The 56,316-nt window shown below is 73.1% G+C and carries 51 protein-coding genes, 5 tRNA genes and 2 pseudogenes (1 of these 58 only partly in view); 40 read left to right on the forward strand and 18 right to left on the reverse strand.

Annotation, left to right across the window (positions count from 1 at the left end):
• Positions 1-102: 102 nt before the first annotated feature.
• From IG86_RS0120455 to IG86_RS0120465, 3 genes are read left to right on the forward strand one after another with little or no spacing between them, the layout of a single operon-like run.
• Positions 103-924 carry a hypothetical protein gene (locus IG86_RS0120455; RefSeq protein WP_030898579.1) on the forward strand — a complete coding sequence of 274 codons (822 nt, stop codon included), beginning with the start codon at positions 103-105 and terminating at the stop codon, positions 922-924.
• Entirely contained in the window at positions 921-2,165 is a 1,245-nt protein-coding gene (gene mycP / locus IG86_RS0120460; RefSeq protein ID WP_078905979.1) for a type VII secretion-associated serine protease mycosin, read from the forward strand. The genes IG86_RS0120455 and mycP overlap by 4 nt, the downstream gene beginning before the upstream one ends.
• A gap of 21 nt (positions 2,166-2,186) precedes the next feature.
• A complete protein-coding gene (locus tag IG86_RS0120465) occupies positions 2,187-2,927 on the forward strand; it encodes an SseB family protein (RefSeq protein WP_030829955.1) in 741 nt (246 codons plus the stop codon).
• A gap of 68 nt (positions 2,928-2,995) precedes the next feature.
• Here IG86_RS0120465 and IG86_RS0120470 read toward each other — a convergent pair whose 3' ends face one another.
• A complete protein-coding gene (locus IG86_RS0120470; RefSeq protein WP_030829958.1) occupies positions 2,996-3,379 on the reverse strand; it encodes a DUF1844 domain-containing protein in 384 nt (127 codons plus the stop codon).
• 326 nt (positions 3,380-3,705) lie between these two features.
• On the opposite strand from IG86_RS0120470, the gene infC reads away from it, so the two are divergent.
• From infC to IG86_RS0120520, 10 genes are all read left to right on the forward strand, one after another.
• Positions 3,706-4,419, forward strand: coding sequence for a translation initiation factor IF-3 (gene infC / locus IG86_RS0120475; RefSeq protein WP_030829961.1), 714 nt, complete (start codon positions 3,706-3,708; stop codon positions 4,417-4,419).
• A gap of 104 nt (positions 4,420-4,523) precedes the next feature.
• Positions 4,524-4,718 (forward strand): 50S ribosomal protein L35, encoded by a 195-nt coding sequence (gene rpmI, locus IG86_RS0120480; protein ID WP_030012385.1) that lies wholly within the window; start codon positions 4,524-4,526, stop codon positions 4,716-4,718.
• A gap of 107 nt (positions 4,719-4,825) precedes the next feature.
• Positions 4,826-5,212 (forward strand): 50S ribosomal protein L20, encoded by a 387-nt coding sequence (gene rplT / locus IG86_RS0120485; protein WP_007263143.1) that lies wholly within the window; start codon positions 4,826-4,828, stop codon positions 5,210-5,212.
• Between the two features lie 135 nt (positions 5,213-5,347).
• Positions 5,348-6,208 (forward strand): TrmH family RNA methyltransferase, encoded by an 861-nt coding sequence (locus IG86_RS0120490; protein WP_030829964.1) that lies wholly within the window; start codon positions 5,348-5,350, stop codon positions 6,206-6,208.
• Between the two features lie 65 nt (positions 6,209-6,273).
• On the forward strand, positions 6,274-7,530 hold the full coding sequence (locus tag IG86_RS0120495; protein WP_030898586.1) for a sensor histidine kinase: 1,257 nt from the start codon (positions 6,274-6,276) through the stop codon (positions 7,528-7,530).
• Positions 7,531-7,681: 151 nt separating this feature from the next.
• Complete coding sequence (gene pheS, locus IG86_RS0120500) at positions 7,682-8,809, forward strand: phenylalanine--tRNA ligase subunit alpha (RefSeq protein ID WP_030829970.1); 1,128 nt, start codon at positions 7,682-7,684, stop codon at positions 8,807-8,809.
• The gene (gene pheT / locus IG86_RS0120505) at positions 8,809-11,337 is read left to right on the forward strand and encodes a phenylalanine--tRNA ligase subunit beta (RefSeq protein ID WP_030898590.1); all 2,529 of its coding nucleotides are present in this window, start codon (positions 8,809-8,811) and stop codon (positions 11,335-11,337) included. The genes pheS and pheT overlap by 1 nt, the downstream gene beginning before the upstream one ends.
• A gap of 152 nt (positions 11,338-11,489) precedes the next feature.
• The gene (locus IG86_RS0120510; RefSeq protein WP_051785302.1) at positions 11,490-12,515 is read left to right on the forward strand and encodes a PP2C family protein-serine/threonine phosphatase; all 1,026 of its coding nucleotides are present in this window, start codon (positions 11,490-11,492) and stop codon (positions 12,513-12,515) included.
• 338 nt (positions 12,516-12,853) lie between these two features.
• Entirely contained in the window at positions 12,854-14,194 is a 1,341-nt protein-coding gene (locus tag IG86_RS0120515; RefSeq protein WP_030898595.1) for an NsdA family TPR-like regulatory protein, read from the forward strand.
• A 53-nt stretch (positions 14,195-14,247) separates the two neighbouring features.
• Positions 14,248-14,781 (forward strand): NUDIX hydrolase, encoded by a 534-nt coding sequence (locus IG86_RS0120520; protein WP_030029331.1) that lies wholly within the window; start codon positions 14,248-14,250, stop codon positions 14,779-14,781.
• Positions 14,782-14,800: 19 nt separating this feature from the next.
• Here IG86_RS0120520 and IG86_RS0120525 read toward each other — a convergent pair whose 3' ends face one another.
• Entirely contained in the window at positions 14,801-15,694 is an 894-nt protein-coding gene (locus IG86_RS0120525) for a 3-hydroxybutyryl-CoA dehydrogenase (RefSeq protein WP_045937043.1), read from the reverse strand.
• A 139-nt stretch (positions 15,695-15,833) separates the two neighbouring features.
• Here IG86_RS0120525 and IG86_RS0120530 point away from each other — a divergent pair, with 139 nt between their 5' ends.
• Positions 15,834-17,075, forward strand: a complete 1,242-nt coding sequence (locus IG86_RS0120530) for a glycoside hydrolase family 10-like protein (protein ID WP_030898599.1) — start codon at positions 15,834-15,836, stop codon at positions 17,073-17,075.
• Between the two features lies 1 nt (position 17,076).
• On the opposite strand, the gene IG86_RS0120535 is transcribed toward IG86_RS0120530, so the two are convergent.
• Both IG86_RS0120535 and IG86_RS0120540 read right to left on the reverse strand, forming a co-directional pair.
• On the reverse strand, positions 17,077-17,274 hold the full coding sequence (locus IG86_RS0120535) for a DUF1918 domain-containing protein (protein WP_030829984.1): 198 nt from the start codon (positions 17,272-17,274) through the stop codon (positions 17,077-17,079).
• A 33-nt stretch (positions 17,275-17,307) separates the two neighbouring features.
• Complete coding sequence (locus IG86_RS0120540; protein ID WP_030898603.1) at positions 17,308-18,237, reverse strand: DMT family transporter; 930 nt, start codon at positions 18,235-18,237, stop codon at positions 17,308-17,310.
• Here IG86_RS0120540 and IG86_RS0120545 point away from each other — a divergent pair.
• The 8 genes from IG86_RS0120545 (at position 18,236) to IG86_RS0120580 (ending at position 26,440) form a co-directional block, all read left to right on the forward strand.
• Positions 18,236-19,684 carry an aminotransferase-like domain-containing protein gene (locus IG86_RS0120545; protein WP_037942785.1) on the forward strand — a complete coding sequence of 483 codons (1,449 nt, stop codon included), beginning with the start codon at positions 18,236-18,238 and terminating at the stop codon, positions 19,682-19,684. The two genes, IG86_RS0120540 and IG86_RS0120545, sit on opposite strands and share 2 nt — an antisense overlap.
• 31 nt (positions 19,685-19,715) lie before the next feature.
• A complete protein-coding gene (locus IG86_RS0120550; protein ID WP_030829993.1) occupies positions 19,716-20,291 on the forward strand; it encodes a histidine phosphatase family protein in 576 nt (191 codons plus the stop codon).
• A 290-nt stretch (positions 20,292-20,581) separates the two neighbouring features.
• Entirely contained in the window at positions 20,582-21,610 is a 1,029-nt protein-coding gene (gene argC, locus IG86_RS0120555) for an N-acetyl-gamma-glutamyl-phosphate reductase (protein ID WP_030898609.1), read from the forward strand.
• On the forward strand, positions 21,607-22,776 hold the full coding sequence (gene argJ, locus IG86_RS0120560; protein ID WP_030829998.1) for a bifunctional glutamate N-acetyltransferase/amino-acid acetyltransferase ArgJ: 1,170 nt from the start codon (positions 21,607-21,609) through the stop codon (positions 22,774-22,776). The genes argC and argJ overlap by 4 nt, the downstream gene beginning before the upstream one ends.
• Positions 22,773-23,705: an acetylglutamate kinase gene (gene argB, locus IG86_RS0120565; protein WP_030656051.1), complete on the forward strand. Its 933-nt coding sequence runs from the start codon at positions 22,773-22,775 to the stop codon at positions 23,703-23,705. The genes argJ and argB overlap by 4 nt, the downstream gene beginning before the upstream one ends.
• Positions 23,702-24,907 carry an acetylornithine transaminase gene (locus IG86_RS0120570; protein WP_030830001.1) on the forward strand — a complete coding sequence of 402 codons (1,206 nt, stop codon included), beginning with the start codon at positions 23,702-23,704 and terminating at the stop codon, positions 24,905-24,907. The genes argB and IG86_RS0120570 overlap by 4 nt, the downstream gene beginning before the upstream one ends.
• Positions 24,908-24,914: 7 nt before the next feature.
• A complete protein-coding gene (locus tag IG86_RS0120575) occupies positions 24,915-25,451 on the forward strand; it encodes an arginine repressor (RefSeq protein ID WP_030027366.1) in 537 nt (178 codons plus the stop codon).
• A gap of 74 nt (positions 25,452-25,525) precedes the next feature.
• Positions 25,526-26,440, forward strand: coding sequence for a hypothetical protein (locus IG86_RS0120580; protein ID WP_030830005.1), 915 nt, complete (start codon positions 25,526-25,528; stop codon positions 26,438-26,440).
• Here IG86_RS0120580 and IG86_RS0120585 read toward each other — a convergent pair.
• The 3 genes from IG86_RS0120585 to IG86_RS38910 are packed head-to-tail and all read right to left on the reverse strand — an operon-like array spanning position 26,437 to position 29,224.
• Positions 26,437-27,135, reverse strand: coding sequence for a L,D-transpeptidase family protein (locus IG86_RS0120585; protein ID WP_030830009.1), 699 nt, complete (start codon positions 27,133-27,135; stop codon positions 26,437-26,439). The two genes, IG86_RS0120580 and IG86_RS0120585, sit on opposite strands and share 4 nt — an antisense overlap.
• A gap of 6 nt (positions 27,136-27,141) precedes the next feature.
• Positions 27,142-27,723, reverse strand: a complete 582-nt coding sequence (locus tag IG86_RS0120590) for a pyridoxamine 5'-phosphate oxidase family protein (RefSeq protein WP_030830012.1) — start codon at positions 27,721-27,723, stop codon at positions 27,142-27,144.
• Positions 27,724-27,775: 52 nt separating this feature from the next.
• A complete protein-coding gene (locus tag IG86_RS38910; RefSeq protein WP_051785303.1) occupies positions 27,776-29,224 on the reverse strand; it encodes a hypothetical protein in 1,449 nt (482 codons plus the stop codon).
• 174 nt (positions 29,225-29,398) lie between these two features.
• Between IG86_RS38910 and IG86_RS0120600 the strand changes: the two genes are divergently transcribed.
• Both IG86_RS0120600 and argH read left to right on the forward strand, forming a co-directional pair.
• Positions 29,399-30,592, forward strand: coding sequence for an argininosuccinate synthase (locus IG86_RS0120600; RefSeq protein ID WP_030830018.1), 1,194 nt, complete (start codon positions 29,399-29,401; stop codon positions 30,590-30,592).
• 98 nt (positions 30,593-30,690) lie between these two features.
• The gene (argH, locus tag IG86_RS0120605; protein WP_030830021.1) at positions 30,691-32,121 is read left to right on the forward strand and encodes an argininosuccinate lyase; all 1,431 of its coding nucleotides are present in this window, start codon (positions 30,691-30,693) and stop codon (positions 32,119-32,121) included.
• A gap of 143 nt (positions 32,122-32,264) precedes the next feature.
• Here the strand turns inward: argH and IG86_RS0120610 are convergent, their stop codons facing one another.
• Entirely contained in the window at positions 32,265-33,437 is a 1,173-nt protein-coding gene (locus tag IG86_RS0120610; protein WP_030830024.1) for a hypothetical protein, read from the reverse strand.
• 113 nt (positions 33,438-33,550) lie between these two features.
• Positions 33,551-34,060, reverse strand: a complete 510-nt coding sequence (locus IG86_RS0120615) for an HAD domain-containing protein (protein ID WP_030898615.1) — start codon at positions 34,058-34,060, stop codon at positions 33,551-33,553.
• 90 nt (positions 34,061-34,150) lie between these two features.
• Between IG86_RS0120615 and IG86_RS0120620 the strand changes: the two genes are divergently transcribed.
• The 3 genes from IG86_RS0120620 (at position 34,151) to IG86_RS0120630 (ending at position 37,788) form a co-directional block, all read left to right on the forward strand.
• Positions 34,151-34,702 carry a TetR/AcrR family transcriptional regulator gene (locus IG86_RS0120620; RefSeq protein ID WP_030830031.1) on the forward strand — a complete coding sequence of 184 codons (552 nt, stop codon included), beginning with the start codon at positions 34,151-34,153 and terminating at the stop codon, positions 34,700-34,702.
• Positions 34,699-36,243 carry an MFS transporter gene (locus IG86_RS0120625; RefSeq protein WP_030830034.1) on the forward strand — a complete coding sequence of 515 codons (1,545 nt, stop codon included), beginning with the start codon at positions 34,699-34,701 and terminating at the stop codon, positions 36,241-36,243. The genes IG86_RS0120620 and IG86_RS0120625 overlap by 4 nt, the downstream gene beginning before the upstream one ends.
• Before the next feature lie 69 nt (positions 36,244-36,312).
• Entirely contained in the window at positions 36,313-37,788 is a 1,476-nt protein-coding gene (locus IG86_RS0120630) for a hypothetical protein (protein ID WP_030830037.1), read from the forward strand.
• Positions 37,789-37,828: 40 nt separating this feature from the next.
• Here IG86_RS0120630 and IG86_RS0120635 read toward each other — a convergent pair whose 3' ends face one another.
• Positions 37,829-38,458: a lysophospholipid acyltransferase family protein gene (locus tag IG86_RS0120635; protein WP_037696105.1), complete on the reverse strand. Its 630-nt coding sequence runs from the start codon at positions 38,456-38,458 to the stop codon at positions 37,829-37,831.
• A 306-nt stretch (positions 38,459-38,764) separates the two neighbouring features.
• Between IG86_RS0120635 and IG86_RS0120640 the strand changes: the two genes are divergently transcribed.
• From IG86_RS0120640 to IG86_RS0120650, 3 genes and pseudogenes are all read left to right on the forward strand, one after another.
• A complete protein-coding gene (locus tag IG86_RS0120640) occupies positions 38,765-39,937 on the forward strand; it encodes a glycerophosphodiester phosphodiesterase (RefSeq protein ID WP_030830040.1) in 1,173 nt (390 codons plus the stop codon).
• Between the two features lie 73 nt (positions 39,938-40,010).
• Positions 40,011-40,582 (forward strand): annotated as a pseudogene (locus IG86_RS38915) (sigma-70 family RNA polymerase sigma factor).
• 37 nt (positions 40,583-40,619) lie between these two features.
• Positions 40,620-41,126 carry a GNAT family N-acetyltransferase gene (locus tag IG86_RS0120650; protein WP_030656084.1) on the forward strand — a complete coding sequence of 169 codons (507 nt, stop codon included), beginning with the start codon at positions 40,620-40,622 and terminating at the stop codon, positions 41,124-41,126.
• Between the two features lie 13 nt (positions 41,127-41,139).
• Here IG86_RS0120650 and IG86_RS0120655 read toward each other — a convergent pair whose 3' ends face one another.
• Together IG86_RS0120655 and IG86_RS0120660 are read right to left on the reverse strand one after the other, a co-directional pair.
• Entirely contained in the window at positions 41,140-41,559 is a 420-nt protein-coding gene (locus tag IG86_RS0120655; RefSeq protein ID WP_030830046.1) for a hypothetical protein, read from the reverse strand.
• Positions 41,552-41,920, reverse strand: coding sequence for a hypothetical protein (locus IG86_RS0120660; protein ID WP_030656088.1), 369 nt, complete (start codon positions 41,918-41,920; stop codon positions 41,552-41,554). Before IG86_RS0120660 ends, IG86_RS0120655 begins: the two co-directional genes overlap by 8 nt.
• Before the next feature lie 604 nt (positions 41,921-42,524).
• Between IG86_RS0120660 and IG86_RS0120665 the strand changes: the two genes are divergently transcribed.
• The 8 genes from IG86_RS0120665 (at position 42,525) to IG86_RS0120700 (ending at position 53,506) form a co-directional block, all read left to right on the forward strand.
• The gene (locus IG86_RS0120665; RefSeq protein WP_030830049.1) at positions 42,525-43,589 is read left to right on the forward strand and encodes a methionine ABC transporter ATP-binding protein; all 1,065 of its coding nucleotides are present in this window, start codon (positions 42,525-42,527) and stop codon (positions 43,587-43,589) included.
• The gene (locus IG86_RS0120670) at positions 43,586-44,254 is read left to right on the forward strand and encodes a methionine ABC transporter permease (RefSeq protein ID WP_030656092.1); all 669 of its coding nucleotides are present in this window, start codon (positions 43,586-43,588) and stop codon (positions 44,252-44,254) included. Before IG86_RS0120665 ends, IG86_RS0120670 begins: the two co-directional genes overlap by 4 nt.
• A 113-nt stretch (positions 44,255-44,367) precedes the next feature.
• The gene (locus IG86_RS0120675; RefSeq protein ID WP_030898621.1) at positions 44,368-45,225 is read left to right on the forward strand and encodes a MetQ/NlpA family ABC transporter substrate-binding protein; all 858 of its coding nucleotides are present in this window, start codon (positions 44,368-44,370) and stop codon (positions 45,223-45,225) included.
• Positions 45,226-45,481: 256 nt separating this feature from the next.
• Positions 45,482-46,207 (forward strand): GNAT family N-acetyltransferase, encoded by a 726-nt coding sequence (locus IG86_RS38920; protein ID WP_037942787.1) that lies wholly within the window; start codon positions 45,482-45,484, stop codon positions 46,205-46,207.
• Positions 46,208-46,278: 71 nt separating this feature from the next.
• Complete coding sequence (cbiE, locus tag IG86_RS0120685) at positions 46,279-47,487, forward strand: precorrin-6y C5,15-methyltransferase (decarboxylating) subunit CbiE (protein WP_030830055.1); 1,209 nt, start codon at positions 46,279-46,281, stop codon at positions 47,485-47,487.
• A 273-nt stretch (positions 47,488-47,760) separates the two neighbouring features.
• The gene (cobT, locus tag IG86_RS0120690) at positions 47,761-50,979 is read left to right on the forward strand and encodes a nicotinate-nucleotide--dimethylbenzimidazole phosphoribosyltransferase (RefSeq protein ID WP_030898628.1); all 3,219 of its coding nucleotides are present in this window, start codon (positions 47,761-47,763) and stop codon (positions 50,977-50,979) included.
• A 439-nt stretch (positions 50,980-51,418) separates the two neighbouring features.
• A complete protein-coding gene (gene cobA / locus IG86_RS0120695; protein ID WP_030830061.1) occupies positions 51,419-52,654 on the forward strand; it encodes a uroporphyrinogen-III C-methyltransferase in 1,236 nt (411 codons plus the stop codon).
• Between the two features lie 42 nt (positions 52,655-52,696).
• Positions 52,697-53,506: a TrmH family RNA methyltransferase gene (locus IG86_RS0120700; protein WP_030830064.1), complete on the forward strand. Its 810-nt coding sequence runs from the start codon at positions 52,697-52,699 to the stop codon at positions 53,504-53,506.
• On the opposite strand, the pseudogene IG86_RS0120705 reads toward IG86_RS0120700, so the two are convergent.
• Positions 53,450-54,716, reverse strand: a pseudogene (locus IG86_RS0120705) (serine/threonine-protein kinase); the annotation flags it as partial. The gene IG86_RS0120700 and the pseudogene IG86_RS0120705 sit on opposite strands and share 57 nt — an antisense overlap.
• A gap of 544 nt (positions 54,717-55,260) precedes the next feature.
• Here IG86_RS0120705 and IG86_RS0120710 point away from each other — a divergent pair.
• On the forward strand, positions 55,261-55,446 hold the full coding sequence (locus tag IG86_RS0120710) for a hypothetical protein (protein ID WP_030830068.1): 186 nt from the start codon (positions 55,261-55,263) through the stop codon (positions 55,444-55,446).
• 203 nt (positions 55,447-55,649) lie between these two features.
• On the opposite strand, the gene IG86_RS0120715 is transcribed toward IG86_RS0120710, so the two are convergent.
• The 5 genes from IG86_RS0120715 to IG86_RS0120735 all read right to left on the reverse strand — a co-directional run bounded on the left by IG86_RS0120715 (position 55,650) and on the right by IG86_RS0120735 (position 56,114).
• Positions 55,650-55,724 (reverse strand) — tRNA-Val (locus IG86_RS0120715).
• 40 nt (positions 55,725-55,764) lie between these two features.
• A tRNA-Val gene (locus IG86_RS0120720) sits at positions 55,765-55,836 on the reverse strand.
• 19 nt (positions 55,837-55,855) lie between these two features.
• Positions 55,856-55,927 (reverse strand) — tRNA-Val (locus IG86_RS0120725).
• A 1-nt stretch (position 55,928) separates the two neighbouring features.
• A tRNA-Cys gene (locus tag IG86_RS0120730) sits at positions 55,929-56,002 on the reverse strand.
• 39 nt (positions 56,003-56,041) lie between these two features.
• A tRNA-Gly gene (locus IG86_RS0120735) sits at positions 56,042-56,114 on the reverse strand.
• Between the two features lie 180 nt (positions 56,115-56,294).
• Here IG86_RS0120735 and IG86_RS0120740 point away from each other — a divergent pair.
• Positions 56,295-56,316: the 5' end (the start) of a chorismate-binding protein gene (locus tag IG86_RS0120740; protein WP_030898631.1), read on the forward strand. It continues 1,061 nt past the right edge of the window; 22 of the gene's 1,083 nt are visible here — the first part of the coding sequence; it begins with the start codon at positions 56,295-56,297; its stop codon lies beyond the right edge, outside the window.

The raw sequence follows: 56,316 nt of genomic DNA on the forward strand, positions 1-56,316 counted from the left end.
CCGCCGCCCCGCGCCCCCCGGACCGCCCCCGCCAGGTGGGTGTTCGCGAACCCCGTAGAGTACGGGCAGGCAGCCGTACGGAACGGGGGGCGGAGCCGCCGGATGACCACGACGACACCGCGGACCACGATCCCGGGCGAGCCCGACCCCTGGTCCCCGCCGCCCCAGCCCGCACACGCCCCGCCCCGCCGCCACCCCGCCCGCGTCGCGGCCGCCACGCTCTGCCTCGTCCTCGGCGGCGGCCTCGTCGGCGGAGCCGCCGTCACCACCTGGGCCGAACACCGCGCCGCGAACCGCCCCCTGCCCGCCGACGCCGCCTACCGCAAGGCCGGCTCGCTGTGGCGCGACGCCCCCGTGGACAGCCTCCTCCCGCCCGTCCTCACCGGCCCCTCGGCCGGCCCCGGCGGCGCCGACCGCACGTGGACCCGCATCGCCCTCGCCCCCGACGCCGACTGCCCGGCCGCCCTCGCGGCCGACTGGCAGGCGCTGCTCGCCCCCACCGGCTGTACCCGCGTGCTCCGCGCCACCTACACCGACGCCACCCGCAGCTCCCTGATCACCGTCGGCATGGTCTTCACCCCCGCCGACGAGCCGACGATGAGCGCGCTCGACGGCCGGCTCACCGCCCCGCCCGCCTACGGGTTCGCCGACAACCAGCGGGCCGCCTGGGCCACCTTCGTACCCACCGAGGCCCCCGTCGTCGTCTACACCGTCTCCGCCTTCGCCGACGGCCGCCCGCAGGACGCACCCCGCCCCGCCGCGGACCTCGTCAAGAAGGACGCCACGGGAGCCGCCGCCCAGGCGGGCCTCGGCCACGAGGCGAAGGCGCTCGCCGACCGCCTCGGGGACGGCCTCGCGACCCTCGCCGCACCCCAGGCCACAAGCACCGCGCCCACCACCCCCGCGCCGAAGGCCGCACGATGACCCGCGCCCGCGCCCGCACCCGCACCGGCACCCCCGCCCGCACCCCCGCCCGCACCCCCCTGCGCGGCGCAGCCGTACTCGCCGCCTCCGCCCTCCTCGCCACCGCCACCGCCGCCCCGGCCGCCGCCGACACCATCCGCGACCGCCAGTGGGGACTCCTGGCCCTGCGCGCCGAGGAGGCCTGGGGCACCACGCGGGGCGACGGCGTGACCGTCGCCGTCCTCGACACCGGCGTCGACGAGTCCCACCCCGACCTGTCCGGGCAGGTCCTCGCCGGCACCGACCTCATCGGCATGGGCGCCGGCCCCGGCGACCGCGCCTGGGCCCGCCACGGGACCGCCATGGCGAGCATCATCGCCGGGCACGGCCACGGCCCCAGCCGCGGTCAGGGCGTGCTCGGCATCGCCCCGCAGGCACGGATCCTGCCGGTACGGGTGATCCTCGAAGAGGGCGACCCGGGCCGGGCCAAGGCCCGCGAGAGCAAGGGCGGCGCCCTGGCCGAAGGCATCCGCTGGGCGACGGACCACGGCGCCGACGTGATCAACCTGTCCCTCGGCGACGACAGCGACTCCGCCCACCACGAGGCGGGCGAGGACGAGGCCGTCCAGTACGCCCTCGCCAAGGGCGTGGTCGTCGTCGCCTCCGCGGGCAACGGCGGCGAGTCCGGCGACCGCGTCTCCTACCCGGCGGCCTACCCGGGGGTCATCGCCGTGACCGCGGTCGACCGCCGCGGCCGGAAGGCGAAGTTCTCCACGCGCAACTGGTACGCGACCGTGAGCGCCCCCGGCGTCGACGTCGTCATCGCCGACCCCGACCGCTCGTACTACGAGGGCTGGGGCACCAGCGCCGCCGCGGCCTTCGTCTCCGGCGCGGCCGCCCTCGTCAAGGCCGCGCACCCCGACCTCTCCCCGGCCCAGGTCAAGAAGCTGCTGGAGGACACCGCCTCCGACTCCCCGGCCGGCGGCCGCGACGACGCCCGCGGGCACGGAACGGTGGATCCCGCCGCCGCACTCCAGGTCGCCGAGGCGATGCAGGCGGAGGCCGCGGTGCCCGCGCCGGCCGCGGCCGCGAGCCGGTACTTCGGCCCGGGCCCCGAGCCGGTCCGCCCGCCCGAGCGGGGCGCCCGGCTCGGCGCCCCGGCGGCGGCGGTCGCCGGAGCGGTGCTGCTCGTGCTGGCCGCCGTACTGGCCCGGCGCCCGCGCCGGGGTCCCCGGGGCCACGACGCGCACCCGGCACAGTAGGGTCGGGTAACTGTGGCGAACATGGCGAACAAGAACATTCCCGACCCCGGCTTCTCCGACGACGACGGCTCCGCCGACCCCGAGCTGACCGCGGCCCTCGCCGCGTGGGCCGGGGACCGCACCCAGGAGCCGCGGGTGCTGGCGGCGCTCAAGGGCGCCCGGCTGCTGGTCCCGGTGGTCGCGGTGCTCGGCGAGGTGGAGACCGACCCCGAGACCGGCCTCAAGCGGGAGAAGACCAGCGACATGGCCGTCCCGACCCTGCGGGCGGGCGACCGCCGGGCCCTGCCCGCCTTCACCTCGATCGCCTCGCTCGCGCTCTGGGACCCTGCCGCCCGGCCGGTGGCCGTGCCGCTGCACCAGGCCCTGGCGGCCGCTGCGCACGAGAAGGCCGACACGGTGGTGCTGGACCTGGCCGGCCCGGTCGCCTACCAGCTGACCGGCCCCGCGCTGCTCGCGCTCGCCGAGGGCCGCACGGACACCGACCCGCTGGCCGACCCCGCCGTACGGGAGGCCGTACGGGTGGCTGTGTCCGCCGAGCCCGCCGTGCTCCGCGCCCACCTCGGCCCGGGCGGCGCGGACGCCGACGGGATTCTGGCGATCGTGCTCGCCGCCGACGCCCAGGCCCCCGCCGCGGCCCGCCGCGTCGCCGAGGCCCTGGCGGCGGACACCACCCTGCGGGCCCGCCTGGTGCGCGGCCTGAACCTGGCGCTGCTGCCGTCGGACGCCCCGGCCCCGCCCGGCGAGCCGCTCTTCACCCGCTGAACGACGAAGGAGGGGCGGGCCGTGACAGCACGGCCCGCCCCTCCTTCGTCGTGTTCCGCTTGCGGGGATCAGCCGAAGACGGGGCCGGTGAACTTCTCGCCCGGGCCCTGGCCCGGCTCGTCCGGGACGATCGAGGCCTCGCGGAAGGCCAGCTGGAGCGACTTCAGGCCGTCGCGCAGGGGGGCGGCGTGGAAGGAGCTGATCTCGGTGGCGCTCGCGGTCACCAGGCCGGCGAGGGCCGTGATCAGCTTGCGGGCCTCGTCGAGGTCCTTGTGCTCGGAGTCCGGCTTGTCCAGGCCCAGGTTGACCGCCGCGGCGCTCAGCAGGTGCACGGCCACCGTGGTGATCACCTCGACGGCGGGCACGTCCGCGATGTCGCGGGTCATGGCGTCGTAGTCGGGGGTGCCGTCGGCAGCGGTTTCGGTGGAGGTGGAGGGTGTCGCGTCAGTCATGCGGACCACGATATGCCGTGCGGCGGGCTTGCAACGCGGGTGCTAGTATGTACATCGACCGGCCGGATGCTTTGGTGTCCGGCCCACAAGTGGAGGCTCCGTTCTCCCACCTGACCGCCTTCCGGGGCGGCGGGTCACCGGTCAGGCGGCATCCATCGTTCCGTACGGACGATGGAAAGCCGCCCGAGTCTGCGCCCCGCGTCTTCGCATGCGGCGGTGCTCCGGTTGTTTTGGAGCCCCTGCCTGTGCCCGGCGGGGCTTTTTTCATTCTCCCGCCGTGGTCGGTCTGACGGAAATACACGTCAGCGGCTGTCTGCCAGGCAGTCGTGTGGTGCTACCGAGGAGGATCCATCAGCACCGAGCCCCGCATCAACGACCGGATTCGCGTTCCCGAGGTACGACTCGTCGGTCCCAGCGGCGAGCAGGTCGGCATCGTGCCGCTTGCCAAGGCGCTTGAGCTCGCGCAGGAGTACGACCTCGACCTGGTCGAGGTCGCGGCGTCCGCACGCCCGCCGGTCTGCAAGCTCATGGACTACGGCAAGTTCAAGTACGAGTCGGCCATGAAGGCCCGTGAGGCGCGCAAGAACCAGGCGCACACGGTCATCAAGGAAATGAAGCTCCGGCCGAAGATCGACCCGCACGACTATGACACCAAGAAGGGTCACGTCGTTCGGTTCCTCAAGCAGGGCGACAAGGTCAAGATCACGATCATGTTCCGTGGTCGCGAGCAGTCCCGGCCGGAACTCGGCTACCGACTGCTGCAGCGTCTCGCTTCGGACGTCGAGGAGCTCGGCTTCATCGAGTCGAACCCGAAGCAGGACGGCCGAAACATGATCATGGTCCTCGGTCCGCACAAGAAGAAGACCGAGGCGATGGCCGAAGCCCGCGAGGCGCAGGCCGCCCGCAAGGCCGAGCGCCAGGGCGCCGCCGCTGCCGACGAGGCGACTCCTTCCGAGGAGACCGCCCCGGTCGAGGCGACGGACGCCACGGATGCCGAGGTCACCGAGGCCGACGCCGGTGAGGCGAACGCCGAGGCCTGATTCCGAGGCACCTGTCTCGAATCACCTACACAACATGACGCTCCCACAAGCCGGTCCGGTCCGGACCGGCGAGGGAGCGCCACCGACGAGGAGATAACGGCGCCATGCCGAAGAACAAGACGCACAGCGGTACCAAGAAGCGCTTCAAGGTCACCGGCTCCGGCAAGGTGCTCCGCGAGCGCGCCGGCAAGCGCCACCTGCTCGAGCACAAGTCGTCCCGTGTCACCCGCCGCCTCACCGGCAACGCGGAGATGGCTCCCGGCGACGCCGCGAAGATCAAGAAGCTTCTCGGCATCTGACATCCACCGCTCCCCCTGCAGGGAGCGGATGCATGTCGAGACCGGGACCCCATCGAATTTCCGGGTCGTGTGAAGACACCCACGGCCCCGCTACAAGGAGTTAAAAAGTGGCACGCGTCAAGCGGGCAGTAAACGCCCACAAGAAGCGCCGGGCGATCCTCGAGGCGGCCTCCGGCTACCGCGGTCAGCGTTCGCGCCTGTACCGCAAGGCCAAGGAGCAGGTCACCCACTCGCTGGTCTACAACTTCAACGACCGCAAGAAGCGCAAGGGCGACTTCCGTCAGCTGTGGATCCAGCGCATCAACGCCGCTGCCCGCCAGAACGGCATGACGTACAACCGCCTCATCCAGGGTCTGAAGGCCGCCAACATCGAGGTGGACCGCAAGATCCTCGCGGAGCTGGCCGTCAACGACGCCAACGCGTTCGCCGCGCTCGTCGAGGTCGCGCAGAAGGCGCTCCCGGCCGACGTCAACGCCCCCAAGGCCGCCGCGTAAGGCCTGGCCGGCCGCACGAGCGGTCGGCACCCTCGGACCCGCAGGCGATGCGCCTGCGGGTCCGAGTGCTTTCCCCGCACCGTCGCGCCCCGGGCGCCCGCACCCCGAGAGAGAACCGCAGAGACCATGGCTGACCTGGGTCACCCCGCCGAGCTGATCTCCCCCCGATCCCCGCGGGTGGCCGCCGCCAGGCGACTGGCGCGGCGCAACTTCCGCACCAAGGAGCGCCGGTTCATCGCCGAGGGCCCCCAGGCGGTCCGTGAGGCCGTCGAGCACCGCGGCCCCACGGGAGAGCCGACCCTGATCGAGCTGTTCGCCACCGTCGAGGCCGCCGAGCGCTACTCGGAGATCATCGGCGCGGCCCTGGACGCGGGCGCGCGCGTCCACTACGCCTCCGACGAGGTGCTCGCCGAGGTCTCCCAGACGGTCACCCCGCAGGGCCTCGTCGGGGTCTGCCACTTCCTCGACTCGCCGTTCGAGGAGGTCCTCAAGGCCGGGCCGAAGCTCGTCGCGGTCCTCGCGCACGTCCGCGACCCCGGCAACGCCGGCACGGTGCTGCGCTGCGCGGACGCCGCCGGCGCCGACGCTGTCGTGCTCACCGACGCCTCCGTGGACCTCTACAACCCCAAGTCCGTACGCGCCTCCGTGGGCTCCCTCTTCCACCTCCCGGTCGCCGTCGGCGTTCCGGTGGAGCAGGCCGTCCAGGGGCTGCGCGCGGCCGGCGTACGGATCCTCGCGGCCGACGGGGCGGGCGAGGACGACCTCGACGCCGAACTCGACGCGGGCACCATGGGCGGGCCCTCCGCCTGGGTGTTCGGCAACGAGGCCTGGGGCCTGCCGGAGGAGACCCGGGCCCTCGCGGACGCCGTGGTGCGGGTCCCGATCCACGGGAAGGCGGAGAGCCTGAACCTGGCGACGGCCGCCGCCGTGTGTCTCTACGCGTCCGCGCGAGCACAGCGGGCGCCCGGAGGGTGCCGCTCCGTGACCCCCAGCTAGTAGTGTGGCGGCCCGGGGGGCCCACGGCGCTACTCGGAGATGTGGGGTACGGGGACATGACGGACATGACCGTCGGTACGAACAGCGCACCTGGGGTCGCGGCCGCGGCCGAGGAGCGGTTCCGGGACGCCCCCGAACCCCCGGCCGCAGCCGCCGACGGGCTGTGCGGCGTACCGCCGCAGGCCGTGGACTCGGCCCGCGCGCGCGGCGCCGGACCCGCCGCCCGCCCGGTCCGCGCGGACCGGGCGGCCGCAGGGGCACCGGGCGCGGGCTTCGGCCCCGGCTTCGCCGTGGACCCCGACTACCTGCCCGACGGACTCGTCGTCGCCGACGACACCGGTCGGGTGGTCTGCTTCAACGCGGCCGCCGCGCGGATCACCGCCCTCGCGCCGGAGCAGGCGCTCGGCGCCCCCATCGACCGGGCCCTCCCGCTGGAGGACCTCGAAGGCCGCCGCTGGTGGGCGCTGACCGACCCGTACGGGGGCCTCGCCACCCGCCGCGGCCAGCCCGAGCGGAACCTGCTGCTCCCGGGCGGCCGCGAGGTGCTCGTCTCCGCGAGCTACATCCGCACCCACCCCACCGGCCCGGTGCGCCGCCTCGTCGTCACCCTGCGCGGCACCGAGGCCCGCCGCCGCACCGAACGCAGCCACGCCGAGCTGATCGCCACGGTCGCCCACGAGCTGCGCTCGCCGCTGACCTCCGTCAAGGGCTTCACCGCGACCCTCCTGGCCAAGTGGGAGCGGTTCACCGACGACCAGAAGCGGCTGATGCTGGAGACCGTCGACGCCGACGCCAACCGCGTCACCCGCCTGATCACCGAGCTCCTCGACATCTCGCGCATCGACTCCGGCCGCCTGGAAGTCCGCCGCCAGCCGGTCGACATCGCCACCGCGGTGGGCCGGCACGTCCAGGCGCTCACCGCGAACGGCCAGGCCCCCGAGCGGTTCCTCGTCAGCATCAGCCGCCCGCTCCCCGACCTGTGGGCCGATCCCGACAAGATCGACCAGATCCTCGGCAACCTCCTGGAAAATGCGGTGCGCCACGGCGACGGAACGGTCACCATCGGGGTATCGCCGCATGAGAAGGGAACCGCCGTCACCGTGTCCGACGAAGGCCCCGGGATCCCCGAGGAGTCGATGGCCCGCGTCTTCACCCGCTTCTGGCGGGGGAGCAAGCGCGGCGGCACCGGGCTGGGCCTGTACATCGTCAAGGGCATCGTGGAGGCGCACGGCGGCACCATCACGGTCGGCCGCGGCCCCGGCGGCGGCGCCGAGTTCCGATTTATCCTGCCCGTGAGCGCCCCGGCCTACCTCACGCAGTAGTCCTGCGGAGCGTCTCACCGGGCGGCCCACGGGCTCCTTCACCCCCGGCGACCTTTAGACTCGTCCTTTGGCACCTTTGTGTCTCTGCTTCGATCGGTCTGATCGTGTCGTACGGGGACCCACCAGCCAGCCATCGGAAGTACGGGAAGAGATGTCGGCACCGAACAAGTCGTACGACCCTGTCGAGGTCGAGGCACTGAAACCGGAAGAGATCGAGCGCATGCGGGACGAGGCGCTCGCCGCCTTCGCGTCCGCCGGCGACCTCGACGCGCTGCGCGAGGCGAAGACCGCGCACATGGGCGACCGCTCGCCCCTGGCGCTCGCCAACCGCGAGATCGGCGCCCTGCCCCCGCAGGCCAAGGCCGAGGCGGGCAAGCGCGTGGGCCAGGCCCGCGGCGCCGTGAACAAGGCCTTCGGGGCCCGCACCGTCGAGCTCGAGGCCGAGCGCGACGAGCGGGTGCTGGTCGAGGAGGCGGTGGACGTCACGCTGCCCTACGACCGCGTCCCCGCCGGCGCCCGGCACCCCCTGACCACGCTGATGGACCGCGTCGCGGACATCTTCGTCGCCATGGGGTACGAGATCGCCGAAGGGCCCGAGGTCGAGGCGGAGTGGTTCAACTTCGACGCCCTCAACTTCACGCCCGACCACCCGGCGCGCCAGATGCAGGACACCTTCTTCGTCCAGGGGCCCGAGGGCACCGAGGGCGACGAGTCCGGCGTCGTGCTGCGCACCCACACCTCCCCGGTGCAGGCGCGCTCGCTGCTGGAGCGCAAGCCCCCTGTCTACATCGTCTGCCCGGGCCGGGTGTACCGCACCGACGAGCTCGACGCGACGCACACCCCGGTCTTCCACCAGGTCGAGCTGCTCGCCGTGGACGAGGGCCTGACCATGGCGGACCTGCGCGGCACCATCGACCACATGGTCAAGGAGCTGTTCGGCGAGGAGACCACCACCCGGCTGCGCCCGCACTTCTTCCCGTTCACCGAGCCGTCCGCCGAGATGGACATGCAGTGCTACGTGTGCCGCGGCGAGTCGGTGGGCAACCCCGACCGCCCGTGCCGTACCTGCTCCAGCGAGGGCTGGATCGAACTGGGCGGCTGCGGCATGGTCAACCCCAAGGTGCTCACCGCCTGCGGTGTGGACCCGGAGAAGTACAGCGGGTTCGCCTTCGGCTTCGGCATCGAGCGGATGCTGATGTTCCGTCACAACGTTGAAGACATGCGAGACATGGTCGAGGGTGACGTTCGTTTCACCCGGCCTTTCGGGATGGAGATCTGATGCGGGTCCCGCTTTCGTGGCTGCGGGAGTACGTCGACCTCCCCGCGGGTGAGACCGGTCGCGACGTCGCGGCGAAGCTCGTCGACGCCGGCCTGGAGGTCGAGACGGTCGAGCAGCTCGGCGCCGGGCTCAAGGGCCCCCTCGTCGTCGGCCAGGTGCTGACCATCGAGGAGCTCGAGGGCTTCCGCAAGCCGATCCGGTTCTGCACGGTCGACGTCGGCTCCGCCAACGGCACCGGCGAGCCGCAGGAGATCGTCTGCGGCGCCCGGAACTTCGCCGTCGGCGACAAGGTCGTCGTGGTCCTGCCCGGCGCGGTCCTGCCCGGCGACTTCGCGATCGCCGCGCGCAAGACGTACGGCAAGACCTCGCACGGCATGATCTGCTCCGGCGAGGAGCTCGGCATGGGCGACGACGGCACGCACGGCATCATCGTGCTGCCGCCGGAGCACGAGACCGGCACCGACGCGATCGAGCTGCTCCAGCTCGTCGACGAGGTGCTGCACATCGACGTCACCCCGGACCGCGGCTACTGCATGTCCCTGCGCGGCATCGCCCGCGAGGTGGCCACCGCCTACGGCCTGCCGCTGCGCGACCCCGCGCTGCTCGACGTGCCCGGGCCGAACTCGTACGGCTACCCGGTCAAGATCGACGACCCGGCCGGCTGCGACCGCTTCACCGCCCGCACCGTGACCGGTCTCGACCCCGAGGCCCGCTCCCCGATCTGGCTCCGGCGCCGCCTCCAGAAGGCCGGCATGCGCCCGATCTCGCTCGCCGTCGACATCACCAACTACGTGATGCTCGAACTCGGCCAGCCGCTGCACGCCTACGACCGCTCGCGGATCGACGGCACCATCGGCGTCCGCCGTGCCGAGCAGGGCGAGAAGTTCACCACCCTCGACGGGGTCAAGCGCACGCTCGACGCCGAGGACCTGGTGATCACCGACAACAGCGGGCCGATCGGCCTCGCCGGCGTCATGGGCGGTGCCAACACCGAGATCGCCGACTCCGTCACCGACCCGGAGACCGGAGCCGTCACCGGGACCACCGACGTGGTCATCGAGGCCGCGCACTTCGACTCCGTGTCGATCTCGCGCACCGCCCGCCGCATGAAGCTCTCCTCCGAGGCCTCCAAGCGCTTCGAGCGGGGCGTCGACCCGCTGGCCGCCGCCGCGGCCGCGCAGCGGACCGTCGACCTGCTCGTGCTCCTCGCGGGCGGCACCGCCGAGGCCGGGGTCACCGAGGTCGTCGCCCCGGGCGCGCCGCGCACCATCGCGATGGCCGCCGACCATCCGGACCGGGTCGCGGGCATGGAGTACGGCCGCGAGACCGTCGTGCGCCGCCTCCAGGAGATCGGCTGCGACGTCTACGGCCAGGACGAGCTCGTCGTCACGCTGCCCTCGTGGCGGCCCGACCTCGCCGCGCCCAACGACCTCGCCGAAGAGGTCATCCGGCTGGAGGGCTACGGCAACCTCCCGTCGACCCTGCCGCAGGTGCCCTCCGGCCGCGGTCTGACCGCCCGGCAGCAGCTGCACCGCCGGGTCGGCCGCGCGCTGGCCGGTGCGGGCTACGTCGAGGCGCTCAGCTACCCGTTCCTCGGTGAGGGCGTCTTCGACCAGCTCCAGCTGCCGGCGCACGACGTCGCCCGCCAGGTCGTCAAGCTGGTCAACCCGCTCTCCGACGAGGAGCCGGCGCTGCGCACCACGCTGCTGCCGGGTCTGCTCGGCGCGCTGCGGCGCAACGACAGCCGCGGCAGCCACGACCTCGCGCTCTTCGAGACCGGTTCGGTCTTCCGGGCCGCCGCCCGGCCGGGTGTCGCCGTACGGCTGCCCGTCGACCGGCGTCCCACGGACGAAGAGGTCGCCACCCTGGACGCGGCGCTGCCCGCGCAGCCGCGGTACGCCGCGGTCGTGCTGGCCGGTGCGCGCGAGCAGGCCGGCTGGTGGGGCAAGGGCCGTCCGGCCGACTGGGCGGACGCGGTCCAGGCCGCCCGCGCGCTGGCCGTCGAGGCCGGCACGGAGCTCGTCGTCCGCCAGGGCCAGTACGGCCCCTGGCACCCGGGCCGCTGCGCCGAGCTGGTCGTCACCGTCGACGGTGTGGAGCAGGTCATCGGCCACGCCGGCGAGCTGCACCCGCGGGTGGTCAAGGCGATGGGCCTGCCGGCCCGCACCAGCGCGATGGAGCTCGACCTGGACCGCCTCGCGGCGGCCGGCGGAGAGGCCGTCCAGGCGCCCCGGATCTCCTCCTTCCCGGTGGCGACCCAGGACGTCGCGCTGATCGTCGACGCGTCCGTTCCGGCCGCCTCGGTGGAGGCCGCCCTGCGCAAGGGCGCCGGCGAACTCCTGGAGTCGCTGCGCCTGTTCGACGTGTTCACCGGTGAGCAGGTCGGCGAGGGCAAGAAGTCCCTGGCGTACGCGCTGCGCTTCCGCGCGAGCGACCGCACGCTGACCGCCGAGGAGTCCACCGCCGCGCGCGACGCGGCGGTGGCGCTCGCCGGCGAGCGCACCGGAGCGGTGCTCCGGGGCGCGTAGCCGAACGGTCCTCGGACCCGTTCGAGGCCTGGTGAGGGGCGTATCCGGTACCGGATACGCCCCTCACTCATTCGGGTGAGAACCTCCGCGGCCCGTGTCGGGGGCCGCCGTCCGGTCGACACAATCGATCCGGCCGGAGGGGAGACCTACGGATGATCACGCGCGGGCAGATGACCCAGGTGCGCCGGGTGTGCGTCGCGGCCTGGGGCGGCGCCGCCGTGTCCTGGGAGCTGTCCACCCCCGGAATGCTGGTGCCGAGCCTGGCCACCTGTGCCGCCTTCCTGCTGCTGGCCACCGGGTGCGCCCTGCACATCCGGCGCGGGCTGATGGCCGAGCTGCACCGGTCCGAGGAGATCGCGGGCGCCGCGCAACGGGCGCTGCTGCGGCCGCTGCCGGGCCGCATCGACGGGCTGACCCTGGCCGCGGCGCAGCTCTCCGCGAGCCGGGGCGCCGCGGTGGGCGGCGACCTGTACGAGGCCGTGCCCACGGCCCACGGGATCCGGGTGGTCATCGGGGACGTACGGGGCCACGGGCTGCCGGCGCTGGGCGCGGCCGCAGCCGTCCTCGGGGCATTCCGCGAGGCCGCGTACGACGAGCCCTCGCTCGGCGGTGTCCTGCGGCGGATGGAACGGGCCCTGGGCCGGCACGTACGGGACCGGGCCCGGTCCGAGCACCCGTCGGCCTGCCCGGCCGAGCCGGAGTCCCCGGCGGCGGAGGAGTTCGTGACGGTCCTGCTCCTCCAGATCGCTGCGGACGGCGCCCTGACGGCCCTGAACTGCGGCCATCCCTGGCCCTATCTGCTCCGTCCGGTACCGCAGCACTGCGCTGTGCAACTCCGGGGCTCCGCCCCGGACCCCGCGCCCCACATGCCGGCGGGGGTGGAATGGCTCGACGGCGAGACCCTGCCGCCGCTCGGCGTGGTGCCGTTACCGCGGGATCCGCGGGTGCACGCGTGCGGGGAACTGCGGCCCGGGGAGACGTTGTTCCTGCACACCGACGGGGCCGAGGACGCCCGTGACGGCGCCGGGCGGTTCTTCCCCCTGCGCAGTGTCCTCGCGCAGGCGCCGCTCACGCCCGCGCGGCTGGTCGCGGGCGTGCACGCGGCCCTGTTGCGGCACACCGGCGGGCGACTCGCCGACGACGTCGCCCTGCTGGTGCTCCGCAACGACCGGCATTGACCCACGCACGCCGGGCCCGGTGGATGGGCCCGGCGCGCGTCCGATCCGGTCCGCTGCCGGGGTCCGGCGACCAACCGGGCGCCCGGCGGAACCGGAAGGCGCCGCCCGCCTGCCATGGAGTGTCGGGCAGACAGCAGGACGGGCGGCGCGGTGACGGGTCGTCGCACTGTACGAGGGGGAGCCGACGACCCGAGCTCCTCTTGGCGAGGGCCTTCAGTCAAGCGCGTCCAGGGGTCCGTGCGGCAGAGTGCGGATCGCATTTATGCGCGTACTCACTTCACACCCCGTGTGAACCGCGCACCCACTAGCCTGATACCGACGAGCTCCGGGAGCGGCCCATGCAGCCCAATGTCCTGCTCGACGCCCTCCTCGCAGAGGCGGGCATGTCCCACGCCGGGCTCGCCGCCCACGTGAACCAGGCGGGCCGCACCCGCGGGCTGGCCCTGCGCTACGAACACACCGCCGTGACCCGGTGGTTGAAGGGGCAGCGCCCGCGCGGCCAGGTCCCCGACCTGATCTGCGAGGTGCTCGGGGGCCGGCTGCGGCGGCCGGTCGGTCTGGACGACATCGGCCTCGGCGCGGCGGACCACCCGGTCTCCCTGCACGCCTCCCCCCTCGCCGGGTTCGTGGACCGGGCCGCGGCCCTGTGGCGCTCCGACGGCCAGGCCCGGCCCCAACTGCTCACCGCCGAGGCGGTGACCGGCACCCCGGCCGTCATCCCGGTCTGGGAATGGGAGAACCCGCCCGAGGACGCAGACGTCTCGCGCGACGGACCGAACCGGATCGGCCCCGAGCACGTGGAGATCCTCAAGGCCGCCCGAGCCCACTACGAGCTGATGTACCGCCGGGCCGGCGGCATGGCCACCCGCGACCGGATCGTCCGCTTCCTCGGCACCGAGACCGCGCCGATGCTGCGCGGGAGTTACCCCGACGACCTCGGGCGCCGGCTGCACCGGGCCACCGGGTCCCTGGTGGCGGTGGCGGGGATCTGCGCGTACGACTCCGACGCGCACGGGCTGGCCCAGCGCTACTTCCACCAGGCGCTGCGGCTGGCCAAGGCGAGCGGGGACCGGGGGCTCGGGGCGTACGTGATCGCCCTGATCGTCAACCAGTCCCTGCACCTGCGGGAGTACCGCCAGGCCGTCGCCTTCGCCGAGGCCGCGCTGCGCGCCGCCGGCCGGCACACCACCCCGGCGCTCGCCGCCGACCTGCACGCCATGCAGGCCAAGGCCTATGCCCAACTCGGCGACACGCAGGCCGCGCTGGCGTGCATCCGGGGTGCCGAGACGGCCGCCGCGCGGATCCACCCGGGCAGCGAACCGGACGAGACCGGCTACGTACAGCCCGGCCTCGTCAACGTCCAGGTCGCCGAGGCACTGCTCAGTCTGGGGGATCTGGAGGCGGCGCGGGTCCAGGCGGCCGCCGCCGTCGGCACCCCCGCTCACGACCGGGGGCGGGTGCACCGGCTGGCGATGCTCTGCGAGATCCAGCTCCGTCAGGGAGAGGCGGACCGGGCCGCGGCGGGCGCGGCCGAGATGGCCGAGCGGGCCCGCGGGATGGAGTCGCTGCGCCTGCGCGACCGGCTTCGGGCAGTCCGCGAACAGCTGCTGACCAGCGGTTGTTCGGACGCGCGGGAGACCGTGCGGCTCATCGACGGGGCGCTGCGCGTTCCGCTGTGACAGGGCAGCTGCTGCGATGTTTGCCACCTACTCGAACGGAAGGTGGCACAGCCGTGCAGTGGACGAACCTGAGTGAGCAGACTGTGTACAAGAACCGCTGGTTCGACGTGAATCTCGCCGATGTGGAACTTCCCGACGGCCGGCACCTGGACCACTTCGTGATCCGGCTGCGTCCGGTGGCCGTCGCCACGGCCGTCAACGAGGCCAACGAGGTGCTGCTGCTCTGGCGGCACCGCTTCATCACCGACAGCTGGGGCTGGGAGCTTCCCGCCGGGGTGGTCGAGGACGGCGAGGACATCGCCGCCGCCGCGGCCCGCGAGATGGAGGAGGAGTCGGGCTGGCGGCCCGGCCCGCTCCACCACCTGATGACCGTCGAGCCGTCCAACGGGCTCACCGACGCCCGCCACCACCTCTACTGGGCGGACGGGGCCACCTACACCGGCCACCCCGAGGACGACTTCGAGTCCTCGCGCCGGGAGTGGGTCCCCCTCAAGCTGGTGCCCGACATGATCGCGGACGGGGAGATCCCGGCCGCCAACATGGCGGCCGGGCTGCTCCTGCTGCACCACCTGCGGCTCGGCCGGTAGGGGCGTCGGGCCCGGGCGGTCAGCCGTACGGGTAGAAGCCCGCGCCCGTCTTGCGGCCCAGGCGGCCGGCGTCGACCATGCGCTGGAGCAGCGGGGGAGCGGCGTACAGCGGCTCCTTGTACTCGGCGTACATCGAGTCGGCGATCGAGGCGATGGTGTCCAGACCGATGAGGTCGGACAGCTTCAGCGGACCCATGGGGTGGGCGCAGCCCAGCTCCATGCCGTTGTCGATGTCCTCGCGGCTCGCGATGCCCGACTCGAACATCCGGATCGCGGACAGCAGGTAGGGGACGAGGAGCGCGTTGACGACGAAGCCGGAACGGTCCTGGGCGCGGACCGCGTGCTTGCCGAGCACGTCCCGCACCAGGGCCTCCGCCCGCTTGATGGTCTCCTCGCCCGTGGTCAGCGCCGGGATCAGCTCGACGAGCTTCTGCACGGGGGCCGGGTTGAAGAAGTGGATGCCGATGACCTGGTCGGGCCGCGAGGTGGCGACGGCCAGCTTGACCAGCGGGATCGAGGAGGTGTTGGAGGCGAGGATCGCGTCCGGGCGGGTGATCACCTGGTCCAGGACCTGGAAGATCTCGGTTTTGACCTGCTCGTTCTCGACGACCGCCTCGATGACGAGGTCACGGTCGGCGAACTCGCCGAGGTCGGTGGTGAAGGTGAGGCGGGCCAGGGTGGCGTCCCGCTCCTCTTCGGTGATCTTGCCGCGTTCGGCGGCCTTGGTCAGGGAGTTGTGCAGCCGGGTACGGCCGATCTCCAGGGCTTCGCCGGTGGTCTCGGCGACCTTGACCTCAAGGCCGCTTCGGGCGCACACCTCGGCGATACCCGCGCCCATCTGGCCACAGCCCACTACGCCGACTCGTGTGATGTCGGAAGGGAGGTCAGTCACTTCGTGCCTTTCGCAGCTCATCCGTCGGCGGGTCCCCCGTACGATTCCGGCGCCCGCCACGCCCCCCGACGTTACTCCCGACCTTGCGCGGCGTGGCGGGCCGGGGCGGGCATGCTGAGCGGACACCTCGCATCGTCACTCAGCGAAACGGAGTCGTCACATGGCGCACATCGGTCGACGGGCACTGCTGGCGGGAGCGGCGGCGGTGATCGCCGCCGCGACGGGGGGGCCGGCCTTCGCCGGGCCGCGGAGTTCCGGTCCGCCCCCCGGCTGGGGTGCCGCGACCCCCGAGTTCCGGGGCATGTGGATCGCCACCGTCTCCAACGTGGACTGGCCCTCGCGCAGCGGGCTGTCCGCCGCGACGCAGCGCAAGGAGCTGCTCGCCCTCCTCGACACCGCCGTGCGCCGCCGGCTCAACGCGGTGGTCCTGCAGGTCCGGCCCGCGGCCGACGCGCTGTGGCCCTCCCCCTTCGAGCCCTGGTCGCAGTGGCTCACGGGGGAGCAGGGGGTCGATCCGGGCTGGGACCCCCTGGGCACGGCCGTCGCCGAGGCCCACGCCCGCGGTCTGGAGCTGCACGCCTGGTTCAACCCCTACCGGGTGGCCAACCACACCGACTTCGACCGGCTGGTGCCCGAGCACCCCGCGCGGCAGGACGGCTGGACCGTCGAGTACGGCGGGAAGCTCTACTACAACCCCGGGGTGCCCGAGGTGCGGCGGTTCGTGCAGGACGCCATGCTCGACGCGGTCACCCGCTACCCGCTGGACGCGGTCCACTGGGACGACTACTTCTACCCCTATCCGGTGGACGGCGAGTACTTCGACGACGACGCGGCCTACGAGGAGTACGGCGGCGGTTTCTCTTCGCGGGCCGCCTGGCGCCGCAACAACACCGACACCCTGGTCCGCGAGATGTCCGAGCGGCTGCGCGCCCTGCGGCCCGCGGTCAGGTTCGGCATCAGCCCCTTCGGGATCTGGCGCAACTCCGACCGGGATCCGGCCGGCTCGCAGACCCGGGGGCTCTCCGCGTACGACGACCTGTACGCGGACACCCGCAAGTGGGTCAGGCAGCGCTGGATCGACTACGTCGTGCCGCAGGCCTACTGGCACATCGGGCACCCGACGGCCGACTACGCGGCGCTCGTCCCCTGGTGGGCCAGGACGGTCGCGGGCACCGGCGCGGCCCTGTACGTGGGGGAGGCGCTCTACCGCTGCGAAGCCGACAGCCCCACCGCGGCCTGGCGTGATCCGGCGGAGCTGTCCCGGCACGTGCGGTTCGCCCGCGGATACCCCGAGGTCCGCGGTCACGTCTACTTCTCGGCGAAGCAGGTGGCCGCGGACCCCAACGGCGCGATGGCACGTGTGGTCGCCGACCATTACGGCTCGGCCGTGCCGCCGCGGTGAATCAGTGCCCGGGCTCTGCGGGGTGGCGGACGATGCAGTCGGGTCCGGGCGCCATCAGCGCTTCGTGTCCGTCCTGGAAGCGGACCCGGTACGGGGGCGTCCCGTTCTCGCCGAGCACCTGGGTGATCTCGCCCACTTTGTCGGGTTGTCCGACGATCCTGCCGTGCTGCACCAGCTGGTCGCCCTCGGTCGCTCGCATGTCTGACCTCCTCGGTGGCGCTCCGATCCGGTGCTAGCAGTTTAGGTCGTTCCGGGGCTGTTTGACCCGTTGGGTCACCGCAATGCAGACGAGAACCGCGCAGGCGGCGGCCGGTGCGGCGGGGGCGAGCCGCTCCCCGAGGAGCGCCACGGACCAGACCAGGGTCAGCAGGGGCTGGGCGAGCTGGAGCTGGCTGGCCCGGGGCGCTCCGATCTCCGCCATGCCCCGGTACCAGACGTACAGGCCGAGGAAGGTGGAGCCGGCCGCCGCCCAGAGGAGTCCGGCCAGTCCGTGGCCGGTGAGGTGCACAGGCTCGTACGCGAGCCCGAGCGCGGAGCCGGCCGCGCTGAGCGGCAGGCACAGCACCAGGGCCCAGCCGATCACCTGCCAGCCCGGCAGCGTCCGGGCGAGCCGCCCGCCCTCGGTGTACCCGGCGGCGCACACCAGCAGCGCCGCGAAGAGGTAGCCGTCGCCGGCCGAGAGGGAGCCGCCGCTCTGCGCGAGGGTGAAGCCGAGCACCACCACGGCCCCGGCCACCGCCGCGGCCCAGAAGGCCCGCGGGGGCCGGGTGCCGGTGCGCAGCGCGGACAGCGCGGCCGTGGTCAGCGGCAGGAGGCCGACCACGACGGCGGCGTGCGAGGTGGTGGAGGTCCGCAGCGCCAGGGTCGTCAGCAGCGGGAAGCCGACGACCACCCCGCCGGCGACGACGGCGAGGCCGGCCCAGTGCTCGCGGGCCGGCGGCCGGACCCGGCGGGCCAGCAGGAAGATGCCCGCGATCGCGGCTGCCAGGACGCTGCGCAGGGCCACCAGCGACCACGGACCGAAGCTCTCCAGCCCCCAGGCGGTGGCGGGGAAGGTCAGCGAGAAGGCGACGACGCCGAGCGAGGCGAGAGCCGTGCCGCGCAGCAGCGGATTCTTCACCGCTATCGCGGCCGGGAGAGTAGCGCTATTCTGTGCTGTCATGTATGAGCGTAGCAGTGTCGCGGAGCTGGCCGATTCCTTGAGGTCCGAGCTGAACCGCTACTCGGTGGGTGGAAAGCTCCCGTCGAGCCGCGCCCTCGTCGAGCACTACCGGGTCAGTCCCGTCACCGTCTCCCGGGCCCTCGCGCAGCTCGCCGCCGAGGGCCTGGTCGTCACCCGGCCGGGCGCCGGCGTCTTCCGGTCCGCGCCGCGCACGTCGCTCCCCGCGGCGGGGGACACCTCCTGGCAGGAGGTCGCCCTCAGCGCGGAGACGCCCGGCGAGATCGTGCCGCGCTCGGTGGACGCGTCCGGGGTGCTGGCCTGCCTGGCCGCGCCGCCGCCGTCGGTGATCGGCCTCAACAGCGGCTACCTGCACGCCTCCATCCAGCCCGAGCGGGCCATGGCCGCGGCGCTCGCCCGGGCCGGGCGGCGCCCCGGAGCCTGGGACCGGCCGCCGATGGAAGGGCTGCCCGAGCTGCGCGACTGGTTCGCCCGCGAGATCGGCGGTGCCGTCGGGGCCGCCGACGTACTGGTCACCGCGGGCGGGCAGAGCGCGCTGACCACCGCACTGCGGGCGCTGGCCCCGCCCGGGGCGCCGATCCTGGTGGAGTCCCCGACCTACCCCGGGCTGCTGGCCATCGCCCGCGCCTCCGGATGCCGCCCGGTGCCCGTGCCGGTGGACGCCGAAGGGGTCCGGCCGGAGCTGCTCGCCGCCGCCTTCGAAGCGACCGGTGCGCGGGTGTTCGTGTGCCAGCCGCTGTTCCAGAACCCCACCGGTGCGATCCTCGCGCCCGCGCGGCGGGCCGAGGTGCTGCGGATCGCCCGGGCCGCCGGGGCCTTCGTGGTCGAGGACGACTACGCCCGCGCCCTGGGGCACGACGACTGCGGTCCGCTGCCCCCGACGCTGGCCGCCGAGGACCACGACGGGGTGGTCGTGCACGTCCGGTCCCTGACCAAGGCCACCTCGCCCAGCCTGCGGGTCGGCGCCCTGGCGGCCCGGGGCCCGGTGGTCGACCGGCTGCGGGCCATCCAGGTGGTGGACAGCTTCTTCGTGCCCCGGCCGCTCCAGGAGGCCGCACTGGAGCTGGTCGGCGCGCCCGCCTGGCCGCGCCACCTGAAGGCCGTGGCCGCCGAACTGCGTCACCGGCGGGACGTGCTGGCGGGCGCGCTGCGCCGGGAGCTGCCCGGGCTGACCCTGCCCCATCTGCCCTCGGGCGGATACCAGTTGTGGGCCCGGATGGCCGGGGGCGGTGACGACGCGGCCTTCGCGGCCGCGGCCCTGCGCGCCGGAGTCGCGGTGGCTCCCGGCCGCCCCTACTTCTGCGCCGAGCCGCCCGCCCCGTACGTCCGGCTGAGCTTCGCCGGCGTCTCCGGCCCGGCCGAACTGGTGGAGGCCGTCCAGCGGCTGCGCGCGGGCCTGGGAGAGGAGCCGGATTCTCCGGACGCTTGACCCGCCGCCGTGTGCGGCCCACCATCGCCGCATGCATGTTCGGGTTTCGCTTGTCGCCGCAGCCCGTAGTTCCTCGCTGCTCGCCGAGCGCTTCGACGACGACCGCCCGCTGGACGGAGCCGGCTGGCGGGCCGTCGAGTCCGCCGCCCAGGGCCTCGTACCCCTGGGCGCGGCCGAGTTGCGCTACTGCTCGCCGACCCCGCGCAGCCGGGCCACGGGCGAGGCCCTCGGGTACGCGCCCCTGGCCCAGCCGGCGCTGCGCGAGTGCGACATGGGCCGCTGGCGGGGGCTGACCCTCGCCGAGGTGACCGCGCAGGAGCCCGCAGCGGTCGACCAGTGGCTCAGCGACCCGCGGGCCGCCCCGCACGGAGGGGAGTCGCTGCTCGCCTTCATCTCCCGGATCGGCGGCTGGCTCGACACCCGGCCCGCCGACGACGGCGGCGCGATCGTGGCGGTGGCGGAACCCTCCGTGGTCCGCGCCGCCCTGGTCTACGCCCTCAAGGCGCCCCCGCTGACCTACTGGAACGTGGACGTCCGGCCGCTGTCGACGATGACCCTCACCGGCTGGTCCGGTCAATGGCACCTCTGCCTGCAGGCCCCGGCCTGAACGCGCCGTGAGAGCCGACCGCGGGGCCCGGCCGGGGCCCCGCGGGCCCGCGGTCGTCTCGTCGACGGGACCGCCACCGCGGCACCGGACGGTCCAGTGCGGTCCAGCTCCGGGACCCGCTCCCGACGCGACCGGCGCAATCGCCGCCGCACGGCGGGCTTTCCTGCTAGACATCTTTCAGGGGGAGCGTGACGCGCCCGTTCCCTCGGTCAGGCCCTCCCGCCGAGATCCACAACATTGCATAAACGTGCGGACGTACGTATAGTCATGCCATCAATGAGGAGGGTCCGATGGTGGTACGTGTAGCGGTGGCCGGAGCGAGCGGGTACGCGGGCGGAGAAGTCCTGCGCCTGCTGCTCTCGCACCCCGAGGTGGAGATCGGTGCGCTCACCGGCAACTCCAACGCCGGACAGCTCCTGGGCTCCCTGCAACCGCACCTCGTGCCGCTGGCGGGCCGCACCCTGGAGGCGACCACCCCCGAGGTGCTCGCCGGCCACGACGTCGTCTTCCTCGCCCTTCCGCACGGCCAGTCCGCCGCCGTCGCCGCCCAGCTCGGCGGCGACGTCCTCGTCGTCGACATGGGCGCCGACCACCGCCTCAAGGACCCCGCCGACTGGGACGCGTTCTACGGCGCCCCGCACGCCGGGACCTGGCCCTACGGACTCCCCGAACTCCCCGGCGGCCGCGCCGGACTGGAAGGCGCCAAGCGGATCGCCGTCCCCGGCTGCTTCCCCACCGCCGTCTCCCTGGCGCTCTACCCCGCCTACCAGGCGCGGCTCGCCGAGCCCGAGGCCGTGATCGTCGCCGCCACCGGCACCTCTGGCGCGGGCAAGGCGCTCAAGCCGCACCTGCTCGGCGCCGAGGTCATGGGGTCCGTGACCCCGTACGGCGTCGGCGGCGGCCACCGGCACACGCCCGAGATGGTGCAGAACCTCAGCCCGCTCGCGGGCGAGCGGGTCTGCGTCTCCTTCACGCCGACCCTCGTGCCCATGGCCCGCGGCATCCTCGCCACCTGCTCGGCCAAGGCCCTGCCCGGCACGACCGCGCAGTCGCTGCGCGCCGCTTACGAGAAGGCGTACGCCGACGAGCCCTTCGTGCAGCTGCTGCCCGAGGGCCGGATGCCGTCCACCAAGTCCGTCCACGGCTCCAACGCCGTCCACGTCCAGGTCGCCTACGACGAGTCCGCCCGGCGGATCATCGCCGTCAGCGCCATCGACAACCTCACCAAGGGCACCGCCGGCGGCGCGGTGCAGAGCATGAACATCGCCCTGGGGCTCCACGAGGGCCTGGGTCTTTCGACGATCGGAGTCGCACCGTGAGCGTCACGGCAGCACAGGGATTCACGGCGGCGGGCATCGCCGCCGGGATCAAGGCCAACGGCAACCCGGACCTGGCCCTCGTGGTCAACAACGGGCCGCGCCTCGCCGCCGCGGGCGTCTTCACCTCCAACCGCGTCAAGGCCGCTCCCGTCCACTGGTCCGAACAGGTCCTGCGCGGCGGCACCGTCAGCGCCGTGGTCCTCAACTCCGGCGGGGCCAACGCCTGCACCGGCCCCAAGGGCTTCCAGGACACCCACGCCACCGCGGAGAAGGTCGCCGCCGTCCTCAACGAACACGGACTCGGCGAGCACAACGCCGGCGAGGTCGCGGTCGCCTCCACCGGCCTGATCGGCGTCCTGCTCCCCATGGACAAGCTGCTCCCCGGCATCGAGACCGCCGCCGCCGCCCTGTCCGAGGACGGCGGCGAGGCCGCCGCCGTCGCCATCAAGACCACCGACACCGTGCACAAGACGGCCACCGTGTCCCAGGACGGCTGGACCGTCGGCGGCATGGCCAAGGGCGCCGGCATGCTCGCCCCGGGCCTGGCCACCATGCTCGTCGTGCTCACCACCGACGCGGACGTGGACGGCCCCGCCCTCGACAGGGCGCTGCGCTCCGCCACCCGCACCACCTTCGACCGGGTCGACTCCGACGGCTGCATGTCCACCAACGACACGGTGCTCCTGCTGGCCTCCGGGGCGTCCGGCCGTACGCCCGCCCACGCGGACTTCGCCGAGGCCGTCCGCAAGGTCTGCGACGACCTGGCCCGCCAGCTGATCGGCGACGCCGAGGGCGCCAGCAAGGACATCCGCATCGAGGTCATCGGCGCGGCCAGCGAGGACGACGCGGTCGAGGTCGGCCGCTCCATCGCCCGCAACAACCTGCTCAAGTGCGCCATCCACGGCGAGGACCCCAACTGGGGCCGGGTGCTGTCCGCGATCGGCACCACCAAGGCCGCCTTCGACCCGGACCGGCTCAACGTCGCCATCAACGGCGTGTGGGTCTGCAAGAACGGCTCGGTCGGCGAGGACCGCGACCTGGTCTCGATGAAGGACCGCGAGGTCCGCATCACCGCGGACCTCTCCACCGGCGACGAGTCCGCCGTCATCTGGGCCAACGACCTGACCGCCGACTACGTCCACGAGAACAGCGCGTACTCCTCATGAGCGACGAGAAGGCCGGCCAGCCCGGCACCGCCCGCAAGCACACCGCCCTGCCCAAGGCGCAGATCCTCATCGAGGCACTGCCCTGGCTCCGGCGCCACAACGGCAAGGTCGTCGTCATCAAGTTCGGCGGCAACGCCATGATCGACGAGGACCTCAAGGCCGCCTTCGCCCAGGACGTCGTCTTCCTGCACCAGGCCGGCCTCAAGCCGGTCGTCGTGCACGGCGGCGGCCCGCAGATCAACGCCCAGCTCGACAAGCAGGGCCTGGTCAGCGAGTTCAAGGCCGGCCTGCGCGTGACGACCCCGGAGGCCATGGACGTCGTACGGATGGTCCTGGCGGGCCAGGTCCAGCGCGAGCTGGTCGGGCTGCTCAACCAGCACGGGCCGCTCGCCGTCGGCATGACCGGCGAGGACGCCCGCACCATCACCGCGACCAAGCACAGCCCCGAGATCGACGGCGAGGTCATCGACATCGGCCGGGTCGGCGAGATCACCGCCATCGACACCGGCGCCATCGAGGCACTGCTGGCCGACGGCCGGATCCCGGTCATCTCCTCCATCGCCCGCAGCGCCGACGACCACCACGTCTACAACGTCAACGCCGACACGGCGGCCGCGGCGCTCGCGGCCTCCCTCGGCGCCGAGACGCTGATGGTCCTCACCGACGTAGAGGGCCTCTACGCCGACTGGCCGCACAGCGACGAGGTCATCAGCCGGCTCACCGTCAGCGAGCTGGAGAAGCTGCTGCCCGAGCTGTCCAGCGGCATGGTGCCCAAGATGGAGGGCTGCCTGCACGCGGTACGCAGCGGCGTCGGCACCGCCCGCGTCCTCGACGGGCGGGTCCCGCACTCGATCCTGCTGGAGATCTTCACGGACTCCGGCATCGGCACGATGGTCGTGCCCGACCGACAGTCAGGGGGAGCAGCATGACGAAGGGCACCGGCAACCAGGAGTACGGCGCACGCTGGCAGGGCGCGCTGGCCGACAACTACGGCACGCCCGCCCTCGCCCTCGTACGCGGCCAGGGCGCCCAGGTCTGGGACGCCGACGGCAAGCAGTACACGGACTTCGTCGGCGGTATCGCCGTCAACGCCCTCGGCCACGCCCACCCGGCGATCGTGACGGCCGTGACCGAGCAGATCTCCACCCTCGGCCACGTCTCCAACCTCTTCGCCTCCGAGCCGGTCATCGCGCTCGGCGAGCGGCTGCTCCAGCTCTTCGGCCGCCCCGGCAAGGTCTTCTTCTGCAACTCCGGCGCCGAGAGCATCGAAGCCGCCTTCAAGATCGGCCGGCTGACCGGGCGGACCCACATGGTCGCCACCGACGGCGGCTTCCACGGCCGGACCATGGGCGCCCTCGCGCTCACCGGCCAGCCGAAGAAGCAGGAGCCCTTCCTGCCGCTGCCCGGCGACGTCACGCACGTCCCGTACGGCGACGTCGAGGCCCTGCGGGCCGCCGTCACCGAGGAGACCGCGCTCGTCGTCATCGAGCCGATCCAGGGCGAGAACGGCGTGGTCGTGCCCCCCGCCGGATACCTGACGGCCGCCCGCGAGATCACCCGGGCCACCGGCACCCTGCTGGTCCTCGACGAGGTCCAGACCGGCATCGGCCGCTGCGGCCAGTGGTTCGAGCACCAGGCCCACGAAGGCGTCGAGCCCGACATCGTCACGCTGGCCAAGGGGCTCGGCGGCGGCCTCCCGATCGGGGCCGTCGTCGCCTTCGGTCCCACCGCCGACCTCCTCCGGCCCGGCCAGCACGGCACCACCTTCGGCGGGAACCCGGTCGCGTGCGCCGCCGGCCTCGCCGTCATCGACACCATCGCCGCCGACGACCTGCTCGACCGGGTCAAGGCGCGGGGCGAGCGGCTGCGCTCGGGGATCGAGTCCGCGGGACACCCACTGGTATCCCACGTCAGGGGTGCCGGCCTGCTCCTGGGTATCGTGCTGACCGAGCCGCTCGCGCCCAAGGTGCAGCAAGCGGCCCAGGACGCCGGCTTCCTGGTCAACGCGCCCGCCCCCGACGTCGTACGGCTCATGCCCCCGTACGTACTCACCGAGGACGAGGCTGACGCGTTCGTCCGGGCTCTGCCCGGCATCCTCGACGCAGCCCACGGGGACGGATCCGGAGAATGAGACGACGATGAGCCAGGCGCAGGACAACGAGCACGGCGGGCAGGCCGTCCCGCAGACCCGCACCGCGCGTCACCGCCGGATCGTGGACATCCTCAACCGGCAGCCGGTCCGCTCCCAGAGCCAGCTGGCCAAGCTGCTCGCCGACGACGGGCTGAGCGTCACCCAGGCGACGCTCTCCCGCGACCTCGACGAGCTGGGCGCGGTGAAGATCCGCAACACCGGCGGCGAGCTGATCTACGCGGTGCCCAGCGAGGGCGGCTTCCGCACCCCGCAGGCCCCGCTCGGCGAGTCCGCGAAGGAGGAGCGCATGCGGCGCCTCTCCGGGGAGCTGCTGATCTCGGCGGAGGCCTCCGCGAACCTCGTGGTCCTGCGCACCCCGCCGGGCGCGGCGCAGTTCCTCGCCTCGGCCATCGACCAGGCCGAGCTCCGCGAGATCCTCGGCACGATCGCCGGCGACGACACCCTGATGCTGATCAGCCGGGACCCGGCGGGCGGCCAGGCCCTCGCCGACCACCTCCTGCGACTGGCGCAGAAGGAGGGCTGAGCAGGGCAGCGGGGGAGTCCGGGGCGCCGTAAATCCCGGTGCCGCAGCGGTGTTCGCCGACATAGCCTCGGGGCGTGCGCCAACTCGCCCTCGCCATACTGGTGTCCGCCGTGACCGCCGCCGTCTACGGGCCCGTCGCCCTGCTGTGGTGGCGCCGCGCGCGGGTCCGCAGCCGGACGCTCCGGCTCGTCGCCGCCGTCGAGCTGGAGCCGTACCACGCCGCCCTGTTGCGCAACGAGGCGACCGAGGCCGCCGCCGCCGAACTCGTCCTCGCCGGGTACCTCCGGATCGACGACGAAGGCGCCGCGTTCCTGACCGAGCAGGGCCGCGACCCGGCCCGGGCCCCCGCCCACCCGCTGCCCGCCGCCCTGCTGGAGGCCGTACGCCGGCACGATCCCGAGCCCGTGTCGATCGGCTGGATCGACTGGTGCGACGACGACTACCACCAGCGCCTGGGCGCCTACCGCAGCGAACGGAAGACCCTGCTGCCCCCGCTCCCGCGGATGCCCGGCGGCGAGCGGAACCCGTTCCTGGCCTGCTGCGGTTGTGTGGGCATCGCCCTGGTGATGCTCTTCTGGCTCCTCGCGAGCGCGCTGCTGGTGACCGGCCGCCCGCAAGGCCTGCGGGAATGGGCCTGCGCCGTGGTGGCCGGTCTCGGCCTGTCGGCGCTGCTGCTGGCCGAGAAGGCCGGCCGGGTGGTCCGGGAGCGCACCGAGTGCGGCGACCCGCTGGGCGACCTGGTGCGCTCCCAGCCGCACCCGGCCTTCGCGGCGCTGGACGAGGAGCAGCGCACGCTGGTGCTGGGCAGCATCGGCGACCGCCACACCTGGCGCGGCGTCGACACCGTCGTCCACGAGGAGTCAGAGGAGGAGGACGACGAGGACGACGAGTGGCTGGACGACAAGGTCTGGTGGGAGGACGCCTACGAGTACCGGGCCTCCGACGAGGACGAGGTCGCGTCCGAGAGGAGGCCGGGGGACACGCCCTAGTACCGCGTGACGGCGAGCGGTCCGTCCTGTGTGCCGATCGCGATGTGCGGGCGCCGGTCCGGGTCCGCCCAGCGCAGGATCGCCCGCATGTCCCGCTCGGCCACCGACACGCAACCCGCCGTCGCGCCCTTGCCGTTGACGTGCAGGAAGATCCCGGCGCCCCGGCCGCGCACCGGCCGGTCGTAGTTGAAGGCGATCAGCAGCGCGTGCGCGTACTGCTTCTCGTAGGTGACCAGGTGCTCGGCCTCGCCCGGCGCGCAGTCCGCGGGCAGCGGCTCCACCCAGCGGTTGTAGGCGGCCGACGCGTTGTCCTGGCACCACCAGGAGTCCGCGTTCACCCGCCGGTAGACGTACTCCGTCCCGGCGGGCGCCCGCCGGATCCCGAAGGCGTACGGCAGCTCGTACAGCCCCGTCGGGGTGGTGTTGGTGCCCTGGACACGGGTCGCGCCCTCGGTGAGGCCGCCCGCCCCGAAGCGGGCGGGCGCGCTCCCGACCTCGTACCAGCGCCCCGCCCACCGGTCCCACCAGGTCACCCGGCCGGTCGTGGATCCGGGCGCGGGCGCGACGGCGGTGATCAGCTGACTGCCGCCGCCGGTGTCGGCGAGACGGGTGGGCAGGGGCCCGGTCGGGGGCGCGGCCCCGTGCGGGAGCAGCGCGGTGACGATCAGTGAGCCGGTGACGAGAGCGGTACGCAGCACATGTCAGACGGTACGTGCAGGAAGGGGCAGGGGCAGTGCAGGCAGGCCGTCGAGGCTCGTCGCGATGTGGTCCTTCTTCTCGCAGTACTCGGCGAACTCCTCGTCGGTCTTGCGGGCCAGGTAGTCCGCATGGAGGGTGCGCTCGCCCTGGTACTCCATGAAGGGGACGGCGTAGCCGCACACATCGGCGATCCGGCGGGCGCGCACCAGGATGACCGCCCGCGCGCCGGGTCCGTCGGCCTCGCCGAACAGGGCGATCAGCTCGGGCCAGCGCGGGTCGTCGCGGAAGACCGCCTCGCCCTCGCCGTGGATGCGCACGATGTTCGGCGGCCCGCTGAAGGCGCACCACATGAGGGTGATCCGGCCGTTCTCGCGCACGTGGGCGATGGTCTCGGCGCCGCTGCCGCCGAAGTCGAGGTAGGCGAGCCGCTGTTCGTCGATGACGACGAGGGTGCCGGCGCGGCCCTTGGGGGACAGGTTGACGTGGCCGTCACCCGAGAGCGGGGCGGTCGCGGTGAAGAAGACAGGCTGCTCCTCGATGAACGTGCGGAGCCTGCCGTCTATGCGTTCGTAGAGCTTTCCCATGAGCCGATTATCGGCCCGCACTGCCCGCACCTGCGGAACGGGCCGGGGGATTTCACGTCCTGAGCCCCAGTCTGCTGCGCCGCAGCCCCAGTTCGTAGTCGCCGAAGAGCTTCGCGGTCCGCTTGAGCAGGGCCGCCAGCTCCGTCCTGTCCGCCTCCCCGTCGAACTGCGCCGGATGCCACTGGCAGGCCCGCACCGCGGTCCGCGCCGTCTCGCGCGTCCTCGGGTGCCAGTCGTCGATGAGCGCGACGGCGGCCCGCAGCGCGTGGATCCCGCCCCGGGCGCGCAGCAGGCGGAAGGCGGCGCGCCGGACGTGCAGCGGGCCGCGCGGGTCCAGCCGTCCGGCGAGGTGCGCCGGGTCCAGGCGCCCGGCCGCGGGCAGCAGGCCCAGGCTCGCCTCGCGGGCCACCGAAGGCGTCGGGTCGTCCAGCAGCGCGAGCAGGACGGAGTCCGCCACGACGGCGTCCCGGCGCCGCAGCCCGGCCAGCGCGGCCGCCCGGACCGGCCCTGCGGGGTGCGCCACGAGCCCTCGCAGCAGGCCGGTGTCCTCGCCGCGGCCGCACTCGGCGAGTCCGGCCACCGCGTACGGGGACGGCCCGGCGGGATCGCGGACCAGCCAGCGGTAGTGCTCGTGGGGGTCGCCGCCGTCCTGGCCGACCAGCCAGCGGGCGCAGGAGCGGACGAGAGCGGAGCGGTCGGCGAGGTGCGAGACGCCCTCGGCGGCCCGGCCGGCCCGGCGCAGCGCGGTGACCCCGGCGGCGCGCACGGCGGGTGTCCGGGCGCCGGCCAGCACGTCGATCACCGTGTCGTCGGCCGCGGCCAGGGCGGCGTCGGTCCAGAGCCCGGCCGCGGCCGGGTCGGACTCGGCGGCGGCCCGACGGGCGCACTCCAGGGCGTCGGCCCGCCCGGGCCCGGTGAGGGCGAGCCGGACGGCGAACTGCCGGGCCTGCCGGTCGGGGCGGTCCAGCAGTTCGGCGAGGACGGCGGCCGCGCCGGTCCCGCCGTGCGACGGCGCCGACGGCCCGGGCAGGTGCCACCAGGGCGGGGCGGCCGCGGCCTGCCGGCGCAGCGCCTCCTCGAACCGTTCCAGGATCCATCCGCCCCGCGCCCGCCGCCCCAGCCGCAGCGCGAGCGGGGTCAGCGCCCGCAGGGTTGCCTCCGGGCGGGCGACGAGGAGGTGCTCCAGCCGGGCGCGGGCCCGGTCCCGTACGGGCGCCGCCGAGTCGGTGGTCAGGACGGCGACCAGCTCCCCGGGGGCGTCCGGCTCGGCGAGGGCCGCCTCGCGGACCCAGCCCCGCGGGTGGCACAGCCGTAGCGCCGGGGGTGCCGGCACGGGCGGCCGCCGCCCGCCGTGGGCCCGGCTGCGGACCTGCTCGGCGAAGGCGAGCCAGACGTCCGGCCCCGACCCGGGCGCCGGCACCGCGGCAGCGCACCCGTCCAGCAGCTCCTCCGCCAGGGCGCGCCCCGTCGCGGCATCGGTGCCCGTCCCCATGCGGTCCATCTGTCGCCACCCCTCCCGAAGGCGTTCCGAGCCCCGATCCTAAGCGGCGGCCATGATTCCGGGCTCGGAATATCCGCCCTGGTCACGCGCCCGCCGCGCACCCTCGATTGACGAAACATACGGAGCAGTGCATAGTTATGCCTGTCGTTGAACGCACCGCAGAGGAGGAGTCCCGTGACCGAGCGCGTCGTACTCGCCTACTCGGGCGGCCTGGACACCTCCGTCGCCATCGGCTGGATCGCCGAGGAAACGGGCGCCGAGGTCATCGCCGTCGCCGTCGACGTCGGACAGGGCGGCGAGGACCTGGAGGTCATCCGCAAGCGCGCGCTCGCCTGCGGTGCCGTCGAGGCCGAGGTCGCCGAGGCGGGGAACGAGTTCGCCGACGAGTACTGCCTCCCGGCGGTCAAGGCGAACGCCCTGTACATGGACCGGTACCCGCTGGTCTCGGCCCTCTCCCGGCCGGTCATCGTCAAGCACCTGGTGGCCGCCGCCCGCAAGCACGGCGCCGGCACCGTCGCCCACGGCTGCACCGGCAAGGGCAACGACCAGGTGCGCTTCGAGGCCGGCATCCAGGCCCTCGGCCCGGACCTGAAGTGCATCGCCCCGGTCCGCGACTACGCGATGACCCGGGACCGGGCCATCGCCTTCGCCGAGAAGGCGAACCTGCCGATCGCGACCACCAGGAAGTCCCCGTACTCCATCGACCAGAACGTCTTCGGTCGCGCCGTCGAGACGGGCTTCCTGGAGGACATCTGGAACGGACCCGTAGAGGACATCTACGAGTACACCTCGAACCCGGCCGTCCCGCGCGAGGCCGATGAGGTCGTCATCTCCTTCAAGGAGGGCGTGCCCGTCGCCGTCGACGGCCGGCCCGTCACCGTCCTGCAGGCCATCCAGCAGCTCAACCAGCGCGCCGGAGCCCAGGGCGTCGGCCGGATCGACATGGTCGAGGACCGCCTCGTCGGCATCAAGTCCCGCGAGGTCTACGAGGCTCCCGGCGCGATCGCGCTGATCACCGCCCACTCCGAACTGGAGAGCGTCACCGTCGAGCGCGAACTCGCCCGCTACAAGCGCCAGGTCGAGCAGCGCTGGGGCGAGCTGGTCTACGACGGCCTGTGGTTCTCCCCGCTCAAGCGGGCGCTGGACGGCTTCATCGACGAGGCCAACCGGCACGTCACCGGTGACATCCGGATGACCCTGCACGGCGGCCGCGCCGTCGTCACCGGCCGTCGGTCCGAGGAGTCGCTGTACGACTTCGACCTCGCGACCTACGACACCGGCGACACCTTCGACCAGTCCAAGGCCCAGGGCTTCATCGACATCTTCGCCCTGTCGTCGAAGATCGCGGCCAAGCGCGACCTGGCCTGACCCCGCCGTCCCGGCCGGCCCGCAGACGGCCTCCCCGTTACCTCCGCGGCGGGGAGGCCGTTCTCCATCCACACATGCAGTCTTGAGGAGCAGTAGCTGTGAGCAGCAACAACGCTGGTGACGTCCGGCTCTGGGGCGGCCGGTTCGCCGACGGTCCCGCCGAGGCCCTCGCGAAGCTGTCCGCGTCGGTCCACTTCGACTGGCGCCTCGCGCCGTACGACATCGCCGGCTCGCGCGCCCACGCCCGCGTGCTGCACACGGCGGGCCTGCTCACGGCCGACGAGCTCGAACGCATGATCGCCGGCCTGGACCGGCTGGAGGCCGACGTCGCCGACGGCTCCTTCACCGGCACCATCGCCGACGAGGACGTGCACACCGCCCTGGAGCGCGGCCTGCTGGAGCGCCTCGGCGCCGACCTCGGCGGCAAGCTGCGGGCCGGCCGGTCCCGCAACGACCAGGTGGCCACCCTCTTCCGGATGTACCTGCGCGACCACGCCCGGATCATCGGCGGCCTGATCGCCGACCTGCAGGACGCGCTGGTCGGCCTCGCGGAGAGCCACTCCGACGTGGCGATGCCGGGCCGCACCCACCTCCAGCACGCGCAGCCGGTGCTCTTCGCCCACCACGTGCTGGCCCACGTACAGGCCCTGTCCCGGGACGCGGAGCGGCTGCGCCAGTGGGACACGCGGACCGCGGTATCGCCGTACGGCTCCGGCGCGCTGGCCGGTTCCTCACTGGGCCTGGACCCGGAGGCGGTCGCCGCGGAGCTGGGCTTCGAGCGGGGCTCCGTCGGCAACTCGATCGACGGCACGGCCTCGCGGGACTTCGTCGCCGAGTTCGCCTTCGTCACCGCGATGATCGGGATCAACCTGTCCCGGATCGCGGAGGAGATCATCATCTGGAACACGAAGGAGTTCTCCTTCGTGACGCTGCACGACGCCTTCTCCACCGGCTCGTCGATCATGCCGCAGAAGAAGAACCCGGACATCGCGGAGCTGGCGCGCGGCAAGTCCGGGCGTCTCATCGGCAACCTCACGGGCCTGCTGGCGACCCTCAAGGCGCTGCCCCTGGCCTACAACCGGGACCTCCAGGAGGACAAGGAGCCCGTCTTCGACTCCTGCGACACCCTTGAGGTCCTGCTGCCGGCCTTCACCGGCATGATGGCCACGCTCACCGTCAACCGGGAGCGGATGGAGGAGCTGGCCCCGGCGGGCTTCTCGCTCGCCACCGACATCGCGGAGTGGCTGGTCAAGCAGGGCGTCCCCTTCCGGGTGGCGCACGAAGTGGCCGGCGAGTGCGTCAAGGAGTGCGAGGGCCTCGGCATCGAGCTGGACGAGCTCACGGACGAGCAGTTCGCGAAGATCTCCGAGCACCTGACCCCCGAGGTCCGCACCGTCCTCAACGTCAAGGGCGCCCTCGCCTCCCGCAACGGCCGCGGCGGCACCGCCCCGTCGGCGGTCGCGGTCCAGCTCACCGAGCTGAAGGCCGACCTGGTCATCCAGCACGCCTGGGCCGTCCACAAGCAGTAGACGCCCCCACTGCCTCCGCCGCCCTGCGGCCCGCACGCCCGACGACCCGGGTCCGGGCCTGTACGTCCGCACGCGGCGGAATGCCCGGAGGGGCGGCGGGAGCCCATCGCTCCCGCCGCCCCTCCGGCGCGTCGGCCTCCCGCTCAGCCGAGCGGGTGGTCCGGCTCGTAGTTGGTCAGGACGCAGCCCTCGACCTGGGACTTCTCCAGCCGGTAGCCGGACGGGGCGGAGAAGCCGGGAACGCAGTTCAGGTACAGGAACTGCAGCTGGTAGAGGCCGTGGCGGGACGAGGGGCTGTTGGTCTCGACGGCGATGTTCTCCCCGACGAGCAACCGGCTCGCGGTCTCCTTGAGCTTGCCGTCGTCCTTGTAGTCCGCCAGCTGGGCGGCCTTGGCCCTGGTCTGGAGCAGTTTCATGTTCCCGACGGTGTCGAGCCAGCTCAGGTCGCGGGCGCGCTGCGCTCCGGCGGGCTGCCCGCACAGGGCCCGTCCCGTCAGGCCCCACTCCAGGTCGCCGCCCGTCACCACCGGCGCGTAGTCGATCGACTCGATCGCGACGGCGTCGGGGTCGGTCGAGAAGTGCTTCTCGCAGTCGAGGCTGCTGCCCACCAGCTTCCGCAGCTCCGCCATGCTGCCGGCGCGGGGGAGCCCCAGGCTGCCCGTCTTCGGCTGACCCGGCTTCTCGCCCTCGCCCGCCGGATCCTGCGGGGTCTCCAGGTTCGGGCTGCCCGATCCGTCCTCGGAGCCGACGAAGTCGCTGAGGTTGCAGTGTTCGACCAGCGGCTTCTCCCGCTTGTAGCCCTTGGGGACGGGAGCGCCCGGGTTGCAGGTCAGGACCCGCAGGTCGGAGCGGACCAGCGCGAGCGCCGTCTTGGTGCTGGTCGGGAACGCGACGAAGCCCTTGCCGATCAGGACCCGGCTCTCCAGCCCGTACGCGCCGTCACCGCCGTCGATCCTGTCCAGGACGTACTTCTTGTAGCCCTCCTGGAACTGCTTCATGTCCGTGGGAACTGCGATGACGATCTCGCCCTGGCGGACCTTGTCGCTGCAGACGCCCAGCTCCTTCACCGACCACTGCCCGGCCTTGGGGAAGTCGGCCGCGGGCACCCGGGGGTCGTCGGGCCGGTCGCTCAGGTCGTCGCAGTTGGCGAACTGCCGCAGGTACTGCTGGGCCTCGGCGAGCGGGCCCGTGGCGGCGGCCGCGGACGTGGACGACGACGCGGCCGGTGCGTCCGGCTTCCCTCCGTCCTTGCACGCGGCGAGTGTGGCGAGGCAGCAGAGGGTGGCGGTCGCGGCGAGGATCCGCTGAAGGCGCATGGGTCGCTTTCGTCGATACGGAGCGGGGGGCATGTGCATGCTAAGTCGCGGCCGGGGCATGATCAAAAATCGGACCGAGGCGCCCCCCGGCCCCCGCCCCGCGCCGCTGCGCCTCACGCGGCCCAGTCCGCCAGGGCGTCGAAGTCCTCCCGGACCAGCCCGATCCGCTCGTCGACGCGCATCAGCAGGGTCCGCGCCGGATGGCGCTGGTCGACGTACTCGCGGTCCATCGCCGTGATGTCGTCGTCGATCCAGGCGAAGGGGCGCTCGCCCGCGTACTCCAGGACGTACTGGGTCTTCCAGAAGGTGCCGCGCGGCGCCCGGCCGTGCATCACCGGCCAGTCGATGAACGGGAGCCGGGGCAGGCCCAGGTGCGGGCCTATCCAGTCGTTGGCCTCGTCCTTCCAGGTGGTCGCCCAGACCAGCTCGTACGCGTCCGCGAGCGCGCGCAGCTCCGCGCCGTGGCCGTGGTTCAGCCAGACCCGCAGCGGCTTCGCGCTCTCCTTCTCCGTCCAGCCCGTCGGCCGCATCCGGTGGGTGGAGTACCCCTCGGGGCGGCGCTGCGCCTTGGCCGCGTAGGGGTTCAGTGGTCCGTCGACGTCGATCAGCAGCAGCGGCTTCATCTCGGCATGATTCCCTTCCGGCCGCCCGGGGGGCAGCCCATTTTTCCCAAGAATGAGACGTCAGTGTCTCAATTGGTGTACGCTTGTCTCATGGCCATGGATCGTGACCAGGTGCTCCGCGACGCGGCCGCCCTGCTCTCCCGCAAATCGACCGCCACGATGGACGAGGTCGCCCGAGCCGCCGGAATCGGCCGCGCGACCCTCCACCGGCACTTCGCCGGGCGCGACGCCCTCGTACGCGCCCTGGAAGACCTCGGCATCCGGGAGTTCGAGGTGGCGTTCGACAACGCCCGCCTCGACGAGGGCACTGCGGTGGAGGCGCTCAGACGCCTCGTGGCCGAGGCCGAGCCCAACGCCGAACTGCTGGCCTTCCTCGTCACCGAGAACCAGCTCTTCGAGGGCGACGAGGTCAACGAGGGCTGGGCCCGGCTCGACGCCCGCGTCACCGCCCTGTTCCGGCGCGGCCAGGAAGAGGGCGACATCCGGATCGACCTGAGCCCCGCATGGCTCACCGAGGCCCTCTACGGCCTCATCGGCAGCTGCGCATGGGCCGTCATGGACGGCCGGGTCGCCGCCAAGGACTTCCAGTACATGATCATCGAGCTGCTGCTCGGTGGCGCCCGACGGAGCGTGGAGAAATGAGCCGTACCGAACAGCTGATACGTCAGACGGGGGTGGAGGAGAAGAGCCGCGGCCGCTGGCTCGCGCTCTCCGTGCTCGTCCTGGCCGTGCTGCTGGTCGCGGTGGACGCCACGGTCCTCGGCCTCGCCACACCCTCCCTCAGCGAAGACCTCAAGCCGTCCGGCACCCAGCTGCTGTGGATCGGCGACATCTACTCCTTCGTCATCGCCGGACTCCTGGTCTCCATGGGCTCCCTCGGTGACCGCATAGGCCGCAAGAAGCTGCTCCTCGTCGGCGCCACCGCCTTCGGCGCCGTCTCGGTCCTGAACGCCTACGCGACCAGCCCCGAGATGATGATCGTCGCCCGCGCCCTGCTCGGCGTGGCCGGCGCCACCCTGATGCCGTCCACCCTCGCGCTGATCCGCAACATCTTCACCGACCCCCGGGAGCGCAGCCTCGCCATCGGCATCTGGGGCGCCACCGCCTCGGCCGGCGCGGCCGTCGGCCCGGTCGTCGGCGGAGCCCTGCTCCAGCACTTCTGGTGGGGCTCGGTCTTCCTCATCAACCTCCCCGTGATGATCGCCCTGGTCCTCGTCGGGATCAAGCTGCTTCCCGAATCGAAGAACCCGGTCGCGGGCCCCTGGGACCTCGTCAGCGTCGCCCTCTCCCTCGTCGGCGTGATCGGTGTGGTCTACGCCGTCAAGGAAGCCGCCACGCACGGCATGACCTGGGAGGTCGCGGTCGCCGGGATCCTCGGCGCGGGCGCGCTGTACGCCTTCGTCCGCCGCCAGTTCACCCTGCCGTCCCCGCTCCTCGACATGCGGCTCTTCCGCCACCGCGGCTTCTCCGGCGCGGTCCTCGCCGACCTGCTCACCGTCTTCGGCCTCTCCGGGCTGGTCTTCTTCCTCTCCCAGTTCCTCCAGCTCGTCCAGGGCCGGGGCCCGCTGGAGGCGGGCCTGGCCGAACTGCCCGCCGCCATCGGCGCGGTGGTCACCGGCCTGGTCGCGGGCCGGTACGCCCGCCGGTACTCGGTGCGCTCCGTCGTCACCGGCGGCCTCGCCGCCATCGGCCTGGCCCTCGCCGTCCTGACCGTGATCCACAAGGAGAGCGGCTATCCGCTGCTCGGCGCGGCCCTGCTCGTCGTCGGCCTCGGCGCCGGCTTCTCCTTCACCGTCACCGCCGACGTGATCCTCTCCAGCGTCCCCAAGGAGCAGGCCGGTTCGGCCTCCGCCGTCTCCGAGACGGCGTACGAACTCGGCGCCGCCCTCGGCATCGCCCTGCTCGGCTCCATCGTCACCGGCGTCTACCAGGGCTTCACCGCCCCGGCCTCCGTCAGCGGTCCGGTGGCCGACGCCGCGCACGAATCCCTCGGCGGAGCCGTGGAGGCCGCCAAGACGCTGGACCCGGACACCGCCGCCCACATGGTCGGCGCCGCCCAGGACGCCTTCGTCGACGGCCTGCGCTTCGCCTCCGGCGTCGGCGCGGCCGTGCTGCTGGCCACCGCCGTGGCCGCCTGGTTCCTGCTCCGGGGCCAGCGCCTCCAGGAGGGCGTCGAGCACTGATCCACCGCCAAGGGACGGTGTACCGGACCGAGTTGACAGTCCGTGGAACACCGGGACACCATCCCGGCGATGGAGATCAACGATCTGACCCCGGCCGAGCGCCGCGTATGGGAGGCCTTCCCGCGCGGCGACGGCGTCGACTTCCGGGAGCACCCCGACGACAGCTCCGTCGACGGGGCCGGCTGGGGCCCCGGCCGCACCCTGCGGGCCGAGGTGCTGCGGGCCCTCCTGCTGGGCGCCGCCCCCGCCGTGGAGGGCCGGGTCGCGGGGCTCAAGATCAAGGGCGCGAGGATCGTCGGCAAGCTCGACCTGCGCTACGCGGTGATCGACCACCCGATCCGGATGCGCGACTGCTGGTTCGAACGCAAACCGCTCCTGTACGGAGCCCAGCTCAAGGCCCTCGTCCTCGGCTACTCCACCCTGCCCGGCCTCACCGCCGCCACCGTGCGCGTCGACGTCGTCCTGCGGCTCTCCTGCTGCCGGATCAGCGGCCCCGTCCGGCTCCAGGGCGCCAAGATATCCGGCGGCCTCTTCCTCCAGGGCGCGGTGGTCGGCCCCACGTCGGGCGAGGAGGCGGACGAACCGCCGCTCCAGCTCAACCACGCGGAGGTCGGCACCGACATCATCGCCAACGACCTGACCGTCCACGGCCAGCTCCGCCTCAACGGCGCCGTCGTCGGCGGCCAGATCAACCTCGACGACGCCCGCCTGCTCGCCCCGGACGGCACCGCCCTCCAGGCCGAGACCCTCACGGTCGGAACCAACCTCCAGGCCGCGCGGGCCCGCGCCCAGGGCCGCCTCAACCTCACGGGATCGCGCATCCCCGGCCGTCTCAACCTCGCGCGCGCGGTCCTCGACAACCCGGGCGGCGTCGCCCTGCGCGCCTCCAGCTGCACGGTCGGCGAGATGTGGCTGCCCGCCTGCGACGACGTGCGCGGCACCGTGAACCTGCGGCGCTCGCAGTTCGACCTGTTGAACATGCGGCCGGGGACCTGGCGGGACCCGCTGCGCCTCGACGGCCTGACCTACCGCGCACTGGGCCCCCACCTGCCCGCCGAGGAGCGGCTGGCCGCGCTGGAGACCGGTGAGCCCGGATACCTCCCGTACCCGTACGAACAGCTGGCCGCGGCCTACCGCACCGCGGGCGACGAGGCGGCCGCCCGGACCGTCCAGCTCGCCAAGCTGCGCAGGCACCGCCGGACCCTGCCCCGGCACACGCGCGCGTGGGGGCTCCTCCAGGACGCCACCGTCGGCTACGGCTTCCGGCCGCTGCGCGCGGCGGGCTGGCTGACGGCGCTGCTGCTCACCGGGGCGATCGCGTTCGCGCTCCAGCCCCCGCGCCCGCTCAAGCAGGGCGAGGCGCCGGACTTCAATGCCGTCTTCTACACCATCGACCTGATGCTGCCGATCATCGGTTTCGGCCAGGAACAGGCCTTCGCGCCGAGCGGCTGGCACCAGTGGCTGTCGTACCTGCTGATCGTGACCGGCTGGATCCTCGCCACCACGACGGCGGCGGGCGTCAGCCGGTCACTGAGACGGCAGTGAAAGCCGTGGGGACCCCCGGGACACCGGGGGACCCCAGGTACTACGCGGCCTTCGCCTTGGTCGCGTACATGTCGACGTACTCCTGGCCCGAGAGCCGCATGACCTCGGCCATCACCGAGTCGGTGACGGCGCGCAGCACGTACCGGTCGCGGTCCATGCCCTCGTAGCGGGAGAACTCCATCGGCTCGCCGAAGCGGACCGTGACCCGGCCCGGGCGCGGCATGCCGGCGCCGCCGGGCTGGAGCTTGTCGGTACCGATCATCGCGAACGGCACCACGGGGGCGCCGGTCATCAGGGTGAGGCGGGCGATGCCCGTGCGGCCGCGGTACAGCCGGCCGTCGGGGGAGCGGGTGCCCTCCGGGTAGATGCCGAAGATCTTGCCCTCTTCGAGGATCCTGCGGCCGGTCATCAGGGCCGCGACGCCGCCGTTCGCACCGTCACGGTCGACGGGGATCATGCCGGAGCCGGTGAAGAACCACGCCATGAGCCGGCCCTTGAGCCCCTTGCCGGTCACGTACTCGTCCTTGCCGATGAAGTGGACCGTGCGGTCGCACACCAGCGGAAGGATCATGGAGTCGATGAAGGTGAGGTGGTTGCCCGCCAGAATCACCGGTCCGGAGCCGGGGATGTTCTCGACGCCCTCCACGCGGGTGCGGAACATCGTGCGCATGACCGGTCCGACAGTGGCTTTGATGAGCTTCGTACGGAACAACGTGGGCCCTCCGGCATCGAAAAGCGGCTCGCGCACCCACCACTCGGCAGTAGCGCAGGTGAGGACGATACTCGCGGGTCAGCTCCGAGCGCACATCGGGTTCACGTGTCGGATACGTATTGTTGACGCGCGTTTTCGCCAAGTTCCCCGGATGTGCCCACGAGGCACCCCCTGCGGCCACCCCCGTTTGCCTACCATCGGCACGCCGATCACGACCTTCACGCTTCACGGCCTTCGGGGCCTTCACGACGAGGAGTGGCACTCATGACGCAGGGCGGGGCAGCGCGGCGCACGGTCCTGGGGGCGGCCGTGGTGGCGGCCGGGGCCGGGATCACCGGACTCGCGGCGGGACCGGCCGCCGCCTCCGGGGAGGGCGGCGGCCGCGGCGGCGACGGCGGCTTCCGGGACCTCCCGTACCCCACGGTCATCGGCCACCGCGGCGCCAGCGGCTACCGGCCGGAGCACACGCTCGGCTCCTACCAGCTGGCCCTCGACCTGGGGGCGGACGTCGTCGAGCAGGACCTGGTCCCCACCCGGGACGGCCACCTGGTGTGCCGCCACGAGAACGAGATCGGCGGCACCACCGACGTCGCCGACCACCCCGAGTTCGCCTCGCGGCGTACCACCAAGTCCGTCGACGGAGTCTCGGTCACCGGCTGGTTCACCGAGGACTTCACCCTCGCCGAGCTGAAGACCCTGCGCGCGAAGGAACGTATCCCCGCCGTCCGCCAGCGCAACACGCTCTACGACGGCCAGTGGGCGGTCCCCACCTTCGAAGAGGTGCTCCGCTGGGCCGACCGCGAGGGCCGGCGGCGCGGCGAGCGCGTCTGGCTCCACGTCGAGACCAAGCACCCCAGCTACTTCCGCGGCCTGGGCCTCGGCCTGGAGGAGCCCCTCGCCCGGCTGCTGCGCCGGTACCGCCGCGACGGCCGTGACGCCGCCGTCTTCCTCCAGTCCTTCGAACCCTCCAGCATCCAGCGGCTCTCCCGGCTGGTCTCCGCGCCCCGGGTGGTCCTGCTCTCTGCGGCCAACACCCGCCCCTGGGACTTCGAACAGGCGGGGGACCCGCGTACGGTCGCCGACCTGGTCAAGCCCGAGGGCCTCAAGTGGATCGCCGGCTTCGCCCAGGGCATCGGCCCCACCATGGACCTGATCCTCCCGCGCGACGCGGCCGGCCGGCTCGGCGCACCGACCACCCTGGTCAAGGACGCCCACGCCCGCGGGCTGCTGCTGCACCCCTATACCGCGCGCAACGAGAACAGCTTCCTGCCCGCCGAGTACCGCAGGGGTACGGATCCGGCCGCGTACGGGGACGCCCTCGGCGCCTTCCGCACGTACTTCGAACAGGGCATCGACGGGATCTTCACCGACAACCCGGACACCGGACTGCTCGCCGCCGAAGCCTTCCGCCCGGGCCGACGCCCCGTCAACGGCTGAGCGCCGCTTCCCGAACGAGTGGGCCGCGCCCGGTGGGGAAACCGCCGGGCGCGGCCCACTCGTCCCGCTCGGCATGGACCTGCTGAAGGACCCCGACCTCGTCAACGAACTGGGCCCGCTGCTCTCCGCGGAGGCGGCGGCGGAGGCCCCGGGCGCCGGAGTGGACGCGGCCGACCTGGAACAAGCCGTCTGGGTCAGGCTGCTGGAGAGCGGCCGGCGCGCACCCGATCCCGCCGACCCGGCCGAGCCGGCCCGCTGGCTGCGCCGCGCGGTACGGGCCGAGGCCCGGCTCGCCCGGCGCCGCGCGCGCCGTGAGATGCCGTACGACCACCGCCGCCGGCGCGTGGACGACCACCGCCCGCGGGCCGACGCCGCCGGCGGGCCCGGGCCGGAGCCCGAAGACGCCCTGCTGCACGGGGAGGAGAACCGGGCCCTCCGATCGGCCGTCGCCCGATTGCCCGGACGCTGTCCCGAGCTGATGAGGCACTTCTTTCGCCCAGAGACCTCACATACCGTGAAATCGCAGGAGAGTTGGGTATCTCACAAGGAAGTTTAGGGCCTGTGCGTTCCCGTTGCCTGGGATGTCTGCGCAGAATGCTCGCGGCAGAGGTTGCGGCTCCTGGCCTTCGGGGAATGGAGCGGTAGACCAACGGGCTACCAGGTGAGCTGGAGGCATGCGCACATGGGCATGAGCGTGACCATTTCGGCGGCGACTGCCGAGGACGCCGAGCAGATCTTCAAACTGCAGTACCTGGCCTTCCAGCGCGAGGCCGAGCTGTACGGCAACTACCTCATCCAGCCGCTCACCCAGTCCCTGGACTCCCTCAAGGGAGAGCTCGCGACGGACACCGTCCTGGTGGCCCGGCTCGGCGACGAGATCGTCGGGACCGTACGCGGCAGCGTGGACGAGGAGGGCACCGCCAAGATCGCCAAGCTCTGCGTCCACCCGCGCCTGCAGGGACACGGGCTCGGCGCCCGCCTGCTGCGCGCCGTGGAGGAGGCCCTCGCGAGCCCCGGCACCACCACCCGCTTCCGCCTGCACACGGGTCACAAGAGCGAGTCCAACCTGCGCCTCTACCGCAAGGCCGGCTACGTCAAGGTCGGCGGGCGCACGGCGTCCGACGGCGTGCAGCTGGTGATCCTGGAGAAGGAAGCCAAGGACCCGACCGACTTCGCGGTCAGCGCCTGATCCGGCCTCCGGTTCAGCGCTTGCGCAGCCAGAGCATCCCGGTGATCGGCAGGATCACCGGGATGAACAGGTAGCCCAGCCCGAACTGCGACCAGACGGTCGTGTCGGGGAAGGACTCCGGGCGCAGCACCGTCCAGGTGCCCACGGCAAGCACGCCCGCCAGTTCCGCGGCGCAGCACACCAGCGCCGCCCTGCGCGCCGCCTCGCCGCCGCGCACCAGCGAGTAGGTGATGAACGCGTAGGCCAGCGCCGCCACCGCGGACAACGAGTAGGCCAGCGGCGCCCGGTCGAACTCGGTGGAGATCTGGAAGGCCGACCGCGAGACCGCGCCCACCACCATCACCCCGTACAGCCACACCAGCAGCAGCCCCGGCCCGGAGACCAGCCGCTTGCGCCCGGCGTCAGTGGCGGTCGTCGTCTCAGCGTCAGGCACCGGTCGTTCCCCAGATGTCGTAGAGCCGTACTTCGAGGACGGCGAGGACGACCGCGCCGGCGGCCACCGTCACCGATCCCCACTTGGTCCGCTCGGTCAGCGAGAGCAGCCCGGCGGCCGGTACCGCGGCGAAGGCGCCGAGCAGGTAGGCCACGAAGATCACCGTGCCCTCGTCGGGCTTCTCGCCCCTGGCCAGCTGGACCAGGCCGATCACCAGCTGGGCCAGGACCAGGACGGTCACGACGGCCATGCCGATGAAGTGCCAGTCCTTGGTGGGCTGGTCGCGCAGCGCGGCGAAACCGCACCAGGCGGCGAGGGCGAGTGCGGCCACGCCGATGGCGACCGTCAGGGCGTCGAGCATGCAGCGAGGGTATTACGGGCCGAAAGACCCGATGCGCGCGCCCCTTCCCGTACGGCGGCCCCCGCACGGCCGCCGTGCCCCTCGCCGCGACCGTGGTCTTGACCACAAGGAGCCCCCGCGAAGGCCCCGTCGAGAGCCCCCGGAACGCCCCCCGCCGCGGGCCCGGCGGAGCACGTCGGCGCAGGTCAGCGGCGAGGGCGGCAGGGTGGGACGGATGACCCCGACCGACCGGTGTTGTCCGGTATGCGGCCGAATAGCGTCCGCTATCCGGACAGCTTTGATCGGTGAGGGGGTACGTCTGCTTTACTGGGGCCCATGACCACGACGAGCAGCCGCACCCTTGCGACCGAGGCGACGATGACGCCCGGTGCTCGCTGTATGTGTCGAATGTGCGCCTTCTGAGGGCCCCTTCCTGAGCCTCGCGCCCCGAAGCGAGACCGGCCGCGCCAGTACGTCACCACCTGATGGACAACACGGCCCACTCATGCCCCGCGCACGCGTCGAAGCCATCGTTTTCTGACGGTTCGTCCCGTATCGCGTCCCAGATGTTTGCCCCGTGCCCGGCACCCCGCTGCGCCGTGCACTCGACAGCGACGGAATTCCTGTGATCACCACATCGGGCCTCACGAAGGTCTACCAGTCCCGTGGCCGCGAGGTCACCGCCCTGGACGGCGTCGACCTCCACGTCCGCGAGGGCGAGGTCTACGGAGTCATCGGCCAGAGCGGCGCCGGCAAGTCCTCCCTGATCCGCTGCGTGAACCTGCTGGAGCGCCCCACCACCGGCACCGTGCACGTCGACGGTGTCGACCTCACCGCGCTGGCCGGCCGCGGCCGCCGCGCCGGCAAGGAACTCCGCGAGGCCCGCAGCCGTATCGGCATGGTCTTCCAGCACTTCAACCTGCTGTCCTCGCGCACCGTCCAGGCCAACGTCGAGCTGCCCCTGGAGATCCTCGGCGTCTCCGGCCGCGAGCGCTCCCGCAAGGCCCTGGAACTCCTCGACCTCGTCGGCCTCGCCGACAAGGCCAAGGCCTACCCCACCCAGCTCTCCGGCGGCCAGAAGCAGCGCGTCGGCATCGCCCGCGCCCTGGCCGGCGACCCCAAGGTGCTGCTCTCCGACGAGGCCACCAGCGCCCTCGACCCCGAGACCACCCGCTCCATCCTGAAGCTGCTGCGCGACCTCAACGAGCAGCTCGGCCTCACCGTGCTCCTCATCACGCACGAGATGGACGTCGTCAAGACCGTCTGCGACTCGGCCGCCCTGATGAAGAAGGGCCGGATCGTCGAGTCCGGCACCGTCGCCGAACTGCTCGCCACCCCCGGCTCCGAGCTCGCCGGCGAGCTGTTCCCGGTCACCGGCGCCGCCTCCGGCCCCGACCGCACGGTCGTCGACGTCACCTTCCACGGCGAGGCCGCCGCCCAGCCGGTCATCTCGCAGCTCTCGCGCACGTACAACATCGACATCTCGATCCTCGGCGCCGCGATGGACACCGTCGCCGGCCGGCTCATCGGCCGCATGCGCATCGAACTGCCCGGCCGCTACGAGGACAACGTCGTGCCGGTGGGCTTCCTGCGCGAGCAGGGCCTCCAGGTCGACGTCGTCGACGAGGCCGACGGGATCGACAACGAACTGGCCGAACTGACCGAGCTGGCCAAGGATGGTGCCAAGTGACCTGGTCCGAGATGCAGCCCCTGCTCACCCAGGGCACCTACGACACCCTCTACATGGTGCTGTGGTCCACCCTGGTGACCGTGCTCGGCGGACTGCCCATCGGCATCCTGCTGGTCCTCACCGACAAGGGCGGCCTGCTGCAGAACCAGCCGCTCAACAAGGTCCTCGGCGTGATCGTGAACATAGGCCGCTCGCTGCCGTTCATCATCCTGCTGATCTTCCTGATCCCGGTCACCACCGCGGTCGTCGGCACCTTCATCGGCCCCACCGCCATGATCGTCCCGCTCGCCATCGGCGCCATCCCCTTCTTCGCCCGGCTCGTCGAGACCGCCGTCCGCGAGGTGGACCACGGCCTGATCGAGGCCGTCGAGTCCATGGGCGGCGGCATCCCGACCCTGGTCGGCAAGGTCCTCCTGCCGCAGGCCCTGCCCTCCCTGGTCGCCGGCGTCACCACCACCGTCATCACCCTCGTCGGCTACTCCGCCATGGCGGGCGCCGTCGGCGGCGAAGGCCTCGGCTCCAAGGCCATCACGTACGGCTTCCAGCGCTTCGAGACCGGCTTCATGGTCGCCACCGTCGTGGTCCTCATCGTCCTCGTCACCGTGGTCCAGCTGATCGGCGACGGCGTCGTACGCCTCCTGGCCCGCCGCGGCCGGACGGCCTGACCGCGACCACGGGCCGCGGCCCCCACCGATTTCCCCCATAGAGCCCGCACTTGTCGTGCTTGGGCCACCACCAGCAAGTCCTCGGTACTTGTTCAGCAAGAAAGGCACTCTTCGTGCGTAAGAACATCAAGCTCACCGCCCTCGCCGCCACCGCCACCGCGCTGACCCTCGGCCTCACCGCCTGCGGCAGCTCCTCGGACCCGTCCTCCGCCAAGGCCGACGGCGGCAAGGCCGACGAGAGCAAGCCGCTCGTCATAGCGGCCTCCCCGAGCCCCCACGCCGACATCCTGAACTTCGTGAAGGACAAGCTCGCGGCCAAGGAAGGCCTCAAGCTGGAGGTCAAGGAGTTCACGGACTACGTCCTGCCCAACACCGCCACCGAGCAGGGCCAGGTCGACGGCAACTACTTCCAGCACAAGCCGTACCTCGACGACTTCAACAAGAAGAACAACACCCACGTCGTCCCCGTCGTGAACGTGCACCTGGAGCCCCTCGGCCTCTACTCCAAGAAGGTCAAGGCACTCTCCGACATCAAGGCCGGCCAGACCATCGCCGTCCCCAACGACACCACCAACGAGGGCCGCGCCCTCCAGCTGCTCGCCGCGAACAACCTGATCACCCTGAAGGAGGGTGTCGGCACCAGCGCCAAGCTGTCCGACATCACCGACAAGAAGGGCCTGGAGTTCAAGGAGCTGGAGGCCGCCACCGTCCCGCGCGCCCTGGGCGACGTGGACGCCGCGGTGATCAACGGCAACTACGCCCTCGAGGCCAACCTGGCGCCCGCCAAGGACGCGCTCGTCCTGGAGAAGGCCGAGGGCAACCCCTACGCCAACTTCCTCGCGGTCAAGGACGGCAACCAGAACGACCCGCGGATCCAGAAGCTCGCCAAGCTCCTGAACTCCGACGACGTCAAGAAGTTCATCGAGGAGAAGTACCAGGGCTCGGTCGTCCCGGCCTTCGGCACCTCCTGACCCCGCCGCCCGACCCCGTCGGGCCCGGACGGTCATGCATCTCGGCCCCGCACGCCCCTGTCGGCGCGCGGGGCCGAGTCCTGCCCGCCCCCGGAGCCGAGCCCTGCCCGCTCCCGGGCAACCCGGCCCTGCACATCCCCCGTTCGATGCTGCATGCTGTGGCCTACGACCCGTGGATCAGGTCCCGCACCAACGGCCCCGCACCACGGTCGCATCGCAACACGGTCGCACCACGTTCTCAGGCATGGAGCTGCGCATGACTACCACCTTCCCGGACGTCACCATCAGCACGGAACGGCTGGTGCTGCGCCCGTTCGAGGAGGAGGACGTCACCGCGCTCGCCGAGATGATGAACGACGAGAACATCACCGCCTGGACCTCCGTACCGCACCCCTACACCCGGGCCGACGCGCACGCCTGGGCCACCCGGGACTCCCACACCGAACGCGCCGAGGGCCGCGGCATCGTCTTCGCCGTCACCGAGTTCCTCACCCAGCGCCTCGTCGGCATCGTCCACCTCCGCAACACCAACTGGCGCACCCGCGCCACCGAGGTCGGCTACGTCACCGCGCCCTGGGCCCGCGGCGAGGGCTACGCCAGCGAGTCCGTCCTGGCCGTCGCCCAATGGCTCTTCCGCGAGCAGGCGTTCGAGCGCCTCGAACTGCGCACAGCCGCCGACAACACCGCCTCCCAGCAGGTCGCCCAGAAGATCGGCTGCATCAGCGAGGGCGTCCTGCGCAACGCGTGGACAGTGCGCACGCAGACCGCCGACGGCGGCTGGACCGACACCCGCACCGACCTCATCGTCTGGAGCCTCCTGCCCGAGGACCTCGACGAAGGCGACGGCTACGACGGGTACGACGGCTACGAGAGCTACGAAAGCCACGACACCCACGGCGGCCCCGGCGGACGTCCGGGCGACGCGGTCCCCGGACAGCGGTCCGACGCGCACGGCCACCCCGTCGGCGCCGACCGGAAATGAACCGATGACCGGGTAGTCTCACCGTGCCCGCCCCACCCTCCCGCCCCCCCCACATCAGGAGACAGACGACGATGGCCGACCGGGTCACGGTGATCGGCTGGGACGGTTCGCCCCTGACCTCGGCCGCCCGGTCCGCGCTCTCCGCCGCCACCCTCGTGGCCGGAGCCGCCCACCACCTCGCCCTCCCCGAAGTCCCGCCCACCGCCGAACGCATCCGCCTCGGCAGCCTGGGCCTCGCCGCCCGCCGCATCGCCGGCCACCGCGGCACCGCGGTGGTGTTCGCCGACGGCGACCCCGGCTTCTTCGGCGTCGTACGCACCCTGCGCGCCCCGGAGCACGGCCTGGAGGTCGAGGTCGTCCCCGCCGTCTCCTCCGTCGCGGCCGCCTTCGCCCGCGCCGGCATGCCCTGGGACGACGCCCAGGTGGTCGTCGCCCACCCCCGCACCCTGCGGCGCGCCGTCAACGTCTGCCGCGCCCACCCCAAGGTCGCCGTCCTCACCTCGCCCGGCGCCGGCCCCGCCGAACTCGCCCTGCTCCTCGACGGGGTCCACCGCACCTTCGTCGTCTGCGAGGAACTCGGCACGGACCGCGAGCAGGTGAGCGTCCTCACCTCCGACAAGGCCGCCGACCACAGCTGGCGCGACCCGAACGTCGTCATCGTCATCGGCGGCGCGGGCCAGGCCCCGGCCGCCGACCCCGGCTGGCTGCTCGGCCAGAGCGCGGCCCACTCCGCCGACCGCGGCTGGGCCCGCCCGCAGACCGGCGCGGGGGAGGGCGAGGGGGAGTCTGCACTGCTGCACGCGGCCCAACTCGCCCGGCTCGGCCCGCGTACCGGCGACCTCGTCTGGGACATCGGCACCGGATCCGGCGGCGTGGCCGTGGACGCGGCCGCCCTCGGCGCGGCCGTGATCGCCGTGGACGCCGCCCCCGGGGCCCGCGAGCGCGTGACCGCCGCCGCCCGCAAGCGAGGAGTGCAGCTGCAGTTCGTCGCCGGGCGCGCCCCGCACGTCCTGGAGAACCTGCCCGAACCCGACGTCGTCCGCGTCGGCGGCGGCGGCGCCGAGGTCGTCGCGGCCGTCGCCGACCGGCGCCCCGAACGGATCGTCAGCCACGCCTCCACCCGGGACGAGGCGGAGGCCATCGGCCGCGTACTCACCGAACACGGTTACGACGTCGAGTGCGCCCTCCTCCAGGCCGTCGGCCTCGACCCCCGCACCTGGGCCGAACAGGACCGTTCCGTGGTGTTCCTCCTGGCAGCTCAGCGCCCTGTCGCCCGCTGAGACGAGGGGCGGGTAGGCTGGCCGATCGTCGTACTGCGCGGACGTTCCGGGCATCGCGACACGGCCTGGACGCGCGACGTGGCGCAGTCCACAGAGGACCGTGGTGGTTATGGCCGCCACGATCGCTAACGGGCGCGACAATGCTTACTGGTTGTCGCGCAGGCGCACGTGAGACGGACTCGTCGCACCCGCGACACCGCACGGCAACTCCGCTCGGAGGCCTCGTGGGCGACCGGGTGATCGAAGAGGCAACACGATGGGCGAGGGGTAAGCATGACTGACACCGGCCAGGTCCCGGGCGAGGGTCTCCCGGACAACACGGGCATGGTGGATCAGCAGGGCATCCCCGCCCCGGTCCAGATCCCGGCACCCATGCCCGGCTACGCCTTCCAGGACCTCATGGACAATCCGGCCGAGCCGGAGGACGAGGAACTCCTGCTGATGCCGAGCGCCCAGGGCTCCTGGAGCGACCCGCAGGTCGTCCCGCAGGCCCCCGCCTTCCCCGTGGAGCCCCAGCACGCCGAGCAGCAGATGTACGCCGACGCCTCCTACGGCGCCGGGACCGCGTACGCGGGCGCCCCGGCGGCGTACCCCGAGCCCGCCGCGTACACCGAGTTCCCCCAGCCCGCCTTCCCCGAGGGCTCCTACAGCGCGGGCGCCCACGAGACGGGCGGCCGGGACTCCGGCGCGCTGGACCTCGGCGGGCTCGTCCCGCCGCCCGCCGCCCCGGTGGCCCCCGCCCGGCGCCCGCTGCACATGGGCCCGGCCGTGCCCGACGCCACCGGCGGAGTTGTACGCTCCCTCGCCGACCGCGGCCCGGCCGCGACGCCCGCGCCGGCCGCCCCGCTCGCCCCCGCGATGCCCACGACCCCGCTCCACCAGGCCGGCCCCCCGACCATCGGGCCCGAGTACCTGGACGTCCCCCGTGCCGAGGCCGCCCAGGACCCCGCCGCCCCGCAGCTCGGCGAGGTCCCGCCGCAGGCCGGCACGCCGTGGACGCCGGAGCAGGTTCCCGCGCCGGAGCCGGAGCCGGAGCCGGAGCCGGCGCCTGCTGCGGCCGAGGCCGCGCAGGCCCCCGAGCCGGTGCCCGCACCCGAGCCCGTCCAGGTCGCCGAGCCGGTCCGGGCCGCCGTGGAGCCGGAGCCCGAGCCCGAGCCCGCGCCCGCAGAAACCGTGGCTCACGCCCCCGCGCAGCCGCAGCCGGAGCCCGAGCCCGAGCCCGTACCGGCCGAGGCGCTCCCCGTGGCGGAGACCCCCGAGCCGGTGGTCCCCGAGGCACCGGCCGTCGTACCCGTGGCGGTCGCTCCGGCCGCTCCCGTCGAGCCCGCCGCGCCGGTCGAGCCCGCCGCGCCGGTCGAGGCCGTCGCCGTCGAGCCGGTCCAGGCGGCGCCGGCCGAGGCCGAGCCGGTCCCGGTCCCGGTCCCGGCCGAGCCGGTCGCGGTCGAGCCGCAGCCCGTGGCGGTCGCCCCCGAGGAGCAGCCGGTCGCGGCCGTCGAGCCCGAGCAGGTCCAGCCCGAGCCCGTCCAGCCGGAGCCCGTGGTGGTCGCCGCCGCGGAGCCGGTGGCGGCCGAGGCCGCTCCCGCCCCGGTCGAGCCGGTCGCCGTGGAGCCGCAGCCCGTGGCGGTCGTCGCCCCCGAGGAGCCCGCCGAGCAGGTCGAGGCCGCGGCCGCGGCCTCGACCGAGGCACGGCCCGAGGCGGAGCCCGCTCCCCAGCCCGAGGCCGAGCCCGAGGCGGTCGTCGAGGCGGAGCCCGCCGCCGGCGAGCCGGCCCCCGGCTACGCCGACGCCGAGCGCGAGGCCGTCCTGCGCGTGATGCGCGAGCGCCGCGACATCCGCAAGGGCTTCCGCACCGACCCCATCCCGCACGAGGTGCTGCTCCGCGTCCTGGAGGCGGCCCACACCGCGCCCAGCGTCGGCCACTCCCAGCCCTGGGACTTCGTCGTCATCCGCTCCGCCGAGACCCGCCGGACGATGCACGAGCTCGCCCAGCGCCAGCGCGAGGCCTACGCGAAGTCGCTGCCCAAGGGCCGCGCGAAGCAGTTCAAGGAACTCAAGATCGAGGCCATCCTCGACACCCCGGTGAACATCGTCGTCACCGCCGACCCCACCCGCGGCGGCCGCCACACCCTCGGCCGGCACACCCAGCCGCAGATGGCCCCGTACTCCTCGGCCCTCGCCGTCGAGAACCTCTGGCTCGCCGCGCGCGCCGAGGGCCTCGGCGTCGGCTGGGTGAGCTTCTTCGACGAGCGCGAGATGGTCCGCGAGCTCGGCCTGCCGGAGCACCTGGAGGTCGTCGCGTACCTGTGCGTCGGCTACGTCGACGAGTTCCCGGAGGAGCCCGAGCTGGCCCAGGCCGGCTGGTCGCAGCGCCGCCCGCTCTCCTGGGTGGTCCACGAGGAGACCTACGGCCGCCGCGCGCTGCCCGGCGAGGAACCGCACGACCTCCTCTCCGAGACCGTCGCCAGCATCCGCCCGCTCGACGCCAAGGCGCTCGGCGAGGCCTGGGAGCGGCAGAAGCGCATGACCAAGCCGGCGGGTGCGCTGGGCATGCTGGAGATCATCTCGGCCCAGCTCGCGGGCCTGTCCCGGGTCTGCCCGCCGCCGATCCCCGAGCCGGCCGCGGTGGCGATCTTCGCGGGCGACCACGGCGTGCACGCCCAGGGCGTCACCCCGTGGCCCCAGGAGGTCACCACGCAGATGGTCGCCAACTTCCTCGGCGGCGGCGCGGTCTGCAACGCCTTCGCCAACCAGGTGGGCGCCGAGGTCTGCGTCATCGACGTCGGCGTCGCGGGCGACCTGCCGGCCACCCCGGGCCTCCTGCCCCGCAAGGTCCGCCCGGGCACGGCCGACCTGTCCACCGGCCCGGCGATGACCCGCGAGGAAGCGATCGCGGCCATCGAGGTCGGCATCGAGACGGCCCGCGACCTGGTCGCGGCGGGCAACAAGGCTCTCCTCACGGGCGAGATGGGCATCGCGAACACCACGGTCTCCGCAGCCCTGATCTCGGTCTTCACGGGGGTGGACCCGTCGGAGGTCACCGGCCGCGGCACCGGCATCAACGACGAGACGCACGCCCGCAAGGTCGACGTCGTACGCCGTGCCCTGGAGCTCCACCAGCCCGACCCGGCGGATCCGATCGGCGTCCTCGCCGCGATCGGCGGCCTGGAGCACGCGGCGATCGTGGGCCTCCTCCTGGGCGGCGCGTCCCTGCGCACGCCGGTGATCCTGGACGGCGTCAGCGCCGGGGCCGCCGCGCTGGTGGCCCGCGCCATCGCGCCCGAGTCGCTGTCGGCCTGCATCGCGGGCCACCGCAGCGCGGAGCCGGGACACGTGGCGGCCCTGAACAAGCTGGGCCTGCGCCCCCTGGTCGACCTGGACCTCCGCCTCGGCGAGGGCACGGGCGCCCTGCTGGCCCTCCCGCTGGTCCAGAGCGCGGCCCGCGCGATGCACGAGGTCGCCACGTTCGACTCGGCGGGCGTCACCGAGAAGTAGGCCCCACGGATCCGCGGTACGGGGTGCCGTGGGGTTGAGGACACTCAGGGAGGTCCCGCAGGCCGAGCGAACCCGCCGCCGGGCGGCGGGCCGGTCCGGCTCGGGGTGCGCGAGCCGAGGAGACCTGCCGGTGGGGCACCGCCCCACCGCGAAGCCGCCCCGAACCCCCGCCCTCCGGGCCGGGACACCGGGCCGGCGCTTCCGCCCGCCGGAACCCGCCCTCCGGGCCGGGGCGCAGCCCCGTAACCCCAGCCCCGCCGGCGTTTGAGGCGCGGGGTCCGGGGCGGAGCCCCGGGAGGCCGGGCGCGGCCCCCGTCCGCGCTACGGGACGGCCCGCGCCGTATGGTGGACCCGCACCGGATCACCGCACGTCAGTACACCGCCGCTCCAGCGCCGCAGCGGCACGCTCAGAACCGCCGCCCTCAGGAGCCGCACCGCCATGGCCGACACCCCCGCCTACCCCGTAGGACTCCGCCTCGCCGGCCGCCGCGTCGTCGTCATCGGCGGTGGCCAGGTCGCCCAGCGCCGCCTCCCGGCGCTCATCGCGGCCGGCGCCGACGTCCTGCTCGTCTCGCCCTCCGCCACCCCCTCCGTGGACGCCATGGCCGAGACCGGCGAGATCCTCTGGGAGCGCCGCCGCTACCAGGACGGCGACCTCGCCGGTGCCTGGTACGCCCTCATCGCCACGCAGCACCGCGACGTCAACGAGCGGGCCTCCGCCGAGGCCGAGCGCGAGCGCGTCTGGTGCGTCCGCGCCGACGACGCCTCCGCGGCCACCGCCTGGACCCCGGCCACCGGACGCATCGAGGGCGTCACCGTCGCCGTGCTGACGGGCAACGACCCGCGCCGCAGCGCCGCCGTGCGCGACGCCGTGATCGAGGGCCTGCGCGACGGCAGCCTCGCCGCCCCCGGGCACCGCCACAAGTCCACCCCCGGCGTCGCCCTCGTCGGTGGTGGTCCCGGCGACCCCGACCTGATCACCGTGCGCGGCCGCCGCCTCCTCGCCGAGGCCGACGTGGTCATCGCCGACCGGCTCGGCCCCCGCGACCTGCTCGACGAACTCCCCCCGCACGTCGAGGTCATCGACGCCGCGAAGATCCCGTACGGCCGGTTCATGGCCCAGGAGGCCATCAACAACGCGCTGATCGAGCACGCCAAGGCCGGCAAGGCCGTGGTCCGGCTCAAGGGCGGCGACCCGTACGTCTTCGGACGGGGGATGGAGGAACTCCAGGCCCTCGCCGAGGAGGGGATCCCCTGCACCGTCGTGCCCGGCATCTCCAGCTCCATCTCGGTGCCCGCGGCCGTCGGCATCCCGGTCACCCACCGTGGCGTGGCCCACGAGTTCACCGTGGTCAGCGGCCACGTCGGCCCCGACGACCCGCGGTCCCTCGTGGACTGGGCCTCCCTCGCCAAGCTCACCGGCACCCTGGTGGTCCTGATGGGAGTCGACAAGATCGGCCTGATCGCCGAGGCGCTCGTCCGGCACGGCCGCTCCGCCGACACCCCCGTCGCCGTCGTCCAGGAGGGCACCACCGCCACCCAGCGCCGCGTGGACGCCACCCTCGCCACGGTCGGCGAGAGGGTCCGCGCCGAGGAGGTCCGCCCGCCCGCGGTCATCGTCATCGGCGAGGTGGTCCGTGTCGGAACCCCGGACCTTCCCACCACCAGCGCCTGACAGGCCGTTGGCACCGCACCCAGGACAAGGCAGTATCACCCTGTGGCTGATCTCATCACCATCACCGACCCCGACGACCCGCGCCTGCGCGACTACACGGGCCTGACCGACGTCGAACTGCGGCGCAGGCGGGAGCCCGCGGAGGGCCTCTTCATCGCCGAGGGCGAGAAGGTCATCAGACGGGCCAAGGACGCCGGGTACGAGATGCGCTCGATGCTGCTCTCCGCCAAGTGGGTCGACGTCATGCGCGACGTCATCGACGAGCTCCCGGCACCGGTCTACGCCGTCAGCCCCGACCTCGCCGAACGCGTCACCGGCTACCACGTGCACCGCGGGGCCCTCGCCTCCATGCAGCGCAAGCCGCTGCCCACGGCCGAGGAACTCCTCGCCACGACCCGCCGCGTGGTCGTCATGGAAGCGGTCAACGACCACACCAACATCGGGGCCATCTTCCGCAGCGCCGCCGCCCTCGGCATGGACGCGGTGCTGCTGTCGCCCGACTGCGCCGACCCGCTCTACCGGCGCTCGGTGAAGGTCTCCATGGGCGCGGTGTTCTCCGTGCCCTACGCCCGGCTGGAGGCCTGGCCCAAGAGCCTGGACTCGGTGCGCGAGGCCGGCTTCAAGCTGCTGGCGCTGACCCCGCACGAGAAGGCGACGCCGATCGAGGTGGCCGCTCCGCAGTCCCTGGAGCGGGTCGCCCTGATGCTCGGCGCCGAGGGCGACGGCCTGTCCACGCAGGCACTGGTCGCCTCCGACGAGTGGGTGCGCATCCCCATGGCCCACGGTGTGGACTCGCTGAACGTGGGTGCCGCCGCGGCGGTCGCCTTCTACGCGGTGGCCCAGGGCCGGTAGGGGCGCGTTACAGCTTCTGCGCGGCAGCGATGCCCAGCGCCACGATCAGCGTGACCACGATGAACACGATCAGGCGCTGGCGCATCAGTCTCGGGTCCGGCCGCGAGGGGCGCCGTCCCGTACCCGTCGTCCTGGGCGCCGGGCGGCCGCCCGTGCGTCCCGCGGTCGGCCGGGAGGACGGGCCGCCGGGATTGCGCGGGTTGCGCGAGGAGGACGGCCGAGAGTGCGGGCCGCCGGGCGCGCCGCCCTGCACCGCCCTGGGCGCGCTGCCGCCCGTACGACGCTCCGCACGCTGCTCCGCGTGGTCCGGTCCCTCGGGCAGCCGTCCCGTCGGCCGCTCGGTCCGTGCCCGCTGCGCCGGCGGGCGGCCGTCCGAGAGCCCCTGCGCCTCGCGGGCCGCGATCTCCTTGAGGCGCATCGACAGCTGGAGCGTGCTGGGCCGCTCCTCGGGGTCCTTGGCCAGGCAGGCCCGTACGAGGGGCGCCAGGGCGTCCGGGACGCCCTGCAGGTGTGGTTCCTCGTGCACCACGCGGTACAGCATGACCTCGGAACTGCCGTGCCCGAAGGGCGAGTCGGCGGTCGCCGCGTAGGCGAGGGTGGCACCGAGCGCGAAGACGTCGGTGGCCGGGGTGACGGCGGCGCCCCGCACCTGCTCGGGCGCGAGGAACCCGGGGGAGCCGACGGCCGTACCCACATGGGTGAGGGTGCTCGCCCCGGTCGCCCAGGCGATGCCGAAGTCGATGATCCGCGGGCCCTTGGGGGACAGCAGGATGTTCGAGGGCTTCAGGTCCCGGTGGACGACCCCCGCCTCGTGGACGGCGACCAGCCCCTCGGAGAGCGCGGCGCCGACGGCGGCGATCTGCGAGGCCGTCAGGGGGCCCTCCTCGGCCACCTTGTCGTGCAGCGAGGGCCCGGGCACGTACTGGGTGGCGAACCACGGCCGCTCGGCCTCCAGGTCCGCGGCGACCAGGCGCGCCGTGCACCCGCCACGGATCCGCCGTGCGGCGGACACCTCGCGGGCGAACCGCGAGCGGAACTCCTGGTCCTCGGCGAGGTCCGGCCGGATGACCTTGAGGGCGACCCGCTGCCCGCGCCGGTCCGAGCCCAGGTAGACCACGCCCATGCCGCCGGCCCCGAGCCGCCGGTGCAGTCTGAACGAGCCGACGACACGCGGGTCCTCGCGCCGGAGCCGCATCATCGCCATGTCCACCCCGCTGACGGTCGTCCTGTTGACGTGGCACAGCTTACGGACCATCCGGCATGCGTGCTCAGAGGCCGCGCCCTCGTCGGGAGATTCGATTGTCAGTGCGGCACAGCACACTTGAGAGAGTCTCAGGGATCCGGAGCCCGTGTCCGGCCGTGGCCGCCGGCGTGCTCAAACGGCCCTTCACGCAAGGGGATTGGCGCACCACCGCAGGCCGGCGGGCACCGGAGCGAGCGCCGGAGCCGCCGCGACCCGAGTCGATCTTGCAGATGCCCGGTCGGCGGACACGCATGCACGGGAAGTGACGGAAGTGAGGGAAGTCACTACCCTCCGGTCATCCCCTCGGGGAAGACCCCGACGCGAGGGGGACGCTCTCCACCCAGGGGAGTACACGGCGTGGCCGCCGTCATCCTCCTGGAGGCCCGGGAATGGGTACGAGGGCATGAGGCCGGCGGACGTCCGCCCGCCTAGTGTTGAGGTCAAGCGGCGGGTGATGCACTCGTCCCCCGAGGTCAAAAGCCCGCCGCTGCCAGACGACAGGGAGAGGGCCATGGCGGACATCGCACGGCAGGGACGCAAGGCATTCGCGTTCAACAGCCATGAGTCCGGCACCCGCCACCCACTGGTGGCCGCGGCCATGGTGCTCCCCCTGGCCGCCCTGCTGCTCTTCCTCTTCGGAGGATTCGATCAGCTGGCGGCGCAGGCGTCGTCCGTGGGCATGATGCCGGGGCGCTGAGCGGCGCCCCGGGCCCGGGAGAGCGGCCCGGGCCGGGACATCGGCCTGTCGTACCCCGTGGGGACGGGGGCGCGACGGACGGCAGGTGAAGGGTGCTGCCCGTACGACTGGGGAGTCGTACGGGCAGCACCCTTTTTGACGTCCGCACACCCGTGTGGCGGAACGCGAAAGCCCCGGCCGTCGAAACGGCCGGGGCTTTCAGGTGGTGCGCGATACTGGGATTGAACCAGTGACCTCTTCCGTGTCAGGGAAGCGCTCTCCCGCTGAGCTAATCGCGCGGGACCGCGGTACGAAACCGCAGGTGGTGCGTGTACTGCGTGCGCGATACTGGGATTGAACCAGTGACCTCTTCCGTGTCAGGGAAGCGCTCTCCCGCTGAGCTAATCGCGCGGGGATCCTTGCGGATCAGTGGACGATACTGGGATTGAACCAGTGACCTCTTCCGTGTCAGGGAAGCGCTCTCCCGCTGAGCTAATCGTCCTTGGAGGTGGAGACGGGATTTGAACCCGTGTAGACGGCTTTGCAGGCCGTTGCCTCGCCTCTCGGCCACTCCACCATGGAGCTGCAGGGGTTCTCGGGAAGATCCCCCACTTCGAGCGGACGACGAGACTCGAACTCGCGACATCCACCTTGGCAAGGTGGTGCTCTACCAACTGAGCTACGTCCGCAGGTCACCTTGTTCGCTCCGGGGTTTTCCCCCTTCGCTCCCTGGCGACGTGTTGAACTCTAGCGGATTCCCGGGCCAGCTCAAAAACGCGTTTCCGCAGCGTGCTGCCGCTCGATCACCACAGGTCACCCGGCCGTCACCGCACCGGCGCCGCCGCGTCGCCGGTCATAGACTCGCAGCCGTGCACGACCTGCCCCCCATGG

Origin of the sequence: Streptomyces virginiae, assembly GCF_000720455.1 — a bacterium.
Lineage (GTDB): Bacteria > Actinomycetota > Actinomycetes > Streptomycetales > Streptomycetaceae > Streptomyces > Streptomyces virginiae.

Bases quoted from the DNA above. Each gene is read 5' to 3' on its own strand.
- cobA (WP_030830061.1), top strand. From the start codon at position 51,419: ATGGCCGACACCCCCGCCTACCCCGTAGGACTCCGCCTCGCCGGCCGC.
- IG86_RS0120710 (WP_030830068.1), top strand. From the start codon at position 55,261: ATGGCGGACATCGCACGGCAGGGACGCAAGGCATTCGCGTTCAACAGC.
- rpmI (WP_030012385.1), top strand. From the start codon at position 4,524: ATGCCGAAGAACAAGACGCACAGCGGTACCAAGAAGCGCTTCAAGGTC.
- IG86_RS0120610 (WP_030830024.1), bottom strand. From the start codon at position 33,437: ATGCGCCTTCAGCGGATCCTCGCCGCGACCGCCACCCTCTGCTGCCTC.
- IG86_RS0120630 (WP_030830037.1), top strand. From the start codon at position 36,313: ATGGAGATCAACGATCTGACCCCGGCCGAGCGCCGCGTATGGGAGGCC.
- IG86_RS0120535 (WP_030829984.1), bottom strand. From the start codon at position 17,274: ATGCGAGCGACCGAGGGCGACCAGCTGGTGCAGCACGGCAGGATCGTC.
- IG86_RS0120660 (WP_030656088.1), bottom strand. From the start codon at position 41,920: ATGCTCGACGCCCTGACGGTCGCCATCGGCGTGGCCGCACTCGCCCTC.
- IG86_RS0120575 (WP_030027366.1), top strand. From the start codon at position 24,915: ATGAGCCAGGCGCAGGACAACGAGCACGGCGGGCAGGCCGTCCCGCAG.
- IG86_RS0120550 (WP_030829993.1), top strand. From the start codon at position 19,716: ATGCATGTTCGGGTTTCGCTTGTCGCCGCAGCCCGTAGTTCCTCGCTG.
- cobT (WP_030898628.1), top strand. From the start codon at position 47,761: ATGACTGACACCGGCCAGGTCCCGGGCGAGGGTCTCCCGGACAACACG.
- IG86_RS0120640 (WP_030830040.1), top strand. From the start codon at position 38,765: ATGACGCAGGGCGGGGCAGCGCGGCGCACGGTCCTGGGGGCGGCCGTG.
- IG86_RS0120510 (WP_051785302.1), top strand. From the start codon at position 11,490: ATGATCACGCGCGGGCAGATGACCCAGGTGCGCCGGGTGTGCGTCGCG.
- pheT (WP_030898590.1), top strand. From the start codon at position 8,809: ATGCGGGTCCCGCTTTCGTGGCTGCGGGAGTACGTCGACCTCCCCGCG.
- IG86_RS0120530 (WP_030898599.1), top strand. From the start codon at position 15,834: ATGGCGCACATCGGTCGACGGGCACTGCTGGCGGGAGCGGCGGCGGTG.
- IG86_RS0120540 (WP_030898603.1), bottom strand. From the start codon at position 18,237: ATGACAGCACAGAATAGCGCTACTCTCCCGGCCGCGATAGCGGTGAAG.
- IG86_RS0120650 (WP_030656084.1), top strand. From the start codon at position 40,620: ATGGGCATGAGCGTGACCATTTCGGCGGCGACTGCCGAGGACGCCGAG.
- IG86_RS0120545 (WP_037942785.1), top strand. From the start codon at position 18,236: ATGTATGAGCGTAGCAGTGTCGCGGAGCTGGCCGATTCCTTGAGGTCC.
- argB (WP_030656051.1), top strand. From the start codon at position 22,773: ATGAGCGACGAGAAGGCCGGCCAGCCCGGCACCGCCCGCAAGCACACC.
- IG86_RS0120625 (WP_030830034.1), top strand. From the start codon at position 34,699: ATGAGCCGTACCGAACAGCTGATACGTCAGACGGGGGTGGAGGAGAAG.
- mycP (WP_078905979.1), top strand. From the start codon at position 921: ATGACCCGCGCCCGCGCCCGCACCCGCACCGGCACCCCCGCCCGCACC.
- IG86_RS0120495 (WP_030898586.1), top strand. From the start codon at position 6,274: ATGACCGTCGGTACGAACAGCGCACCTGGGGTCGCGGCCGCGGCCGAG.
- IG86_RS0120455 (WP_030898579.1), top strand. From the start codon at position 103: ATGACCACGACGACACCGCGGACCACGATCCCGGGCGAGCCCGACCCC.
- IG86_RS0120525 (WP_045937043.1), bottom strand. From the start codon at position 15,694: ATGAGCTGCGAAAGGCACGAAGTGACTGACCTCCCTTCCGACATCACA.
- IG86_RS0120635 (WP_037696105.1), bottom strand. From the start codon at position 38,458: ATGCGCACGATGTTCCGCACCCGCGTGGAGGGCGTCGAGAACATCCCC.
- IG86_RS38920 (WP_037942787.1), top strand. From the start codon at position 45,482: ATGACTACCACCTTCCCGGACGTCACCATCAGCACGGAACGGCTGGTG.
- pheS (WP_030829970.1), top strand. From the start codon at position 7,682: ATGTCGGCACCGAACAAGTCGTACGACCCTGTCGAGGTCGAGGCACTG.
- IG86_RS0120515 (WP_030898595.1), top strand. From the start codon at position 12,854: ATGCAGCCCAATGTCCTGCTCGACGCCCTCCTCGCAGAGGCGGGCATG.
- IG86_RS0120615 (WP_030898615.1), bottom strand. From the start codon at position 34,060: ATGAAGCCGCTGCTGCTGATCGACGTCGACGGACCACTGAACCCCTAC.
- cbiE (WP_030830055.1), top strand. From the start codon at position 46,279: ATGGCCGACCGGGTCACGGTGATCGGCTGGGACGGTTCGCCCCTGACC.
- IG86_RS38910 (WP_051785303.1), bottom strand. From the start codon at position 29,224: ATGGACCGCATGGGGACGGGCACCGATGCCGCGACGGGGCGCGCCCTG.
- IG86_RS0120465 (WP_030829955.1), top strand. From the start codon at position 2,187: ATGGCGAACAAGAACATTCCCGACCCCGGCTTCTCCGACGACGACGGC.
- argC (WP_030898609.1), top strand. From the start codon at position 20,582: ATGGTGGTACGTGTAGCGGTGGCCGGAGCGAGCGGGTACGCGGGCGGA.
- IG86_RS0120470 (WP_030829958.1), bottom strand. From the start codon at position 3,379: ATGACTGACGCGACACCCTCCACCTCCACCGAAACCGCTGCCGACGGC.
- IG86_RS0120620 (WP_030830031.1), top strand. From the start codon at position 34,151: ATGGCCATGGATCGTGACCAGGTGCTCCGCGACGCGGCCGCCCTGCTC.
- IG86_RS0120590 (WP_030830012.1), bottom strand. From the start codon at position 27,723: ATGGGAAAGCTCTACGAACGCATAGACGGCAGGCTCCGCACGTTCATC.
- IG86_RS0120570 (WP_030830001.1), top strand. From the start codon at position 23,702: ATGACGAAGGGCACCGGCAACCAGGAGTACGGCGCACGCTGGCAGGGC.